The organism is Pseudarthrobacter sp. Hb11 (genome assembly GCF_059383655.1).
Genome location: NZ_JBWZCM010000016.1, coordinates 1 through 56495 on the forward strand (window position 1 = coordinate 1; position 56495 = coordinate 56495).

Sequence of the window (56495 nt, forward strand, 5' to 3'; positions counted from 1 at the left end):
AAACCCACCGTCATCCTCGCCAAAACCGTCAAGGGCTACGGACTCGGACCCCACTTCGAGGGCCGCAACGCGACCCACCAAATGAAGAAACTCACCCTCGACGACCTGAAGAAGTTCCGCGACCACCTGCGGATCCCCATCACGGACGAGCAGCTCGAAAAAGACCCGTACCAGCCGCCGTACTACCACCCCGGCACGGACGCCCCGGAAATCCAGTACATGATGGAACGCCGCGCCGCCCTGGGCGGTTCGGTCCCGGAACGCCGGTCCAAGCACGCCGAGATCACCTTGCCGGACGCCAAGTCCTACGAGGTGGCCAAGCGCGGCTCGGGCAAGCAGCAGGCCGCCACCACCATGGCATTCGTGCGGTTGCTCAAGGACCTGATGCGGGACAAGGAGTTCGGCAAGCACATCGCCCCGATCATCCCGGATGAAGCGCGCACGTTCGGCATGGACGCCTTCTTCCCCACCGCGAAGATCTACAACCCCAAGGGCCAGAACTACCTCTCCGTGGACCGGGACCTGGTCCTGGCCTACAAGGAATCCGCCCAAGGCCAGCTGATCCACCCCGGGATCAACGAAGCCGGCGCCGTCGCAGCATTCACCGCCGCCGGAACCGCCTACGCCACCCACGGCGTGCCCCTGGTCCCGGTCTACGTGTTCTACTCCATGTTCGGCTTCCAGCGCACCGGCGACGCCTTCTGGGCAGCAGCAGACCAAATGACCCGCGGCTTCATCATCGGCGCCACCGCAGGCCGGACCACCCTCACCGGCGAAGGCCTCCAGCACGCCGACGGCCACTCCCCGCTCCTGGCCTCGACCAACCCGGCAGTGGTCACCTACGACCCCGCCTACGGCTACGAAATGGGCCACATCATCCGCGACGGCCTCGAACGCATGTACGGGCCCGACTCGGAAGACCGGAACCTTATGTACTACCTCACGGTGTACAACGAGCCCATCTCCCAGCCTGCCGAACCGGAGGAACTGGACGTGGAGGGTGTCCTCAAGGGCATCTACCTGCTGGCCCCGGCAAAGATCGACGGTCCCCGGGCCCAGATCCTGGCTTCCGGTGTGTCGGTGCCCTGGGCACTCGAGGCGCAGCAGCTCCTGGCCGACGATTGGGGCGTCTCCGCAGACGTCTGGTCCGTCACGTCCTGGAACGAACTGCGCCGCGACGGCATGGCTGCCGAGGAGGAAGCCTTCCTTAACCCCGGCCAGCCCGCGCGCGTCCCGTTCGTGACCCGGCAGCTCGAAGGGGCCACCGGCCCGGTTGTTGCCGTGTCGGACTACATGAAGGCCGTCCCGGACCAGATCCGCCAGTTCGTGCCGAACGAGTTCGCAACGCTCGGTGCCGACGGCTTCGGCTTTTCCGACACCCGTGCCGCAGCCCGCCGCTTCTTCAAGAACGACATCCACTCCATCGTGGTGCGTTCATTGGAGATGCTGGCCCGCCGCGGTGAGGTTGACGCGCAGGCACCGATGAAGGCAATCGACAAGTACCGGCTGCACAACGTCAATGCCGGTTCCACCGGCAACGCCGGAGGCGAGTCCTAGGACCCGCACCTAACCTGCGGCGATCCCGCGAAGTGCTGACGACGGCGGCCCCCACCGAAAGGCGGGGGCCGCCGTCGTCCGTATTACGGCAGGGACCGGTTGTGACGCACAACCAACGGGATTGTAGCCTTTGCACAAATGGAGCTTGCCGGGCAGTGGCCGTATGCTCAAAGAATGCCAGCACCAGCCACCCCGTCCGCCAAGCGCGAACCGTCCACGCCGAAGGTCACGCCGGAGAAGTCCGAAACGCTCAAAAAGCTGCGGGCAAACGTGGGCCAGCTTTCCACCACCACCTTGCGGGAGTTGGAGAAGTCCCTGCCCTGGTACGGCCGGCTCAGCTCGGATGAACGGTCCGCCCTTGGCATGGTGGCCCAGAACGGCATCGCCGCCTTTGTGACCTGGTACGAACGCCCAAGTTCCCCGTCCTGGATCCTTACCGACGTCTTCGGGACCGCCCCAACGGAACTGACCCGGTCCATCAGCCTGCAGAAAGCGCTGCAGCTGATCCGGATCGTGGTGGAGGTGGTGGAGGACCAGGTTCCGGTCATCGCTCCGGAAGCTGACCAGCCTTCCCTTCGTGAGGCCGTTCTTCGCTATTCCCGTGAGGTGGCGTTCGCCGCGGCCGACGTTTATGCACGGGCGGCCGAATCCCGCGGCTCCTGGGACACCCGGCTGGAAGCGCTGATCGTGGATGCCATCCTTCGCGGCGAAAACACTGACGCCCTGCGCTCGAGGATCGCGGCCCTGGGCTGGAAGGCGCAGGAACGGTTCACCGTTATGGTGGGCAACTCCCCCTCCGAGCCGAGCGCCAGCTACGTCAGCGAGCTCCGGCGAATGGCAGGACGCTATGCGGAGGACGCCCTTGTAGGCATCCAGGGCGATCGCCTGATCCTGATCCTGGGCGGCGTTTCGGACCGGGAGACCGCCTACGTGAAGCTCAGTGACATGTTCGCGCCCGGCCCCGTGGTGTACGGGCCCGAAGCCGGTTCCCTACTGGAGGCCAGCGGCTCGGCCCAGTCCGCCTTCGCTGGCCTGACGGCAGCCCGGGCCTGGCCTTCCGCGCCCCGGCCGGTTGCCGCCGACGACCTGCTGCCGGAGCGGGTGATCGCAGGAGACGACGCCGCCCGCCGTTCGCTGGTCAAGAACATCTACCGCCCGCTCCTGGCAGCGTCCAACGGGCTGGTGGAAACCCTTGGAACCTACCTGGAACTGGGCCATTCCCTTGAGGCAACAGCCCGTGAGCTCTTTGTCCACGCCAACACCGTCAGGTATCGGCTGAAGCGTGTCTGCGACGTCACGGGCTGGGATCCGCTCCTGCCGAGGGAGGCGTTTGTCCTTCAGGCAGCGCTTGTGGTGGGCCGTCTTTCCGCCCCGCCCAAAGCCTCTGTTGAGCGTCACCCGTCACGGAACCAGCCCTAAGGCGTTGTAGACTTCCTACAACCTGACCCCGTGAGCTTGGTGCGGACAAACACCGCTGAATCACACAGTAATTTGGAAAGCTGGTTACGTGCTTGCAATAGTCTGCCCTGGACAGGGCTCACAAACCCCGGGTTTTCTGGCCCCCTGGCTGGAACTGCCCCCGGTGGCAGGCCAGCTGGCCTCCCTGAGCGACATCGCAGGCATCGACCTCATCGCTCATGGGACCACCTCGGACGAGGAAACCATCAAGGACACTGCCGTGGCGCAGCCCCTGATTGTTGCCGCCGGGCTGGTGGCCGCAGCTTCCCTCTTCGACGTCGAGCTCAGCTCCCTGCCAGTCATCCTGGCGGGCCATTCCGTTGGTGAAATAACCGCTTCGGCCCTTGCCGGCGTCCTGACGGAGCAGGAAGCCATGACCTTCGTCCGCGAGCGTGCCAACAGCATGGCAGCCGCCGCGGCCGTCACCCCCACCGGCATGAGTGCCGTGGTGGGCGGGGACCCGGCAGAGGTGCTGGCAGCCATCGAAGCGGCGGGCGCCACTCCTGCGAACGTCAACGGCGCGGGCCAGACCGTGGCCGCGGGCACGTTCGACCAGCTGAAAGCCCTCGCCGAAAACCCGCCGGCGAAGGCGCGCGTCATCCCGCTGAAGGTGGCAGGCGCGTTCCACACCAGCCACATGTCACCTGCTGTCAGCGCCCTCACGGCACTGGCGCCCGCGCTGAAGCCGCAGGCGCCGACGGTACCCCTCCTGTCCAATTACGACGGCGGACCGGTCACCGATGGCGGGGCCGCCGTCGGCAGCCTGATCGCCCAGGTCTCCCGCCCGGTCCGCTGGGACCTGTGCATGGAAAGCCTGGTCCAGCGGGGTGTGACCGGCGTGATCGAGCTTGCTCCTGCCGGAACGCTCGCCGGGCTGGCCAAGCGCGGCATGCCCGGCGTCAAGACCGTTGCGGTCAAGACCCCCGATGATCTTTCCGCCGCCCTCGCGCTCTTCGCAGAACTGGAGGGCAACGCATGAGCGTTCCCACACTGAAACAGGCTCCCCTTCAGGAACACACCCGGATCCTCGGCCTCGGCGCCTACCGGCCGGACATCATCGTCACCAATGAAGATGTCTGCCAGTGGATCGATTCCTCCGATGAATGGATTCGGCAGCGGACCGGAATCGTGACGCGGCACCGTGCGGCCGCCGACGTCAGCGTCATCGACATGGCGGAGGGTGCTGCCCGTGAGGCCATGGAGAAGGCCGGAGTTGAAGCATCCGACCTCGGTGCCGTTATTGTTTCCACGGTCACCCACCCTTACGCCACGCCGTCTGCCGCCGCGAGCCTGGCAGACCGCCTCGGTGCCACCCCCGCACCTGCCTTTGACATCTCTGCAGCGTGCGCCGGCTACTGCTACGGCATTGCCCAGGGCGACGCACTCGTCCGTTCAGGCGCCGCGAAGTACGTCCTGGTGGTCGGCGCAGAGAAGCTGTCCGACGTTATCGACAACCGGGAACGCACTATCTCCTTCCTGCTCGGAGACGGAGCCGGCGCCGTCGTCATCGGCCCGTCCGAGACTCCCGGCATCGCACCCTCCGTGTGGGGGTCCGACGGCAGCAAGTGGGACGCCATCGGGATGACCCGCTCCATGCTGGACGTCCGCGACCTGGGCATGGCTGCCCGGCAGTCAGACTCCACAGGTGACCTTGCCCTGCTCGAAGAAGCCCAGGAGCTCTACCCCACGCTGCGGCAGGACGGCCAGACCGTATTCCGGTGGGCAGTCTGGGAAATGGCAAAGGTGGCCCAGCAGGCACTGGAGGCCGCCGGCGTGGAAGCCGAGGACCTTGTGGCGTTTATCCCCCACCAGGCCAACATGCGCATCATCGACGAGATGGTGAAGAAGCTGAAGCTGCCCGAGACCGTTACAGTGGCACGGGACATTGCCGACGCTGGAAACACCTCTGCGGCATCCATCCCCTTGGCCACACACCGGCTCCTGGCGGAGAAGCCGGAACTCAGTGGCGGGCTGGCGCTCCAGATCGGCTTCGGCGCCGGGCTGGTCTTCGGCGCGCAGGTAGTTGTCCTTCCCTAGGAACGCCCCCACAGGCCGCAACCGCGTCCTGGACCATTTCCGGCAGCCCCTGCCGGCAATACAAGAAAAGGAGCCATCAATGGCTAGCAACGAAGAGATCCTGGCCGGCTTGGCTGAAATCGTCAACGAGGAAACCGGCCTGGCCCCGGAGGCCGTGGAGCTGGACAAGTCCTTCACCGAGGACCTGGACATCGACTCCATCTCCATGATGACCATCGTGGTCAACGCTGAAGAGAAGTTCGGCGTGCGCATCCCGGACGAAGAGGTCAAGAACCTCAAGACCGTCGGCGACGCCGTGAGCTTCATCGCCGGAGCACAGGCCTAGCCAAGGCTTTAGCCGTCTATCGGCTTGGCGGGCTGCCGGTTCGGATGACCGGACCGGCAGCCCGCCGCATTTTTCCGGCACCCTGCTCCCAGCGGAGCGGTGCCGACCATCAATACGCGGGACCCTCCGGTAAGCCGGAGCCGGAATCCCCACCGACGAAAGAGTGATCCCATGACACGCAAAGTAGTCATCACCGGTCTGGGTGCCACCACGCCCATCGGCGGCGATGTACCCACGATGTGGAACAACGCGCTCAAGGGGGTCTCCGGTGCCCGCACCCTGGAGGACGACTGGGTAGCGAAGTATGAACTTCCCGTCCACTTCGCCGCCCGCTGCAGCACGCCTGCCCTCGAGGTACTCAGCCGGGTTGAGGCCAAGCGGATGGACCCCTCGACCCAGTTCGGCGTCATCGCCGCACGTGAGGCCTGGGCCGACTCCGGCATCACCGACTTCGACAAGGACCGGCTGGCTGTTGCGTTCGCCACCGGCATCGGCGGAGTCTGGACCCTGCTGGACGCCTGGGACACGCTGAAGGAAAAAGGCCCCCGCCGTGTCCTCCCCATGACAGTTCCCATGCTGATGCCCAACGGTGTTGCCGCCGCCGTCAGCCTGGACCTCGGCGCCCGCGCCGGCGCCCACACCCCGGTTTCCGCCTGCGCCTCCGGCACCGAAGCCATGCACCTGGGCCTGGACCTGATCCGTTCAGGCAAGGCAGATGTGGTGATGTGCGGCGGCGCCGAAGCAGCCATCCACCCGATGCCGTTGGCCGCGTTCGCATCCATGCAGGCGCTGTCCCGCCGCAATGACGACCCCCAGGCAGCCTCACGTCCGTACGACCTGGGCCGCGATGGCTTTGTGATGGGCGAGGGCGCCGGCGCGCTGGTCCTCGAAGCCGAAGAACACGCCCTGGCCCGCGGAGCCCGGATTTACGGCGAGCTCGCCGGCACCTCCGTTACGGCTGACGCATACCACATCACCGCTCCGGACCCTGCAGGCCTTGGCGCCACCCGAGCACTCAAGGCTGCCATGTTTGATGGCCGTATTCAGGCAGAGGACGTGGTGCACGTGAACGCCCACGCCACCTCGACTCCCGTGGGTGACAAGCCCGAGTACACCGCACTGCGCGCCGCACTCGGCAACCACATCGACAACGTTGCGGTCTCCGCCACCAAGTCGCAGATGGGCCACCTCCTCGGTGCATCCGGCGCCGTGGAGGCCGTGCTCACAGTTCTGGCCGTCTACGACCGGAAGGCCCCGGTCACAATCAACCTTGAGAACCAGGATCCGGAGATCCCGCTCGACGTCGTCACCTCCGCCCGCGACCTGCCCGCCGGCAACATCGTGGCCCTGAGCAACTCCTTCGGCTTCGGCGGACACAACGCCGTGGTGGCTGTGCGCAGCGTTTAGTTCCTCCCCGGGGTTTGCCGCCCCTACGCAAACAGGAGGCCCCGCCGGTTGGCGGGGCCTCCTGTTGTGCTATGGGGATTGATTCCTGGTTTTACTGTCTGCCGATGTTTTCCGTTGCCGAATTACGACGGCGGCGGGCGGGTATGGGCCCGTCAGCCCACCTGGTGCAGCCAGCGTACGGGAGCGCCCTCTGCAGCATGCCGGAAGGGCTCAAGCTCCTCATCCCAGGCCTCGCCAAGAGCCAGGGACAGCTCGTGGTACACGGCAGCGGGATCGCCTGCGCCCGACTCATAGGCGTAACGGATTCGATCTTCAGAGACCATGATGTTGCCGTGGACGTCGGTGACGGCATGGAAGATACCCAGTTCGGGCGTGTGCGACCAGCGGCCGCCGTCAACACCCTGGCTAGGTTCCTCGGTGACCTCATACCGGAGGTGGGCCCAGCCGCGGAGGGACGAGGCAAGCTGAGCGCCCGTACCGGGCGCACCGGTCCAGGACAGCTCCGCCCGGAACATTCCGGGCGCAGCAGGCTGAGGGGTCCACTCAAGATCCGTCCGCTTATCCACGACGGAGCCAATGGCCCACTCAACGTGAGGGCACAAAGCAGTCGGGGCTGAGTGAACAAACAGCACACCTCGGGTCATTGCAACAGACATTCCATCCTCCATAGCTCTAGGTACGTCTTCCCCAACGACCTCGCCTGGATGGAACTGCTGTGCCCTGCATGCGGGACTGCTCCCTGCCATATATTCAGTTGTTCAGATTGAGCAGTGTCCGGACTTGCTGGTCCGCACGAAGCAAAGGAGCTTCAAGCGGGACTTGAAAGTTGCCGGACGTGATTCTTATTGTGCCGTACACCGCGTAATTACGCCAGTGCGATTCGCGTTTACGGTACAAGCCCAGTGACGATCAGCCGTCAGGCCCTGGGATGTGCCTGCTGGTAGCTGTTTCGCAGCCGGTCCACAGAGACATGTGTGTAGATCTGGGTAGTGGCGAGGCTGCTGTGGCCCAGAATTTCCTGGACGGCACGCAGATCGGCGCCGCCATCCAGCAGGTGGGTGGCGGCCGAGTGCCGAAGGGCGTGCGGACCTGACGCCGACGTATCGCCCAGGGCCTCGAGGAGCTTGTTGACCAGCTCCCGGACCTGGCGCTGGTCCACCCGGCTGCCCCTTGACCCCAGGAAGAGGGCCGGGCCGCTGTTGTTTCGCACCAAGAGCGGCCGGCCGCGCCGCAGCCAGTCGTCCAGGGCCAGTGCCGCCGGTACTCCGTAGGGAACGGTGCGCTCCTTGTTTCCTTTGCCGATAACACGCAGGGTGCGGCGGTCCGGGTCCAGGTCATCGATGTCCAGCCCTGCGAGCTCTCCGACGCGGACGCCTGTGGCATATAGCAGTTCGACGATGGCGCGGTTTCGGATTGGCAGCGGCTCGCCGCCCGTGGCGGCTTCCTCCAAAGTGGTCAGTAGTCGCCTCAGCTGTTGCGACTGAAGGACTCCGGGCAGGGTGCGTTCACGTTTCGGAGCCTTGAGCCGCAGCGACGGGTCGGAGTCAATGCGCTCTTCCTTGAGGGCCCATGCTGTGAACGCACGGGCGGTAGCCGCCCGGCGGGCAAGCGTGGAGCGGGCGACACCCGCCTGGCTCTGTGCTCCCAGCCACCGCCGGAGGGTTCCGAGCTCGAGGTCCTCCAGCCGGGTGGCACCTTCGGAAGCGGCGTGGGCAAGGAGGCTGCGCAGGTCCCCCAGGTACGCCCGCAGGGTGTGGGCGGACATGGCCCGCTCCCCCGACAGATACTGGGAGAAGTCATCCGATGCCCGGCTCAGCTCCCGCGGCAATTCCTTGTTCTCCACCTTCCTACTGTCTCAGGTGTTGCCGGGGTTCAGGTCGCTGACACGGCCGCCATACCTACCATTGCTTCCTGCCTGCCATCGGTCATCAGGTTGCCTTGCCGCGTTTCCAGCCGCCTCTTTCGGACACGGCCAGCCCGAGCAGCCCGAGCCGCCCCAGGCCCGCACGGACGGATTCCTGGCTCAGGCCGGCGACAGAGCACAGTTTCTCGACCGATGTGGTGGAGCGAAGGGGCAGTGCGTCCAGGAGGATCAGGTCTTCCAGCGTCAGCCCGTCCTGGACCTCCGTTCCTGTCTGGCGCTGCTGTGGAAGCCCCGTTCCACTGGGCGCTGCAAGCTCCACAATTTCTGCTGCGTCTGTGACGCAGACAGCGCCGCCATCCCGCAGAAGCCGGTGGCAGCCAGCCGAGTTTGCACTGTGCACGGAACCGGGGACAGCCCCCACAGCCCGGCCAAGCGTTTCGGCATGGTGGGCAGTGTTAAGCGCTCCGGACCGCCAACGTGCCTCGACCACGACAGTCACCGCAGACAGGGCCGCGATGAGCCTGTTCCGCTGGAGGAAGCGGTAGCGGGTAGGCGCCGATCCGGGCGGGACCTCCGCGATCACCGCGCCCTGGTTGCAGACGGCGCGGAGGAGGTCCTCATTGCCAGATGGGTAGAAGCGGTCCACTCCCCCGGCCATCACAGCGATGGTTGGCATTTCGCCCCACGCGCCCGCCAGCGCGGCACGGTGGGCATGGGCATCAATGCCATAGGCCCCGCCCGACACGACCGTGAGACCGCGCTGGGCCAGGGAATAGGCAATGTCGCCGGTCACCGAGGCGCCGTAGCTGGTGCTGTCGCGGGACCCGACCAGGGCGATGCATTTGTCCGCGCCGGGAAGAGGTTGTTCCTGCCCCCGCCACCAAAGACAGATCGGTTCCTGTATACCAAGGTCGGCCAGCTGCCCTGGCCACAATTCGTCCGAGGGGATAATCAACCTGCCGCCCAGCCGTGCCATGGTGGCCAGGTCCCGCTCCGGGGCCAGGTCCGGAATGCGGGGCTGCCAGCGTTTTAATGCTGCGGCCATCCCGGCCCAGCTGGTGGCGGAGCCGCTGTCCGCGAGCAGCGCGGTGATTTCCTGCTCCAGCTCACGACCGGCCGCAGCCTGTCCGGTGGCTATCCGAAGGGCATCGACTGCGCCGCACACCTGCACGAGGGCCAGGCCTGCTGCGTCCTGGGGCTCCATGAGGCGGGCAAGCGCCGCACGGGAAAGTCTTTCGGTGTCCACTGCCGTTCCCTTCATGCGGCCACCGCCGCTGCCTGCCGCAAACCCAGGGCCTGACCAATGTCGTTTACGTCTGGTTTCTCCCGGTGACCCAGGTCTGCCAGGGTCCAGGCCAGACGCAGTACCCGGTCGTAGCCACGGGCAGTAAGGACACCACGCTCCAGTGAATGATCCAGGATGCGGGTGGCTGCCGGCGGAAGCCGCAGCTCTCCGCGCAGCACACGCCCCGGCACCTGCGAGTTCGTTTCCAGGCCAAAGGGTGCCAACCGCTCAAGCTGCCGCCCGCGGGCATTCCGGACGCGGGCGGCAATTGAAGCGGTATCCTCTTCCGCACCTGCCTGGCCAAACTCGGCGAGTGACACCCTCTCCACCTGAAGCTGGATGTCCACCCGGTCCAGCAACGGCCCGGACATCCTCGCCAGGTAGCGCCTGCGCATCACGGGCGTGCAGGTACAGTCCAGTCCTTTGCCGGACGCCTTGCCGCAGGGGCAGGGGTTGGCTGCCAGGACAAGCTGGAACCGGGCCGGATAGGCGGCGGTCCCCGCGGAGCGGTGGATCACCAGCTCGCCGCTCTCCAGCGGTTGGCGCAGCGCATCCAGCACGCGGCGCTCATACTCCGGCGCCTCGTCAAGGAACAGGACGCCCCGGTGGGCGCGGGAAGCGGCTCCCGGCCTCGGGAGGCCCGAGCCGCCGCCGATGATGGCTGCGGCCGTCGCCGAGTGGTGCGGGCTTTCGAAGGGCGGCCGCCGCAGCAGCTGGACCGAGGACGACGGCAGGCTGCACAGCGAGTGGATGGCAGTCACTTCCATGGCTTCGTGGTCCCCCAGATCCGGCAACAGCCCGGGGAGGCGCTCCGCCAGCATTGTTTTGCCGGCGCCGGGAGGTCCCGTGAGGAGCAGATGGTGCGCTCCGGCCGCTGCCACTTCCAGGGCCTGCCGGGCGTCACCCTGGCCGGAGACGTCCGCCATGTCCGGGTGCACGCCTGCTTGCTCCGGGGCGTCGTAGGCATGTTCAGGGTCCTCCGGTTCGAAGTCCAGCGCGAGTTCCTGGGGGTCCGCCCCGGAATCAAGAGCCAGCCGGGCAAGGGTGCGGTATCCCCTGACGTTGGCACCAGGCACCAGGGCGGCCTCCGCCAGGTTCGCCTGTGCCACCACAATGTCCGGATACCCGGCCTGCACAGACGCCATAACGGCGGGAAGGATGCCGCGGACCGGGCGCAACCTGCCATCCAGTCCCAGCTCAGCGATGAAGACCGTATTGCCGGTGGGCTTGATGTCGTTCGCAGCGCGGAGCACGGCCATGGTGACCGCCAGATCGAAACCCGATCCGCGCTTGGGAAGGGAAGCAGGAATAAGGTTCGCAGTGATCTTCCGGCGGCTCAGCGGTATGCCGGAGTTCTTGGCGGCTGATCTGATGCGTTCCTTGGCCTCGTTCAAGGAAGCATCCGGCAATCCGAGGAGCACAAATGCCGGCAAGGTCTGGCCGATGTCGGCCTCGACTTCCACGATGTACCCGTTCAGGCCCACCAGGGCTATGGAGTAGGTTCTTCCCAGGGCCACTCACCCCACCCCCTTGAGATGCTCCACCAGGGGTTCGCCGACGCCGTCGTCCACTACTGCGATCACGTCCACCCGCCGCAGCGGCATCCGCAACTCCCGGTCACGGCACCACGCTGAGCCGAGCCGGTGCAGGCGGGCCAGTTTCTCCGGGCCAACAGCCTCGAAGGGGTGCCCGTAGTCGAGGGAACGGCGTGTCTTTACTTCGGCAATTACCAGGGCGTCGCCGTCAAGCGCCACGATGTCTATTTCGCCTTCGGTGCAGCGCCAGTTGCGCTCAACCACCAGCATGCCCAGGGACTCAAGATAGCCAACCGCGAGGTCCTCGCCGTGCCGGCCCAACAGGTCTTTTGATTTCATTTCTACCTCCGCAACCAGCCTGCGGCGGCAGGGTTGCGGAGGTAAGGGAGCTTGTCCCGTATGTGTACTACGGCCCCTGTGCAGGAACAGTCAGCAGGACAGGGAGAGCCATCAGCGCAGGAAAAGCCGCCAGCTGAAGGGGGCTACTGGCCCAGGTCAACATCCTTGGGCAAGGCCAGTTCCTCGTTGCGGGGGAGCTCTTCGACGTTGACGTCCTTGAACGTGAGGACACGAACGCTTTTGACGAACCGTGCGGAACGGTACACATCCCACACCCAGGCGTCCTGCAGGGTCAGGTCGAAGTAGACCTCGCCGTCGGCGCTGCGGGCCTGCAGGTCTACGTGGTTGGCAAGGTAGAAGCGCCGTTCGGTCTCGACAACGTAGCTGAACAGGCCGACGACGTCGCGGTATTCACGGTAGAGCTGCAGCTCCATGTCGGTCTCATAGTTTTCAAGGTCCTCAGCACTCATGATTCCATCTTGCACCATCTCCGGCGCCGCTGGCGCCCGCGCCCGGCCGGTGTCAGTCTTCGATGCCGGTTTCGTTCCCGCTAACCGCCCTGCCGTCCAGCAGTTCCCCGCCGAGCAGGCGCCAGCTGACGCGGTGGTAGGGCGTGGGCCCTGCCGCGCGGAGGACGTCCCGGTGCAGGACGGTGGCGTAGCCCTTGTTGATGTCCCACCCGAAGTCCGGGTACTCAGCGTGGATTTCGCGCATCATCCTGTCCCGCTCCACTTTGGCGATGACGCTGGCAGCGGCAACGCTCAGGCACTGCATGTCGGCCTTAATCTTGGTGTGCACAGGTGCGTCGCAACCGGCGTCAAGAACGGGCTCGTCGAACAATGACAGCTGGTCTGCGGGAGAAAGCCAGTTGTGGCTGCCGTCCAGGAGAACCAGGTCGGGGGTGACTCCTGCGGCGAGAATTTCCTGCCAGGCCCGGGTGCCTGCCAGGCGCAGGGCCGCGATGATCCCGATGGAATCAATTTCCTGCGCCGATGCGTGGCCTACGGCGGACGCCACGCTCCACCTGCGGACCAGTGGATCAAGCCGTTCCCGTTCGGCGGGGCTCAAGAGCTTGCTGTCCTTCACTCCGGCAAGCGGCTTCTGGCGCTCCAGGTCCACAACGGCGATGCCTACGCTCACGGGACCGGCAAGGGCGCCGCGTCCCACTTCGTCCACGCCGGCCACCAGCCGTGCACCCTGGGCTTTGAACGTGCGTTCGTGCCTCAAAGTAGGCGCCTTGGCAGGGCGCGCGGCCACCTTTGATGATCCAGCCCGTCCCTTAGCGGCGCCACCCTTTGCGGGATCCGTCGTCGCCTGCCTGGCTTTGGCGGTGCCGGCTTGAACTGCGGAGGACATGGTCAGGGGGCCGCCGGTACGTTTCGGAACACATCCGGATAGTTGCCCAGGGCTGTGATGCGGTTCAGCGGCCAGGCGATGACCGCGGCTTTGCCTTCGAGGTCGGCGATATCTATGAACCCGCCGTCGGAATCCATATGCGCCCTGGAGTCAGCTGAATGGTTCCTGTTATCGCCCATCACCCACACCTTGCCTTCGGGGACAGTCACATCGAAGCTGCGGACCTGCGGAACCTCAGCCGGGTTGATGTAGCTTTCGTCGATGGCGGTCCCGTTGACAGTCAGTTTACCGCCGGCATCACAGCAGACCACGTGGTCCCCTGGCAGACCGATGACCCTCTTGACCAGGTGCTGCTCGGAGTTGTCCGGCAGGAGGCCCACGAAGGTCAGGCCGTCCTGGACCCAGGTGAACGGTCCGTCGGCCCTTTCCTCGGCGGCCGGCAACCAGCCCTTGGTGTCGCGGAAGACCACCACGTCACCACGGCTCAGCGAGAAGGGTTCAGGCACCAGGAGATTAACAAAGATCCGGTCATCAACGTCGAGTGTGCTAACCATGGACTCGGAGGGGATGAAGAACGCCCGGAACAGGAAGGTCTTGATGAGGAAGGAGAGCACCACCGCGATCACTACCACCGTGGCAATTTCCTTCAGCCAGGCAAGCAGCTGGCTTCCGCCGTCCTTCCCGCTGGCCTTGGCGGCAGCACGGCTGCCGGCTTGTTTGGGAGCAGGTCCTTCAGGGCCCGTGGCGGCTGCCTCAGGTGCGGCTGCCTTGGGTGCGGCGTCGGCCCGGGAATCCGAAGCTCCGTCGGGACGCGGTTCGGGTGTCCGCGCATGGTTCTCGGGCATTTACTGTCCGTTCTCTGTTAAGGGGCCTGCCGCTGGCGGCCGAGGTACTTCAGCAAATCTATCAAGCGGCCAAATGATCTGGACGGGCCTGCCGATAACACGGTCTACGGGCACCATTCCCCCGCCGGGAGCACCGAGCAGGCTCCGGGAATCGGCGGACAGCGAGCGGTGGTCACCCAGCAGCCACAGCCGCCCGTCAGGCACCTCGGCACTGAACTTCCCGGTGCTGGGGGCATCTCCGGGAAAGATATAGGGCTCATCCAGCGGCTCGCCGTTCACGGTGATCTTCCCGTCGGCATCACAGCAGACCACGGTGTCCCCTGGCAGGCCGATGATCCGTTTTACATACGTGGTGTCGCTGCCGGTGAGGCCAAGCCATTGGGTGATCGCGGACGCGCCGTCCGCGAGCGGACCCTTGCCGCTGTTAAGCGGCGCGAAGGTTCCCCGGCCGTCAAACACCACGATGTCGCCCCGCCGGACGGGTTCGGACCGAAAATCGGTGCGGGACACCAGGATGCGGTCCCCGCCCTCAAGGACCGGTTCCATGGACTCGGACGGAATGAAGTAGACGTCGAGCCACAGGGCGCGGACCAGCCCGCTGACGGCAATGGCCAGGACAAGGGCAAGGAACACAAAACGCCAGCCCGTTTTTCGGGGCTGGCGTTTTGTCTGGTCCATAAGTCCGTATCCTGGGCGCTGGTGCATGGCTCCGGCGCTGGCCGGATACGGCTGCGGCCCTGCCTCTGTAGGTCTGTTAAGGACTTACTTGGCGGTGCTGAAGTCGCGCTTTTCCTTGATCTTCGCAGCCTTACCGCGCAGTGCACGCATGTAGTAAAGCTTGGCGCGGCGCACGTCACCCTTGGTAACGAGCTCGATCTTGTCGATGATCGGGGAGTGTACCGGGAAGGTACGCTCCACGCCGACGCCGAAGGAAACCTTGCGGACCGTGAAGGTCTCGCGGATGCCGTCACCCTGGCGGCCAAGGACGAAGCCCTGGAATACCTGGACACGGGAGTTCTTGCCTTCGATGATGTTCACGTGAACCTTGAGGGTGTCACCCGCGCGGAACTCGGGAACATCGGTGCGCAGCGAAACTGCATCTACGGAATCGAGAATATGCATGATTGCACTCCTGGTGAACGCCACAGGTCATTCACTTTGGGTCACGGCAGCCAAGCCCGGACGCTTGCAGCGCTACCGGAAATTACTGCCGAAAGGTAAGTGGTCCGCTCTCTTTCACTGATTGAAGAGGACGGTTGTCTTAGCTGTTGGTTGCGCTCCCCCTGTGGCAGGTGCGGACCCAGCAGACACAAGGACTAATTTTGCCACAGTCCGCCACGTACAGCCAATTTTGGTTCCTTCCGCGTCGAACCGGCGGCCGGGTCAGTCCGGCTGTTCCGCCTGCGCGTCCGGGCGGCGCAGCAGACGGCCGTCGACGACGTCGTACCCCAGGTCCTGCAGGGCGGTGCGGTCGGCACGCGGCAGCTTCCCGGCGTCGAACGTTTCGAGCAGGTCCGGGCGGCGCTCCGCCGTCCGTCGGTACTGTTCGCTGCGGCGCCACTGCGCAATTTTTCCGTGGTTGCCGCTGAGGAGCACGGCCGGCACTTCGCGTTCCCGCCAGACGGAAGGCTTGGTGTAGACAGGGTACTCCAGCAGCCCGTCGGAATGGGACTCCTCCACCAGCGACTCGGGGTTGCCAACAACGCCCGGCAGGAGCCTGCCGATGGCCTCCACCATGGCCAGGACGGCCACTTCCCCGCCGTTCAGGACGTAGTCGCCCAAGCTGACGGGGCGGACGGTGAAGTGCTCGCGGGACCACTCGATGACCCGCTCATCGATGCCCTCGTACCGCCCGCAGGCAAACGTCAGATGTTCCTCCTCGGCCAGCTCGTAGGCGAGGGCCTGCGTGAACCGCTCCCCCGCCGGCGATGGAACGATCAGGACCGGCTTGCCCGCATCTTCCGGACGGTCCGTTGCGATCGAGGAGAGTGCCTGGGCCCACGGTTCAGGTTTCATCACCATGCCGGCGCCGCCGCCGTAGGGTGTGTCATCCACTGTGCGGTGCCTGTCCGTGGTGAAGGCGCGGAGGTCGTGGACACGAAGGTCCAGCAGCCCGTCCTGGCGTGCCTTGCCGATCAGCGATAGTTCCAGCGGCGCCAGGTACTCGGGAAAGATGCTGACAACGTCGATCCGCATTTAGGCTTTGCCTTCGGTTTCCGGCACACCGTCCTGGTCGGGCCCCGCCTCCTGGTCCGAGTTGACCTCGAACAGGCCGTCCGGCGGGGTGAGGAGGATGAACCCTTCCTCGATGTTGACCTCGGGGACGATCTGCTCGACGAAGGGAATAAGGATCTCTTCCCCATCCGGGGTGGTGACCGTCAAAAGATCCTGTACGGGCATGGTGTTCAGTGCGGTGACCTTGCCCACTGCGCGGGAACCGACGCGGGCCTCGAGCCCGACCAGTTCGTGCTCGTACCAGCCTTCGTCGTCGTCCTCGTCGAGCTCTTCGGTTTCGATGAAGAGCTTGGCTCCACGCAGGGTCTCCGCTTCATTGCGGGTCCCAACCTCGTCGAAGCCCAGCAGGAGAATGTCCTTGTTCCAGCGGGCGCTGCTCACGGTAAGCGGACCTGCGGACGCCGGTTCCACCACAAATTCAGTACCCGGCACAAACCGGTCCCCAGGGGCGTCCGTCAGGACCTGGACCGTAACTTCCCCGCGAATGCCGTGGGGTTTGCCGATTCGTGCCACCTGGAGCTGCATGTGTTCCTCTGTCTTGGATGTGGTTGGCGGTGTTCTGGTGAAAGCACTCCGGCCCCTCCACCGTTTGGTGGAGGGGCCGGAGCAAAAACTGATGTTGCTGAGCGCTCAGCGGCGGCGGTCGGTGTCGACGACGTCGACCCTTACCGGTTCGCCGCCGGCCAGGGCTGCCACAACGGTGCGCAGTGCGCGTGCCGTGCGGCCCTGGCGGCCGATCACCCGTCCGAGGTCGTCCTGATGGACCCGCACGTCGAGGGTGTCCCCGCGGCGGTTGCTCTTGGAGCTGACCTTGACGTCATCCGGGGAATCAACGATCCCCCGGACCAGGTGTTCGAGCGCTTCTGCCAGCAATTTACTCAGCCTCGGTGGTCTCTGCTTCGGCCGGTGCCTCGGCTGCGTCAGACTTGGATGCCTTCTTGGTGATGGCTTCCGGGATGATCACAGAACCCTTTTCCGGGGCAACGAAGGCTTCCTTCGGAGCTTTGGTCTTCAGGGTGCCTTCCTGGCCCGGGAGGCCCTTGAACTTCTGCCAGTCACCGGTGATCTTCAGGATAGCGGCAACCTGCTCGGACGGCTGGGCGCCGACGGAGAGCCAGTACTGGGCACGCTCGGAGTCGACCTCGATGTACGAGGGCTCTTCGGTGGGGTGGTACTTGCCGATCTCCTCGATGGCGCGGCCGTCACGCTTGGTGCGTGAGTCTGCGACGACGATGCGGTAGTACGGTGCGCGCATTTTGCCAAAGCGCTTAAGGCGAATCTTTACGGCCACTTTTGTGGTCACTCCTGTTTCAGAAAGGGGGTGAACCCGGCGTTCTGCACCCGTGGGGCGGGCCGTACTTGCGGGCTCGAAGGACAGGATCCGGACGCGGAGAGAGGGGCCACGCAGATCGAGTACCTGTTTATTGTGCCAGATGAGCGTCCGGATTTCGACTTGGGACCCCGCCCGCCGTCACCGGGCAGGGAAGCCGACGGTGGTGTCAGGAGGACCAGACGTACAGGCCGGTGCGTTCTGCGTCGTCGATTCCGCCGGCCAGTTCCGCCAGCTGCTGCACATAGGTCCGTGCCTGGGCTGCTTCGAACGGCATGTCGTCCTGGGCTGCCCACTGCTCGGCTACGTCGTCGAGGACGTTGCCTTCCCCCTCGGTTTCATAGGAGAGCAGGTCCGCCAGGGCACGGACCATGGCGGCCGGGACAGCCAGGAGCGAATCGCTCGAAACGTCCACCATGGTCAGCTCATAGTCGGACCCACCGGCGTGCACCGCAGTGCCGGCCAGGTCGCCGAGCTGCTCTACTTCGAAATCACTGATTCCCTGGATCCTGACAGCATCGCCGGCAGGCGCGCTTCCGCCCTGGTCCAGGATTCCGGCGCGCTTCAGCGCGCCTTCGTGGGTGGCCACAAAGATTTCGGTAAAGCCCATGGGAATTGCCCTCATTCCGTCGACGGTGCGGCCTTCAGGAAAGCGGCGCCCGCCGCCCCGGCCGTTCGGCTTCAGCCTAGTACAAAGCCCGCCCCTGCCCAGGCGCGGGGGGCCTGCGCAGGGGGCGCAAGCGTCAGCGGACCGCCACCCGGATTCTGTTGCGCCAGGGATCCTCGAACCGCAGCTCCGCGCCAGTGTGATGGGCCGGCAGCCCTGCGACCTTCAGGCGGTCCGCGAGAGCCCCGACGTCGTCTCCGGACGGCACCTCGATGAGTACCTCGCCGAGGCCGAGTGTGTCCTTGCGGGGCCCGGCGCCACGGCTGTTCCAGACATTCATGGCCATGTGGTGGTGGTAGCCGCCGGCGGAGACGAACAATGCCTGCCCGTGCCAGCCCGCAGTCTTTTCGAAGCCGAGGATCCCCACGTAGAAGTCGCGGGCAGAATGGACGTCGCCCACCTGGAGGTGGACGTGGCCAATTCCTGCCACGGATCCGTGCTGGCGCTCCAGGGATTCTTCGGTGAGGTGCTGTTCCAGGTAACGCTGCGGCGGCAGGGCCAGGCTGTCCATGACCACGTCGGTGCCGTTCCAGGACCAGTTGCTCCGCGGCCGGTCCCAGTACAGCTCGATGCCGTTGCCTTCCGGGTCGTTGAAGTAGAAGGCCTCACTGACGAGATGGTCGGCGCTGCCCGTGAACGAGCGGGGCTCGAACTGTGCCGCGGTGGCGATGGTGGCTGCGAGGTCTGCCTGGTTGTCAAAAAGCAGCGCCGTGTGGAAGAGGCCGGCCTCTCCCCTGCCCGGGAGGTTCAGCCCGGGAGCGGGCGCAAGGTGGACCAGGGGCTTCTGCAGGCGGCCGAGGTAGATTCCGCCGTCCTGCTCGGCGACAACCTCAAGCCCAAGGGCCCGCTGGTAGTAATCGGTCATAACCTTCATGTCGCCGACCTTGAGCATCACGGTGCCCATGGTGAGGTCGGCGGGAAGAAGGTCCTGGCTTGCGGTTTCTGCAGTCATGTGGGAACTCCCGGTGCTGGGGCCCTTTGGGGTGGGGGCCTATGACTATTAAAATTACTTGAAGCTTCAATTTATTCCAAGTGCCACAAAAGTCCTCCCGATGCCGGCATCAACGAAGGACGCGGCCGCCCAGCACAACGTTTGCCAGCCCGCTGACCGTTTCCGGAACCTTCCGCGGATCCTCCCTGCACAGCACGACGTCGGCGCGGGCCCCCTCCTGCAGACCCTCGGCGCCCAGCCACTCCCGGGCGCCCCAGCAGGCGGCGTCGAGGGCAGCGGCCATGGGAAGCCCTGCGTGATGGAGGGCAAGGATTTCATCGGCGATCCTGCCGTGCCGTATGACGCTGCCGGCATCGGTACCGGCGTAGATCTGCACCCCTGCCTCGTACGCCTCCAGCACCCGCTCCGCCCGGCGCTCCCACAGCGCGCGCATGTGTGCGGCGTACCGGGGAAACTTGGGCTCCGCCTGCGCTGCGATGTCCGGGAAAGTGGCGATGTTGATGAGGGTGGGAACAATGGGGATGCCCTGCTCCACGAACCGCGGGAGGTGCCGCGGCAGGAGCCCGGTGGCGTGTTCGATGCAGTCGATGCCCGCGTCCAGCATCTGGTCCAGGGTGTCTTCGGCAAAGCAATGCGCGGTGATCCGGGCCCCCTCGTCGTGCACCGCCTGGACAGCGTCCCTAACGACGGCGGCGGGAAACGACGGCGCCAGGTCACCGGCGCCGCGGTCGATCCAGTCCCCCACAAGCTTGACCCAGCCGTCGCCGTCCCGGGCCTGCTTCCGGACGGCTTCCACCAGGCCGTCCGGTTCAACTTCCTCAGCGAAACCCCGTAAGTACCGGCCGGTCCTGGCTACATGCCTGCCGGCCCGGATCAGCACCGGCGCGTCGCGGCTGTCCTGCAGGAAGCGGGTGTCAGCAGGGGAACCGGCGTCCCGGGCCAGCAATGTGCCTGCGTTCAGGTCCGTCCGGGCCTGTTCCTCCGCCGTCGCAGGATCCACGGCGCCGCCGGGTCCCAGCCCGATGTGGCAGTGGGCATCAACGAAGCCCGGAAGCACGCAGCCGTCCAGGACCCGTTCGGGAACGAGCGGCGGCCGGGTGAAGGTCAACAGCCCGTCAACGGACCACAGTCCCCGCCGCACGGTGTCCGGCCCGGTGAGCACCGGGCCGCTGAATTCGATAACTTCCGGCATTAGGCCCCTCTTCCTCGCCAGTCAGGCTAGCACCGGCAAGGTGACAAGCCCCTCCCGGACGGCTGTGGTAGCTTCGTTCCTGACCACACGGGTGCCCCTGCAGGGGCTGAGATCGGGCTGACGCAGCCTGCGACCGTTGAACCTGTCCGGGTAATGCCGGCGAAGGAAGTGAGTATTCCCTTGCGTACACCAAAAGCACAGCTGGGCCCCGCCCACATTCCGTCCGGTATGACGGCCGGCGGCCAGGACCAGCCACCTGTTACCCAGTCGCTGAAGTCCCATTCGCTGGCCTATATCCACGATGAAACCTCTGGTATCCGGGTGCCCGTCACTGAGATTTCCTTGGCGGACTCGCCAAACGGCGAGGCCAACGGCCCGTTTCGCACCTACCGGACGGCAGGCCCGGGAAGCGACCCCGTCCGTGGCCTCAACCCCTTCCGCGCCGAGTGGATAGCAGCACGTGGGGACACGGAAACCTACGGCGGCAGGGGACGGAACCTGTTCGATGACGGCCGCTCGGCTGTCCGCCGCGGTGCCGCCAGCGTGGAGTGGAAGGGCACGCCGCCGGTGCCCCGCCGCGCCGTCGAAGGCAGGACGGTGACGCAGATGCGCTATGCACGGCAGGGCACCATCACGCCCGAAATGCGTTTCGTGGCGCTGCGGGAGAACTGCGATGTGGAGCTGGTCCGCAGCGAACTGGCTGCCGGCCGCGCCATCATGCCGAACAACATCAACCATCCCGAGTCCGAACCCATGATCATCGGCAAGGCCTTCCTGGTGAAGATCAACGCCAACATCGGCAACTCGGCCGTCACCAGTTCCATCGCGGAAGAAGTGGACAAGCTGCAGTGGGCCGCGCAGTGGGGCGCTGACACCGTCATGGACCTGTCCACCGGTGAAGATATCCACACCACCAGGGAATGGATCATCCGCAACTCGCCGGTTCCGATCGGCACCGTCCCCATTTACCAGGCCCTTGAAAAGGTCAACGGCGAAGCGAACGCGCTGACCTGGGAAATATTCCGCGATACCGTCATAGAGCAGTGCGAACAAGGCGTGGACTACATGACCGTCCACGCCGGAGTCCTGCTCCGGTACGTTCCCCTGACCGCCAACCGGGTGACCGGCATCGTGTCCCGCGGCGGGTCGATCATGGCAGGCTGGTGCCTGGCGCATCACCGCGAAAACTTCCTTTACACGCACTTCGACGAGCTTTGCCAAATCTTCGCCAGGTACGACGTCGCGTTTTCGTTGGGCGACGGCCTGCGGCCCGGCGCGACGGCGGACGCCAACGACGCCGCGCAGTTCGCCGAACTGGACACCCTGGCCGAGCTGACGCAGCGCGCCTGGGAATACGACGTGCAGGTGATGGTGGAGGGCCCCGGCCACATACCGTTCCACCTGGTCCGGGAGAACGCCGAACGCCAGCAGGAGCTGTGCAAGGGGGCGCCCTTCTACACGTTGGGGCCGCTGGTTACCGACGTGGCACCGGGGTACGACCACATCACGTCTGCCATCGGCGCCACGGAGATCGCCCGCTACGGCACCGCCATGTTGTGCTACGTCACTCCCAAGGAACATCTTGGCCTGCCCAACAAGGACGACGTCAAAACAGGGGTGATCACCTACAAGATTGCGGCGCACGCAGCAGACCTCGCCAAGGGCCACCCGGGTGCGCACGAACGCGATGACGCGCTGTCCAAGGCGCGGTTCGAGTTCCGCTGGCGGGACCAGTTCGCGTTGTCCCTCGATCCGGTGACGGCCGAGGCATTCCACGACGAGACCCTTCCTGCGGAACCCGCCAAAACCGCGCACTTCTGCTCCATGTGTGGTCCAAAGTTCTGCTCGATGAGGATCAGCCAGGATATCCGGGACGAATACGGTTCAGCGGAGTCCCAGGCGGCACTTGCAAAGCTGGCGTCCGGCATGCGGGACAAGAGCCAGGAATTCCTGGCCGCCGGCGGCAAGGTCTACCTGCCTGAGCCGCGCGTCTCCGCCGGACGCCCGGGCGCCTAAGAGGCCCGGGCTGACTGGACCCGGCTCACGTCGCTGATGAACGAGCGGATAATGCGGTCCCCTTCGCGGGAGTCCTGGGGCCGGTGTCCTCCCGCCGCCGTGCGGTGCAGGGCGCCGGTTTCCCGCAGGTACCCGGCAATTTCCTCGTAAAGCGGCTCCCATCCCCCGGTCAGGACAAGGGTAGGAACGCCGGGAACAATGTGCAGCGGGGCTTCCCAGGAGGTGGCCTGGAGCCGGAGCCGCCTGGCGGAACGCTTCTCCTCCACCGTGGCCGGGTGTTGCAGGTCCGTGGCGTAGACCCTGCGGACAAACTCGCGCTGGAAATCCTGGTCACTCATCTGGTGCCGGACGTCGAACAGTGGCTGCATAAGACCGATGTGCGCGGCCGTGGCCGGCAGCTCGGCTGTCAGTGACAGGCAGGCCGGCTCCACCAGCGTCAAGGAAAAAACGAGGTCCGGACGTTCGACGGCTGCCATCATGGCTGAGATGGCTCCTTGGGCGTGCGCCACGATATGCCCTCCGGCAGCACCCCTGCCGTCGTCGGCAAGGGACCGCAACACAATGGCCGTGTCCTCCTCGAAGGAGGACTCTACGGGCTCCGCCACCGGATCGTAGCCGTGGCGGCGCAGGAACAGCGCGTCATAGGACAGTGCCATACCGTGCTGGCGCGGCCAGGCCACGGAGCCGAAGCTGCCGGCGCCGTGCACGAACACTACCCTCTGCTTGAACATGACCCAACCCTATTCCACGGCACCGACATCCCCGGGACCGCCCCAACAGACTTGCAGTTAGTGCACCGAAAAGCGCGTTTCAGAGCGTTATGTGCCAGTCAGTTGGGACAGGGGTTACTGGCCCAGGAACTTGTCGAAACCCTTGGGCAGGTTTAGCTGCGAAGGATCGAAGTCGCCTGTTTGCTGGCCGAACGCAGCTCCGGTGGGCAGCGCCTTGGCGGCATTGGCACGGCGGGCCTCAGCATCCTTGCGCTCCTGGGCGGCCTTGGCGGGGTTGCCGGACTTGGCCTTTTTCTTGGGGGCGTTCTTGGCGTTCTTCCGCGCGCCGGCGCCCGCTCCGGGCATTCCCGGCATACCAGGCATGCCCGGCATCCCGCCCTGGGCCATCTTCTTCATCATCTTCTGGGCCTGCGCGAAGCGCTCCAGGAGGCCGTTGACCTCGGAGACGTGCACGCCGGAACCGCGGGCAATGCGGGCCCGCCGGGAGCCGTTGATGATCTTGGGAGCCACACGCTCGTGCGGCGTCATGGACCGGACGATAGCCTCGACGCGGTCAATCTCGCGCTCGTCGAACTGCTCGAGCTGCTGGCGGATGTTCTGCGCGCCCGGCATCATCATGAGCATCTTTTTCATGGAGCCCATGTTGCGGATCTGCTGCATCTGCGCCAGGAAGTCGTCCAGGGTGAAGTCCTCCTGGTCGGCGAACTTCTTCGCCATCCGGGCGGCTTCATCCTTGTCCCAGGACTTCTCGGCCTGCTCAATGAGCGTGAGGACGTCACCCATGTCGAGGATACGCGAGGCCATCCGGTCCGGGTGGAAGAGCTCGAAATCGTCGAGGCCTTCACCGGTGGAAGCAAACATCACGGGCTTGCCGGTGACCGACGCAACCGAAAGCGCGGCACCGCCGCGGGCGTCGCCGTCGAGCTTGGACAGCACGATGCCGGTGAAGTTCACGCCCTCGTCGAAGGCGTGCGCAGTGTTCACGGCGTCCTGGCCGATCATGGCGTCAAGGACGAACAGGACTTCGTTGGGCACGATGGCGCGGCGGATCTGGCGCGCCTGCTCCATCATGTCGGCGTCCACGCCAAGGCGTCCGGCGGTGTCGACAATAACGACGTCGTGCAGCTTTTGCCGGGCTTCCTCAACACCGGCGCGGGCCACCGCCACCGGGTCACCGGCAGGGTGCTCAAGTTCGGATGACGTGGCTCCGGGGTGGGGCGCGAACACAGGCACCTTGGCCCGCTCACCAACCACCTGGAGCTGGGTGACGGCGTTCGGGCGCTGCAGGTCGCAGGCCACCAGCATGGGACTGTGGCCCTGTGCCTTCAACCATTTGGACAACTTGCCGGCAAGGGTGGTCTTACCGGCACCCTGGAGGCCGGCAAGCATGATGATGGTGGGCCCGTTTTTGGCCAGGCGGATGCGGCGGGTCTCTCCGCCGAGGATCTCCACCAGCTCCTCATTGACAATCTTGACGATCTGCTGGCTGGGGTTCAGTGCACCGGAAACTTCGGCACCCAGGGCGCGCTCACGCACCCGGGCCGTGAATTCACGGACAACGGGGACGGCAACGTCCGCGTCCAGGAGGGCGCGGCGGATCTCGCGGACTGTGGCGTCAACATCCGCCTCAGTGAGGCGGCCCTTGCCGCGGAGATTCTTGAAGGTTGCTGTCAACCGGTCAGAGAGTGAATTGAACACGCGCCGTGCACTTCTTTCAGTGGATGATCAGGACTCGACTATCTAGGGTACCAAGTCGGGCCCGCAAGGTGGCATGCTGGCAAAATGACGAGCCAAACAACAGTAAAAACCCTGCTTATCCTCGGCGCTTCCGGCGACCTCACCGGCCGGCTGCTCCTGCCAGGGCTGGCGCGGCTTGTGGCCAAGGGCCGCGCGGCGGGGCTCCGGCTTGTCGGGGCAGGCTCCGATCCCTGGACCCCGGAACAGTGGCGGGAAAGGGTGGGTACGTCCTTTGCGGCATCCGCGCGGTCCGCTGGCCCGGACGGCGTGCGGGCACTGGAGGATTTGGAAAAGGAAACCGTCTACCACCAGCTGGACGTCACGGCGGACGGCGCGCTGGCATCACTGCTCGCCACCCTTGAGGGTCCCACCGCCGTCTACTTCGCACTGCCGCCCCGGATCAGCCAGCTCGCCTGCGAGGCCCTCCGGCCTGAGCAGGTTCCGCCCGGGACGCGGCTGGTCATGGAAAAGCCCTTCGGCTCCAGCGAGGAATCAGCCCGCTCGCTCAACCGGACCCTGGTGCGGCTGGTACCGGAGGACCATATCCACCGGGTTGACCACTTCCTGGGCAAGGCCACCGTGCTGAACATCCTGGGCCTGCGCTTTGCCAACAACTTCCTGGAGCCCGTCTGGAACCGCCAGCACGTGGAGAAAGTGGAGATCATCTTCGACGAGGACCTCGCACTGGAGGGCCGGGCCCGCTACTACGACGGCGCCGGCGCACTCCGGGACATGATCCAGAGCCACCTGCTCCAGATTATGGCCCTGATGGCGATGGAGCCGCCGTCAACCATCAGCGAACGGGACCTGCGCGACGCCGTCTCCACGGTCCTGCGCGCCAGCAGCGTCGGTGCCCCCTACGCGGCTTCAACCAAGAGGGCGCGCTACACGTCCGGGACGGTGGCAGGGAAGGAAGTGCCTGACTACGCCAAGGAGGACGGCGTCGACGCGTCGCGGGGCACAGAGACCCTGGCGCAGATCCAGGTGGGGATCGATAACTGGCGCTGGAAGGGCGTTCCGTTCATCCTGCGCTCGGGCAAAGCAATGGGCGCTAAGCGCAAGGAGGCCGTGGTGACGTTCCGGCCGGTCCCCCACCTTCCCCAGGGCTTCACGGGCGTGGACGCACCCAACCAGCTCCGGATCGGTTTCGGGCCGGACACCCTCCAGTTCGACGTTGACGTGAACGGCCCCGGTGAGATCCTCAGCCTCAGCCGGCTCACCCTCGAAGCGGAACTGAGCGCCTCGGAGCTCCTGCCCTATGGTGAAGTGCTGGAGGGCGTCCTGGCCGGAGACCCGCTGCTCTCCGTCCGCGGCGATACGGCAGAGGACTGCTGGCGGATCGTGGAACCGGTCCTGAAGGCATGGCAACAGGGCACGGTCCCGCTGGAGGAGTACGACGCCGGATCGTCCGGACCCGCCGAATGGTCCGGTACCGCGCGGGCTGAGTAGCGCGGGCGGCCCAGCAGCGGTGGGTCGAAGTGGACAGGACGTCGCAGTCGGCAGGACAAACAGAAGAGCGGGCAGGAAACCTTTTGGTTTCCTGCCCCCTCTTCTGTGACTGAGTTTTCCGGGTAGCGTCCGCCTAGATGGCGGCGACTCCCCGTTCCCCGGTCCGGACCCGCACTGCCTCAAAGACATCCATGGTCCAGACCTTGCCGTCCCCGGCCCGGCCGGTGTTCGAGCTGGCGATGATGACGTCCAGGATGTCGTCGGCCTGCTCGTCGGTTGCCAGGACTTCCACCCGGATCTTCGGCAGGAGGTCCACGTTGTACTCGGCCCCGCGGTACACCTCGGTGTAGCCGCGCTGCCGGCCGTAGCCGCTGGCCGCGCTGACCGTCAGGCCCTGTACGCCGTAGGACTCCAGCCCTTCCCGGATGGCTTCGAGCTTCTCCGGCCTAACGATTGCGGTGATCAGTTTCATGCCCCCACGCTTTCCTTGCCTGTTGCTGATGCGGTCTTCTGGCCTTCCGCCGTGGCTTCGGCGGCCTGAGCGGCCTCCGGCTGCGTTTTGCCCGTAATCATGTCGTGCAGCGGCTGGAAGCTTCCGCCGTGGCCGCCAACACCGAACTCGTAGGCGGTTTCGGCGTGCAGGCTGAGGTCCACACCCACCGTCTCCTGTTCCTGCGAGACCCGGAAGCCCATGGTCTTGTGGATGGCCAGGGCGATGATCGCGGTCAGGATTGCGGAGTAGGCAATGGCGATGCCGGCTGCCGCGAGCTGGGCCCACATCTGGGTCATGCCGCCGCCGTAGAAGAGGCCGCCGCCCACGCCGTCGGTGGGCAGTGCGATGAAGCCGAGGGCCACGGTGCCGATGATGCCGGAGACGAGGTGGACGCCGACGACGTCGAGGGAGTCATCGAATCCCCACCGGAACTTCAGGCCCACTGCCAGGGCGGACGCTACACCGGCTACCACACCGAGGCCGAGGGCGCCGACGGGGCTGACGTTGGCGCAGGCCGGGGTGATGGCCACCAGGCCGGCAACCACACCGGATGCTGCACCCAGTGAAGTGGGGTGTCCGTCGCGGATACGTTCAGTGACAAGCCAGCCGAGCATTGCCGCGGCGGGTGCTGCGAGGGTGTTGACCCAGATGAGGCCGCCCTGTTCCGCGGTGGCGGCGGCGCCGCCGTTGAAGCCGAACCAGCCGAACCACAGCATGGCCGCGCCGAGCATCACGAAGGGGATGTTGTGCGGGCGGTGGTTGGGATCCTTGCCGAAGCCCTTGCGGTTGCCGATGATGAGGACCAGCACCAGTGCGGCCACGCCTGCGTTGATGTGGACCACGGTGCCGCCGGCGAAGTCGATGGCCGGGCCAAGGGCCTGGCCAACAGCGCCTTCGGGACCGAAGAGGCCGCCGCCCCAGACCATGTAGGCCAGGGGGCAGTAGACCAGGGTGACCCAGACGGGGACGAAGACGCTCCAGGCGCCGAACTTTGCCCTGTCCGCGATGGCACCGCTGATCAGTGCAACGGTGATGATGGCGAAGGTGGCAGCGTAGCCAACCTTGATCAGTCCGTCAGGAGTGTCGATGCCTTCGAGGCCGAAGGTGGCGAACGGATTGCCGACGATCTGCAGGAATCCTTCACCGGAGCTCATGGAGGCGCCCCAGAGGACCCAGACAACGCCCACCATGCCGATGGAGATGAAGCTCATCATCATCATGTTCAGTGCGGCCTTGGCGCGGGTCATGCCGCCGTAGAAAAATGCCAGACCCGGCGTCATGAGCAGCACGAGGGCTGCCGACACCATGATCCATACGTGACCTGGGGTAAGTTCCATGGTGCACGTCCTCTCTGGTCGAGTAATGCGGAGTCCTCCGCCTGCCAACGCCTTTTTGCGTCCTGTAACGAGTTTGTCCGCGCCGTGTTTCACCCACGGAGGATTTGGATTTCCGGGCTGTTACAACAACCTCTAGGAAGTAAATGGTGCATATCGTGCTTGTTACGGTTGTGTTTCATCGTTTTCGCCGGACCCCGGCACTCCACAATGCAAGGATTTGCGCACCATGACGGCAGCACCCCGCGGAAGCGGCGCCACTTCAAGGATCCTGGCCCGCTTCCGGCCGCAGCGGGACCGGCTTCCCCGCGACATTAAGGTGATGCTCGCCGCCGCGTTCCTCATTGCTCTGGGATTCGGGCTTGTTGCGCCCGTATTGCCGCAGTTCGCCACGACCTTCGGAGTGGGCAATACGGAGGCGTCCGTTATTGTTGCGATCTTCGCGTTTATGCGGCTTGTGTTTGCCCCCGCGGGCGGAAGCATGATCGGGAAACTCGGAGAACGGCCCGTTTACGTTGCGGGGCTGCTGATCGTGGCCCTGTCCACGGCGGCCTGCGCGTTCGCCCGGGACTACTGGCAACTGCTGCTTTTCCGCGGGCTCGGCGGCGCCGGTTCCGTCATGTTCACCGTAGCCTCCATGGCGCTGGTGATTCGGTTGGCGCCGCCGGAGAGCCGGGGCAGGGTGTCCGGAGCCTACGCCTCGGCGTTCCTGATTGGAAATGTCTGCGGGCCGATTGTGGGCGGGCTGCTGGCAGGGTTCGGCCTCCGGATACCCTTCCTGGCGTACGCAGCAGCCCTGGTGGTGGCCGCCCTGGTGGTCCAGACCCAGCTGAGCCACGAGCGCCGGGGCTCCGCTGAGGCGCAGCAGCGCGACCCGGCCATGAAACTCGGAGAGGCCCTGGCGACGGGAGCGTACCGGGCTGCCCTGGTGTCGAGCTTCGCCAACGGGTGGGCCACCTTCGGCGTACGCATGGCCACGGTACCCCTCTTTGCCGCGGCCGTCTTTGGTGCCGGACCGGAGGCAGCAGGGCTTGCGTTGGCGGTCTTCGCCGCAGGCAACGCTCTGGCGCTGACGTTCTCGGGCCGCCTTGCCGACAGCATGGGACGAAAGCCCATGATGATCTCGGGCCTGCTCGTGGCTGCCGCGTCCACGGCAGGGATCGGCTTCGCCGGCGAACTGGCCTGGTTCCTGGCAGCCTCGGCGCTGGCCGGGGTCGGCTCCGGATTATTCGGACCCGCCCAGCAGGCCGCCGTCGCCGATGTGATCGGCAACGGGCGCTCCGGCGGCAAGGTCCTGGCGGTCTACCAAATGACATCCGACGTCGGCGCCATCGCAGGGCCCGTGCTGGCCGGTGTGCTGGCTGACCGGCTGGGCTATGGCTGGGCGTTCGGAGTTACCGGCGGCATCATGCTGGTTGCCGCCTGCACCTGGTTCGGCACCCGCGAAACCCTTCGCGCCGCCAAGGGCCCGGGCACGGCGGACGGGCGCTAGTTCAGCAGGGCGTCCACAAACGCTTCAGCCTCGAACGGGGCCAGGTCGTCAGCACCCTCACCCAGTCCGATCAGCTTGACCGGAACGCCGAGGGTCTTTTGGATCGCGACGACGATGCCGCCCTTGGCCGTACCGTCCAGCTTCGTCAGGACGATACCCGTGATGTTGACCACCTCAGAGAACACCCGAGCCTGGCTCAGGCCGTTCTGGCCGGTGGTGGCGTCCAGCACCAGGAGGACCTCGTCCACTTCGGCCAGCTTTTCCACCACTCGCTTGACCTTGCCCAGCTCGTCCATGAGCCCCACCTTGTTCTGGAGCCGGCCGGCGGTATCAATCATCACCACGTCGACTTCCTGGTCAATGCCCGCCTTTACAGCCTCGTAGGCCACTGAAGCCGGATCGGCGCCGTGGATGTCCGACTTCACCGTGGGAACGCCCACGCGCTGGCCCCAGGTTGCCAGCTGCTCGGCGGCCGCAGCCCGGAACGTGTCCGCAGCGCCAAGGATGACGTCCTTGTCCTCCGCCACCAGCACGCGTGCGAGTTTGCCAACAGTAGTGGTTTTGCCGACGCCGTTTACGCCTACCACCATCATGACGGCGGGCCTGTCAGCGTGGCGCTGGACATTCAGCGAGCGGTCCATGGTGGGGTCGACGAGCTTGATGAGTTCCTCCCGGAGCAACAGTTTGACCTGCTCGGGAGTCCGGGTGCCCAGCACCTTCACGCGTTCGCGCAGCGCGTCCACGAGCTGCATGGTGGGTTCGGTTCCAAGGTCCGCCAGAAGGAGGGTTTCCTCAACTTCGTCCCAGACGTTCTCGTCGATCCTGTCACTGGAAAGCAGTGCCAGGAGTCCCTTGCCCATAACATTGTTGGAGCGGACCAGCCGTTCGCGAAGGCGGATAAGGCGGCCGGCCACGGGCATCGGCGTCTCCACCGAAATGACTTCCAGCCCCGCAGCATCGTCCGGGACCGTCGTGGTGTCCAGGTCCGCCAGGTCCGCGCCATCCGGGTCGCGAAGGCCGATGCCCGGGGCCGGCCTGTCCTCAACGGCTGTGCTGCCGCCCCGCGGCAGGACAGGATCGTTGGCGTCCCGGGTGCCCGGGTACTGGTTGATGTTCTTCCGCGTCTTGAGCAGGACCGGAATCAGCCCGCCAATAACCGCCAAGGCAGCAACAATGGACAAAATTATGGGGAGGATGTCATTCACTCCCCTAGCTTCTCATAACGCGGCAGGCGTTACGGGCGGCGCTGGGGGCAGCCCGTCCCTGCGCCCGGTTACACCTCGGCGCCCAGGCGTTGGCTGATCACGGTAGAGACGCCGTCGCCCCTCATGGTCACGCCGTAGAGGGCGTCCGCTACTTCCATGGTCCGCTTCTGGTGGGTGATGACGATGAGCTGGCTGGACTCCCGGAGCTCCTCAAAGATGGTGATGAGCCGGCCCAGGTTCGTGTCATCGAGGGCAGCCTCCACTTCATCCATCACGTAGAACGGCGACGGGCGCGCCTTGAATATGGCTACCAGCAGGGCCACGGCAGTCAGCGAGCGCTCACCGCCGGACAGGAGCGAAAGGCGTTTGATTTTCTTGCCGGCAGGGCGCGCCTCGACTTCGATGCCCGTGGTGAGCATGTCCGTCGGGTCGGTCAGCACCAGCCGTCCCTCACCGCCGGGAAACAGCCGGGCAAAGACCCTGACGAATTGTGCCTGCGTATCCTCGAACGCTTCAGTGAACACCCTCTGGACGCGGTCATCCACTTCCTTGATGATGTCCAGCAGGTCCTTCCGGCTTGCCTTGAGGTCCTCCAGCTGGGTGCTGAGGAACTGGTGGCGTTCCTCAAGCGCGGCGAATTCCTCCAGCGCCAGGGGGTTAACCCTGCCCAGGCTGGCGAGATCGCGTTCTGCCTTCCTGAGCCGCTTCTCCTGCTCCTCCCGGACATAGGGCTTCCCCGGGATGATCTCCGCGCCACTGGAGTCCACCGGGGCGCGCAGCGCCGCCCATTTGTCGCCGCATTCTTCAGCAGGGACCGGAACAGGGACTGCCGGCCCGTATTCCGCCACCAGGGCATCCGGGGTGATGCCGAGTTCATCGATGGAGCGGCCCTCCGTGGCTTCAATGCGGGCCAGTTGATGCGTGCGGGCAAGCTCGTCGCGGTGGACGTTGTCCGTGAGTTCTGCGAGTTCCCGCGCCAGGACGTCGGTCGCGGTCCGGATGTGCAGCAGTTCCTTGTCGCGCTGTTCCCGGTTCTCTTCGGCGAGGTCGCGTTCGTGCCGTGCCAGGTCCACGGACACATCCATGTACCGCAGGGCCAGCTCAACAGCGGCCGCTACGGCGGCAGCCCTTTTCGCCTGCGCCCGGCGGCGGCGGGCACGTTCCGCTGCTTCCTCGCGGGCGCGGCGCTCGGTGGCAGCGGCGCGTTCCAGCGACTCCACCCGGTTCCGGGTGGCGGCCAGCTGTTCTTCCGCGCTCCGCAGTGACAGCCGCGCCTCCACCTCTGCGGCCCGGGCTGTCGAGGCAGCCTGGGCGAGTGCATCACGGTGTTCGGTGGAGGGCTCCTGCTCCAGCGGTGCCTCCTGGGCTGCGGCCAGCCGCGCAGTCATGGCAGCGAGCGCTTCCTGCTCCGCCACCACATGTGCTTCTGCCCTTGCGAGCGATGCTGCCAGCCTGTCGCTCTCCCCCACCGCGCTGCGAAGTACGGAGTTAAGGTGTCCCAGCCGTTCCGCCACCGCGGCGAGCCTGGCATCCGATTCATGCAGCCGGTCAAGGGCAGCGTCCGCCCGTTCCTGCGCCTCTGCCCGCCGGGCCTCTGCCCCGGCCAGGGCGAATTTGTTCCGCTCCAGCTCGGCGGTGACGAGTGAAAGCTGGCCCTCGGCGTCGTCCACTGCAGCCTGGACCTCGAGGAGGGACGGCGCCTTCGCGGACCCGCCGGTGGCTGAAACCACGGTGAAAACGTCCCCGGCCCGGGTCACCGCGGTGGTGCCGGGGCGGGCGGCCACCAGCGCGGCGGCCGCCTCGACGTCAGGGACGACGGCGGTGGCGGCCAGCAGGTGCCGGACCGCCGTTGCTGCGCGTCCTGCGTCCTGCACCAGTTCCGCTGCCCAGCGCGCTCCGTCCGGCAGCGTTGCCGCCCCGCCGGACGGGGCACCGCCGGCTCCGGGCCCGGGGGCCGCACCCGCCAGTTCGAGCAGCAACGCCGCCCTCCCGGCGTCGTCATCCTTGAGAAGTTGAATCACGCCGGCTGCAGCCTCGTGGTCCCGTACGAGGACCGCTTCGGACGCTTCGCCCAGGGCGGCGGCGACGGCCGTTTCATAACCCTGTTCCACTGTCAGTTCCCCCGCGAGGGTTCCCAGTACCCCTGCCAGGCCGGCATCGAGGACGTGGCCTGCCCCGTCCTTCCTGTTGAGCCCGAGTTGAAGGGCGTCCCGGCGCGCTGCCAGGGCATCACGCTTCCGGATTCCTTCACTGACGGCGGCTTTAAGGCCCGAGATGTCCTGAAGCACTGCATCGAGTGCCGCGCTGGCAGCCTCATAGTCGGCGTCGAGGGATTCCTCCCCTTCTTCCACTCCTGCCACCTGGTTTTCGAGCGCGGTGAACTCGGACTGGGCGCGGGACCGCCGTTCCGCCCCGGCAGCCTGGGATTCCCGGAGCCGGCCCAATTCAGCCTGCGCGGATTCGACACGTGACCTTGCAGCAGCGACCTGTCCGGCCAGCCGCGCCAGTCCCTCACGCCGGTCAGCGGCTGCCCGCAGCACAGCCGTCAATCGCTTGTCTTCGGCCAGGGCGGCGGCCTCTGCCTCTGCCTTCGCTGCGCTGGAGGACTCCAGGCCGCTGCGCTTATCCAGGATGTGGCGTTCGAGCTCGGCAAGTTCCCCGCGGACCCGCGCGGCCTGCCGCTCCAGCTGTTCGGGATCGCGGCCGGCTGCCGGAGGTTCCGTGGACCCGAGCAGGCGGCTGCGTTCCTGCGCCAGGGTTCCGAGGGAACGGAGCCGTTCACGCGCGGCCGTGAGCCGGTACCAGGTGTCCCTTGCCCCGTTCAGTTTCGGGGTTGCTTCCGCGGCCAACTGCTCCAGGGCAGCCTGCTGCCGGCGCCCCGTTTCCAGTTCCTGTTCGACGGCGATCCGACGGGATTTCAGCGCGGCCTGGTCCGCGACGTCCTGCTCCAGTGCCTCCTGCAGGTGGACGAGGTCGTCTGCAAGAAGCCGTGCCCTGGCATCCCGGACGTCGAACTGCACGCGCTGGGCACGGCGGGCCACCTCGGCCTGTTTGCCCAGCGGGGTCAGCTGGCGCCTGATCTCCCCCGTGAGGTCGGTGAGGCGCTGCAGGTTGGCCTGCATGGCTTCGAGCTTGCGGACTGTCCGTTCCTTACGGCGCCGGTGCTTCAGGATTCCGGCGGCTTCCTCGATGAAGCCCCGGCGGTCCTCGGGGGTGGCGTGGAGGACCCGGTCCAGCTGCCCCTGGCCCACAATGACGTGCATCTCCCGGCCCAGGCCCGAGTCGGACAGCAGTTCCTGGATGTCCAGCAGCCTGCAGCCGGCACCGTTAATGGCGTATTCGGAACCGCCTGCCCGGAAGAGTGTCCGGGAAATGGTCACTTCGCTGTACTCGATGGGCAGGGCACCGTCAGCGTTGTCTATGGTCAGCGAGACGTGTGCGCGCCCGAGTGGTGCCCTGCCGGACGTTCCGGCAAAGATGACGTCCTCCATCTTGCCGCCGCGCAGGGTTTTGGCGCCCTGTTCCCCCATGACCCAGGCCAGCGCGTCCACCACGTTGGACTTGCCGGAGCCGTTGGGGCCTACTACGGCGGTAACGCCGGGTTCGAAGTTGAAGGTGGTGGCGGACGCAAACGACTTGAACCCCCGGACGGTCAGGCTTTTGAGGTGCAAGGCTTTTGGATCTCCTGGATGGCTGGGACGGATGCTTCCCTGCACCAAATCTACTGCGTCGCGTGCCAAAGGCCCGGATTGAAGGCGGGGTTGCCCGGCCGGCAGGCCCTGCAAGGCCTGGACCGCCGCGGATTGCTTACCAGCGCCCGTTCCGGGGACGGGGCTGGCACACAGGACAGGTGTGCGAGGAACGGTTCATGAACTGCTCCCGGCGGATGGACGCGTGGATCCCCGCTGCGGCACACCGCCGGCACGGCTGGCCTTCCCTCCCGTAGGCGTTAAGGGACCGGTCGAAGTACCCTGAGGCACCGTTGACATTCACATACAGGGAATCGAAGCTGGTTCCGCCCGCGGCCAGCGCATCGAGCATAACCTCACGCGCGCTGCCCAATACCCTTTCCGCTTCGGCGCGGCGCAGGGTGTCAGTGGGCCGGGCGTAATGAAGGCGGGCGCGCCATAACGCCTCATCGGCGTAGATATTTCCGATGCCGGACACCAGGCCCTGGTCCAGCAGGGCACGCTTCAGTCCTGTTTTGCGTTTGCGGAGTCGGCGATAAAAAAGGTCAAAGGAAAAGGCCGGATCCAGGGGGTCCCGTGCAATGTGCGCCGCCTCCTCAGCAATCAGCGGAAGGGGCGACTCGGCGAGGCCGCCCGGGCCGCCGTCGTCCGTTGGAACCATAGCGGTGACGAACAGGCCGCCAAAGATCCGCTGGTCCACGAACCGCAACTGCTCGGGCATGCCTTCGCGCGGGCTCAGCCGGATCCGTACCTTGAGGTGTTTCTCGTCCGGGACATCGCGGTCCTGCATCAGTAGCTGGCCGCTCATCCCCAGGTGCGCCATCAGCGCCACCTGCGGGCTACCGGCCGGACCGGCTGCGGCAGGCGCGTCCGGGCCCGCGGGCGCATCAAGCAGCGGCATCCAGAGGAACTTACCCCGCCGCACAACGTCGGCAACCGCTGCGCCTTCGAGGTTTCCGACGAAATCTTCGGTTCCCAAGGCGTGACGGCGGATCGAACGCTGGTCGAGGACTTCCACACGTTCGATGGTCCTGCCGCGGACCCAGCTGACCAGGCCGCGGCGGACCACCTCAACCTCGGGAAGTTCAGGCACGTCGGCTACTTGGCGGCTACGGAACCGGCAGACTTGCCCGCCGGCGAGGAACCGGCATCGCCGGTAAGGGTCCGCCAGGCGTCGGCAGCAGCTTCCTGCTCCGCTTCCTTTTTCGAGTGACCAGTGCCTTTGCCATAGGCCTTGCCGCCAATGTGCAGGGCAGCGGCAAAGACCCGTGCGTGGTCAGGCCCGGAGCCCTCCACCGCGTAGTGGATGGTGCCGAGCTGCCGGCTGGCGGCGAGTTCCTGGATGCTGGTTTTCCAGTCGGTACCGGCACCCAAAGCGGCGGCATCCTTCAGCAGGGGCCCGATCAGGCGCATCACCAGCTGGCGGGCCGTCTCGATGTCGTTGGACACGTAAGTGGCACCGATGAGCGCCTCCATGGTGTCCGCCAGAATGGAGGCCTTGTTTTTGCCCTCCGTGAGCTTTTCGCCCTGCCCAAGGTAGATGTAGTCGCCAATGCCGAGGCTGCGTCCGATGCCCGCGAGGGCACGGGTGCTGACCACGGCGGAACGCCGCTTCGCAAGGTCGCCCTCGGGAAGGTCCGGGTTGTCCCGGTACAAAGCGTCCGTCACGGAGAACCCAAGGATGGAGTCGCCCAGGAATTCGAGCCGCTCATTCGTGGGGATGCCGCCGTTTTCGTAGGCGTAGGAACGGTGTGTGAGCGCAAGACGAAGCGTCCCGGCGTCAATAGAGACACCGAGACGCTTCAAAAGCTCTTCAGTTGAAGACATCATGTCAGCCGAAGGGGCCGATTAGACGTCCGCGACCTTGCGGCCCTTGTACTCAAGGAACAGCGCGGTGCCGGCCGAGTCGGTGACAACCTTTGCCTGGTGCGGCAGGCTGTAAGTAACCTGGCCGTTCTCCACGGTCTTCACCAGGTGGGGGGCGGTCGCCTTCCACTGCGAGCGGCGGGCGCGGGTATTCGAGCGAGACATTTTCCGCTTGGGAACAGCCACGGCTAACTCATTTCTCTCTAGACAAACACGTACAAATCAATTTTGCCGGTCAGGCTTAGCCATATCAGCTAGGGCAGCCCAGCGAGGATCCAAGACCTCGTGGTGGTGCCCCGGCTCGTCTTCCAGGCGAACTCCGCATTCGGAGCAAAGGCCCTGGCAGTCTTCCCGGCACACCGGCTGGAACGGCAGATTGGTGACAACCGCGTCCCGCAACACCGGTTCAAGATCGATTACATCGTGCTCGACTCGACGTTGCTCTTCATCATCTTCTTCGTCCGAAAGCTCGACGCCCTCATAGAAGAAAAGTTCCTGCACATTGACCTCAAGGTCATACGCAAGGGGATCCAGGCATCGCCCGCATTCACCGGTTACCCCGGCAAGTGCGGTTCCTGATACCAGAATTCCTTCGTGTACGGCCTCAAGCCTCAGATCCAGCTCGATATCCGAGCCTTCCTGAACACCAATGAGTGCCACACCAAGATCACTCGGTGCGGGTACATGTTCCGTCAGTGTCCGCATGCTTCCCGGACTGCGTCCGAGGTCCTTGACGTCGAACGCCAGGGGCGAACCAGCATCTCGTTTGATGAGAACTCCTGTTGAACATATGACCGACGTACCATCTTAGCCTGAAGAGCCACAGGGACTCAAACCAGGCAGCCGGCGGCGCCGAAGTACCGGACTAGCCTACCCTCTTGGCGGCTGTTCCTGCGCCGACTCGCCCGCGAGCATCCTCCGGTGCACGGACCTGGGAACGTATTCGGAGACATTGCCGCCCAGGCCCGCGACTTCCTTGATCAGGGTGGAGGACAGGTGAATGTAGTGGGCCTCGGCCGGCAGGAACACTGTTTCCACGCCGCTCAGCTGCCGGTTCATGGTGGCCATGGGAAGCTCGTAGTCGAAATCCGAAGACGACCGGAGGCCCTTGACTATTGCCGAGACGCCCCGCTGGCGGCAATACTCGGCGAGGAGTCCTTCCCCCACGGGTTCCACCACAATGCCCTTGAGTGAGGCCAGGGTTTCCCGCGCCATGTCCAGCCGCTCCTCCAAGGTGAACCTGTATTTCTTGGCCGGGTTGGTGGAGACCGCAACAATGACTTCGTCAAAGAGGCCCGCAGCCCTGGCAATAACCTCAAGATGACCATTGTGGATGGGGTCAAAGGATCCGGGGCAGACTGCTCTTCTCATGCTCCGAACCTACCCCACGAAATGGCCGGGATACCATGACTGGATGCATCCACGACGGGAAGTTTGCACCCCCACGGCCCCTGCCCCCTGGCAGCGGACCGCGCTCGGAGCCAACCTCCTGGGGCGCGACGGCGGGCTGGGAATCACAATCTTCGAAGAAATGACCACCCTGGCAGTCCAGACCGGCGCCATCAACCTGGGCCAGGGCTTTCCAGACGAGGACGGACCGCTGGAGATACGCGAAGCCGCCCGCGCGGCCATCGCCTCCGGGGCGAACCAGTACGCGCCGGGCAAAGGCGTCCTGGAGCTGCGCGAAGCAGTGGCTGCGCACCAGCAAAGGTTCTACGGACTCTCCCCCGACCCGCAGACCGAGGTGATCGTCACTACTGGGGCCACCGAGGGCATCGCCGCCTCCCTGCTGGCGTTTACCGGACCCGGCGACGAGGTGCTGACCTTTGAACCGTTCTACGACTCGTACGGCGCAGTCATCGGCCTTTCCGGCGCCACCCACGTGACGGCTCCCCTGCTGGCCCCGGACTTCATGCCTGACCTCGCCGCCCTGGAGTCGGCTTTCAACGAGCGGACCCGGGTGGTACTGCTGAACAACCCGCACAACCCCACCGGCGCCGTCTTTCCGCGCACGGTCCTGCAGCGCGTCGTCGACCTGGCCCGAAAGCATGACTGCCTGATCGTCACTGACGAGGTGTACGAACACCTCACCTTCGGCGACCGCCACGTGCCCGTAGCATCCCTGCCGGGCGCCGGCGAGCGGACCATCACCATTTCCTCGGCCGGAAAGACCTTCTCCCTGACCGGTTGGAAGATTGGCTGGCTCACCGGTCCGGAGGAACTCGTGTCCCCGGTGCGCACCGTCAAGCAGTTCCTCACCTACAGTTCGGGCACGCCGTTCCAGTCGGCCATTGCTACGGGCCTCGGCCTGCCGGATGCTTTTTACAAAGATATTGCCGACACCCTGAAGCACAAGCGGGACATCCTCAGCGAAGGCCTCCGCACAGCGGGTTTCGACGTTTTCACCCCGCAGGGAACCTACTTCATCAACGTGGACACGGCACCGCTGGGCATTCATGACTCTGTGGACCTGGCACGCAAGCTCCCTGGCCTGGTTGGCGTTGCCGCCATCCCGGTCCCTGTTTTCTGCCATCCCGAAGGAGCTGCAAGGACGCGCAGCCTCCTCCGGTTTGCGTTCTGCAAAAAGACCGAGGTTCTGGAGGAAGCCGCCGCCCGGCTCGCTACCCTCAGCGGCCGGCTTTGATGCGGGCAGGCAGCGATGGGCGGGCGGAACGGTTCCTTCGCACCACCGGGCAACACGCAACCATCGAACCGGACGCCTTCACCGACGGCAGCTACGTACTCAGCATTGGCGGCGCGGAGCAGTCCCATGTGAACCTTTCACGGCCGGACGAGATCTTCTACGAGTATCTGCGGCGGATCGGCCATCTGGTGGATTTGGCCGCCCCTGCAGGAATGCCCGTGGCGGCACTGCATCTGGGGGCAGGCGCGCTGACTCTGGCCCGCTATATCCAGGCGACCCGCCCGGGGTCGGTCCAGCACGCGGTGGAGCTGGAACGTGAACTGCTGGATTTCGTCCTGCGCCAGCTGCCCCTCCAGGAGGGGACGGACCTGCACGCCATTGTCGGGGATGCCCGCGGCGCCCTCGCTGAACTCGAACCTGGACTCCGGTTCGACGTCGTCATCCTGGACATCTTTTCCGGCCCGGAAGCACCGGCACACCTTGCCTGCACCGAGTTCTACAGCGAGGTGCGGGAACGGCTCACCCCCCGTGGGCTGCTGATCGTCAATGTGGGCGACGAGCCGGGGCTCACCCTGGTCCGCAGCCAGGTGGCAGCGATGCGGCGGGCGATGGTGGACGTGGCCGCGTTTGCCGAAGCAGGAATGTTTGAAGGCCGCTACCCGGGCAACATTATCCTCACCGGCACTCAGACGCCGTGGCCTGAAGGCTGGTCCGCGGAATTAGTGTCCCGCGGCCCGCATCCCGCTAAGGTCCTGGCCGGTGTGGACCTGGACACACTGGCGCCCTAGTCCTGATCGACTGCGTCTTTGTCGACCTCGTCCGGGTCGACCCTGTCTCTATCGACCTCATCCGGGTCGATGGCATCCGGCACAAACGGCTCTGCGAACCACAGCCGGGTCTCCCCGTATTTCTTCTCCGCAAACCGCGCCAGGCCACCGGGCCAGCCCGGTTCAGGTGAGCGGGACGACCGTTCAACCACCACCACAGCCGCCGGCGAAAGATGGGCGGAAAGTTTTTCGAGCATCGCCGACAACGCGGTCTCGTCCAGATGATAGGGCGGGTCCGCGAACACCAAATCCCAGGTTTCCGTGTCGGCGGTGCGCTCCAGGAAAGGCTCGACTTTTGAGCGGTGGACCGTCACGGTTTTGCGGCCCAGGACACCATTGATGAGGTCGGCATTTCGCTGGCAGACGGCACTCGCCTTGGCATCGAACTCCACCAGGTCCACTGTCTGCGCGCCCCTGCTGCCGCTCTCGACACCCAGCGAGCCCGAACCGGCGTACAGGTCCAGCACCCGGGCCCCGCTGATGACGTCAAAGGCGTCCAGCCGCGAGAACAGCGCCTCCTTGACCCGGTCGGTGGTGGGCCTTGTCAGGGAACCCGGTACCGACTGCAGGGGCGTACCGCCCGCGGCTCCAGCAACGATCCGGCTCATCGGGCGCCCGCGCTTCGGCCACCACACAACTTGGGTTCAACCGTGCTAACCGCGTTCAAGGAACGCCTCCTTTTCGGGATTGAGGTACTTGTCGATTGCTCCGGCCAGATCCGGGTGCCCGCCCAGCGAGGGGTCCTGCGCAACGATCTGCTGGGCATCGTCCCTGGCGCGGCTGATGATGGCTTCGTGTTCGAGCACGCGCAGCAGTTTCAAGGTGGAGCGCCCGCCGGACTGGGAGGCGCCCAGGATGTCACCCTCGCGGCGCAGTTTGAGGTCCTCCTGGGAAAGTTCGAACCCGTCGGTGGTGGCCGCGACTGCGTCCAGCCTCCGCCGGCTGGGGTGCTCAGGTTCCAAAGCGGTGACCAGCAGGCAAGTCCCGGGCAGCCCGCCCCTGCCCACCCGGCCGCGCAGCTGGTGCAGCTGCGAGATGCCAAACCTGTCGGCGTCGAGGATGACCATAAGGGTGGCGTTGGGAACGTCGACGCCCACCTCAATCACGGTGGTGGAGACCAGCAGCTTGACGCTGTTTGCCGTAAAGCCCGCCATGGCCGCGGACTTCACCTCGGGCGGCTGGCGCCCATGCAGCGGTGCCAGTGGAACCCCCGCCAGGGCGGGTTCATCCAGGAGTTGTTCGACGACGGCGGTCACTGACGCGAGTTCCCGTCCGCTTTCCCCCTCGGCCCCTTCAGCCATATCGGATTCCCCGGGGGTGAAGTCGCCGTCGTCGTCGGTCCCGATCTTTGGACAAACGACGTACACCTGGTGTCCGGCTTCGATTTCCTCGCGGGAACGGGCCCAGATGCGGCCGGCCCAGGCGGGATTTTCCGCAAGCCCCACCAGGTGGGTGCTGATGGGTGCCCGGCCCGCGGGAAGCTCGTCCAGGACCGACGTTTCGAGATCTCCGAACACCGTCATGGCAACGGTGCGCGGGATGGGCGTGGCGGTCATGACCAACAGGTGGGGCGGTTTCCTGGCTTTGGCCCGGAGCGCATCCCGTTGCTCCACGCCGAAGCGGTGCTGCTCATCCACCACGATCAGGCCAAGATCGTAGAACGTGACGTTGCCGCTGAGCAGGGCATGGGTGCCGATGATGATCCCGGCCGTCCCGGAGGCTGCGTCGAGCAGAGCCTGCTTCCGTGCCGCAGTGGGCATGGAGCCTGTCAGCAGCGTGACCTGGACGGAGGCGTCGTCGAGCCCTCCCAGCAGGCCGTCCCTGGAGAGCGGCCCCAGTGCGCGGCGGATCGACTCGAAGTGCTGCGCCGCGAGGACCTCGGTAGGGGCCAGCAGCGCCGCCTGTCCCCCGGCGTCCACCACTTGCAGCATGGCCCGCAGCGCCACGATGGTCTTGCCGGACCCCACTTCGCCCTGCAGCAACCGGTTCATCGGAGAGTCGCGGGCCAGTTCCGCTTCGAAGGTCTTCCCGATGGCAGCCTGCCCGCCGGTGAGGGTGAAAGGGAGGTTTGCGTCAAAGGCGGCAAGCAGGCCGTCAGCGACGGGCCGGCGTGCCGTGGCTTCCTCCGCGGCCAGCTGCGCGCGGCGTCGGGCCAGCGCGGACTGCAGCACGAGCGCTTCGTGGTACCGCAGCCGGTCCCGTGCCCGTCGCCAGTCGTCAGGGGCTTCCGGAGCATGGATGAGCCGGTACGCCTGGGCGAGCGGCAGGAATCCCTCGCGTGCGGCGACGGAGGCCGGGACGGGATCGGGCAGGGCGTCAAGGTCCACGGTTTCAAGCAGTGTTGAAACGGCCTTCTGGATCTTCCAGCTGGGAAGCTTGGACGTCGCAGGGTAGACCGGAACGGGCATGGCCGCGAGCTTTTCCGGGTCCTGGCAGGCATCGCTGAACGGGTCTTCATCGAGGAGCTGGAAATCGGGGTTGGTGAGGCCCAGGGTGCCCTTGAAGCTGGTGACTTTTCCGGAGAACAGGGCCCGGCGTCCCGGCAGGAGTTCAGTTTTGGCTTTGTACCCGTTGAAAAAGCTGATTTTGAGGGTGCCAGGGACTTTGCCGCGGTAGTCTGTGCCGCCTACCAGCCGAAGCCCTTGCTGCCCGTCGTCGTCGGAAATCACGACGTCGGTGATGGTCCCGCGGCGTGCCTGCATGTTGCGCGTGCTGCTGGACAGCACCCGGGCAATGAGGGTGACTTCCTCGTCGAGGGGGATGTCGCTGATGGGCGTCAGCTCGCCGCGGTTCATGTAGCGGCGCGGGAAGTAGTTCAGCAGGCCGTCCACCGTGGTGATGCCCAGATGCTTTTCGATGATTGCCGCGGAACGTTTGCCAAGCCGCCGTTCCAGCGCAAGGTCCAGTTCAGCGCTCATGCCCACTGGAGTTCACTGCATCCGTGTGCGGTTCCTGCGGCAGGGCAAGTTCGCTGATACTGATCTGGACCGGCTCGCCGAGGGACCGGATGATGGCAACAGCCGGTTCAGGAGCAGGAACGTGGACGTGGACCCGCCAGCGGTAGTTCCCGTCGCTGTCGGGGCTGCTGCCCACCTGGCTCATAATGACCGACTCGCCGATCTCGTCAAGCTGCTGCCGGAGCGTTGCGGCGTTCAGCGGCGAGAGGTTGATGGTGCACATGACTTCGACGCCGTCGTCATCCGGCAAGGCTGTGTGGATATGGGGATCGGACACGTCATAACCGTGCAGCCCGTCAAGGAGCTCGCTTTGAAGTTCCTCGCCCAGGACAGCGGACCGGAGGCAGTCCAGGATCAGGAGCATCCCCACTCCGCCGGCATCCACCACGTGCGCGGACGTCAGTGCGTCCAACTGGTCCTCAGTGCGGATGACGGCAGCAAGGGCAGCTTCGACGGCGGCATCAAGGGCAAGGCCCAGGGCGTGGTTGCTGTCATCGCCGTTCTGCCCCGCATCCACGGCCGCTGCGGCCCGCGCAGCAGCCTCCATGACTGAAAGCATCGTTCCGGGGACGGGATCGCTGAGCGCTGACCACGCCCGGATCTGGGCGCGGTTCAGGGCAGTTGCCAGCAGTGTGGAGGTCAGCCGGGTGTGACCTGTCAGGGGCTCAGCCGCGGCGCAGAGGAACACTGAGAACAGGGTGCCGGAGTTGCCCCTTGCCTCCTCCATGGCCGCCTGGCCGGCACTGGCCAGGACGGCGCCCACGTCCAATTGTGCGGGCTGGTCCCCGGCCGCCGCAGCAGACTGGGCGGCGGCGCGGACGGTGAGGTAGAGGTTCGTGCCGGTGTCGCCGTCAGCCACCGGGAAGATATTGATGGCATTGAGGCGGTCGCTGTGGTTTCCAAGGACGGTCTCAGCCTTGCCCAACCACCTCTTCATCGCTTGCGCGTTGGCGGCAACCTTAGTGTGCAAAGTGATCCCATCCCCCGGTGTCCGCGGACCGGCCCGCTATTGTGACGCTCGGGCTTTCGTTGCTTCCCAATGCTTGTATCGAGCCTATCGCAGTGAATCCGGCTGGTAGCTGAACGTGCGGTGGGAATGTGGCGAGCAATCCGTGGTCCTCTCCGCCGCCCAGCACCCACGACATCGGATCCGTTCCCAACAGCTCCGATGCGGGCCGCAGGACATCCGTCAACGCCCGGAGCTGTGCCGCGTCCAGGTCCATGGTTACGCCGCTGGCGGTGGCCAGCCGTAACCCGTCCCGCAGCAGGCCGTCCGAAATGTCCAGCATGGCAGTGGCGCCGGCACCCCGGGCAGCAGGGCCGGAAGCCAAAGGCGGCCGGGGCCTGCACTGCAGGTCAAGGAAGACGCGCTGTTCAGGGCGAAGGGCATCGATGGCTACGGTCGACTCAAGAAGGGCCAGGCCCGCGGCCGCATGTCCCACCGTTCCGGCAAGTGCAAGGACATCTCCTGCTTGCGCGCCTGACCGGAGGACGGCGTGGTTGCCGTCGAGCGTACCCAGGACGGCAACCGTGACGGAGATTTCCCGCCCTTTGCCCAGGTCTCCTCCCGCCACCGAACACCTGGCGGCACCGAGGTCCCTGATTCCCGCTGTCAGTCCGTCCGCCAGGTCTTCCACCCACTCAACAGGTGTCTCCGGAGTAAGGGTAAGGCTGACTACCATTGACGTGGCCGCGGCTCCCATCGCATTGATGTCACTCAGATTCTGCGCCGCTGCTTTCCAGCCGACATCAAAACCGGTGGTCCGGTACCCGTTGGGCCATTCCAGCCGGAAATCCTGGTCCTGGACCTGCGTGTCAATGCTGATAACCGTTTTCCCGTCCGGGGCCGCCACCACGGCGGCATCATCGCCCGGACCAAGCAGGGTGGCCTGGGTATGGTTCCCCTTCAGGGAGAGGCGAGGAAATATCCGCCCCAGCAGTTCTGCTTCGGAGAGGGCGGCGACGGCGGGCGGCTGCTCTTGGACGGTCAAACGCTTTTCAGGCACGCCACTACGCTACAGCGGGCCCCTGACAATGGTTGCCTGCGGTGCCCGCGCCGCCGCCGGTCCCGTGTCCGGAACAACGGGGCTGCAACGATAGTCTTGGAGTATGCACCGCCCCCAGCTTTCCCTGCCCGCCCGCGCTGCCAGGATGGCGCTGACCGGGACCGTTGTTTCCCTCGCCTTGGCTGCTTGCGCCCCCGCCGTCGACGTCCCCGCGGCCCGGGATGCCGCTAATCCCGCTTGCGCCCCCATGATGGTTGCCCTGCCGGAAGCCATCGGTGACTCGGCGCTGCGCAAGACGAACAGCCAGGCCACCGCGGTCTGGGGTGATCCGTCCCTGGTGATCCTTCGCTGCGGAGTCAACGTGCCCGGCCCCACTACGGACCGCTGCGTGACCGTCAACGGGATCGACTGGGTAATCAAGGAAGGCAACCCCGTCTGGACGCTGACCACCTACGGCCGGGAGCCCGCCACCGAAATCCTGATGGATCCGGACAAGATCAGCTCTGCCACGGTCTTGGCCGATCTTGCCGTTGCCGCAGGTGAAATTCCGGCCACCAGGAACTGCGTGGGCCAGGAAGAGCTGCAGGACCTGCCCCAAAGCCAGTAAATTCCTGGCTCAAACACCGGGAATCTAGCGGAGCCCGGTCTTGCGGTTCAAGGCCAGGTAGATGAGTTCGTCGATCAGCTCGGCGTAGTCCAGCCCGGAGGCGGCCCACATCTGCGGGTACATGCTTTTCGGCGTAAAGCCCGGCATGGTGTTGATCTCATTGATGATCAGCTGGCCGTCCGGCGTGAAGAAGAAATCCACCCGGCTCAGGCCCTCTGCCCCCACCGCATCAAAGGCGGCTGCTGAGAGCTCACGCACCCTTGCAATCGCTTCCTCCGGGAGGTCCGCCGGGCAGCTGAGCGATGCGGCATCGTCCTCGACGTATTTTGCATTGAAGTCGTAGAACTCGTGGGTGCCGCCGGCCACGGAGATCTCACCCGGCATGGACGTCCTGGGGGCGTCGGTGCCCCGGCCTTCCAACACCGCGCATTCAATTTCCCGGCCGGTGATTCCCGCCTCAATCACCAGTTTGAGGTCGTGCCGCCGTGCTTCCTCGATGGCGGCGTCCAACTCCTCGAGTGAATCAACTTTCGAGATTCCCATGGACGATCCGGCCCGCGCAGGCTTCACAAAAACGGGGAAGCCAAGCCGGTCCACCTGCTTCCGCACGGATTCCGCATCCTTGCGCCATTGCCTGTCGGTCACCGCAATGTAAGGGCCAACCTGAAGGCCCGCAGCCTCAAAAACCACTTTCATGAAGTGCTTGTCCATGCCCACTGCCGAGGCCAGTACGCCGGCTCCGACGTACCGGGTGTCGGAGAGTTCCAACAGCCCCTGGATGGTGCCGTCCTCGCCGAAAGGGCCATGCAGCAGTGGGAACACCACGTCCACGGCACCGAGTTCCTGCGGGACCTCGTTCGGGGAGGCCACGATCAGCTGGTGTTCGCCGCCGATCTGGGCCAGCGTCACCGTTTGCTGCGACGGAACCACCTCCGGCAGCGAGGACGCTGCCAGGGACCACTGCGCAGTATCGGCGGCGGCCAGGACCCATTGCCCCGACTTGGCGATCCCGATTGGGATGACCTCGTACTTATCCTTGTTGATGGCGCCGAGGACGCCGGCCGCGGTTACGCAACTGACGGCATGCTCGCTGGAACGGCCGCCGAAAAGTACCGCCACCCGGGGCTTTGCCCCGCCGGCCGGCTCTGCTGCGGTGAGTTTGTCATGGGACATTGTCAGTAATCGCCTTCAGGTTTCAGTTCCCGGGCCAGCAGGACGGGCCCCAGTTGGTCAACGGACAGCTTGCCTGCCAGTACGGCCACGACGGCCGCCGTAATCGGCATGTCGACGCCCAGCTTTGCGGCCAGTTCGTGGACGGCCTGGCCGGACTTGATGCCTTCGGCGGTCTGGGTCATTTTCTGGCCCACTTCCTCCAGCGTGAGGCCCTGGCCCAGCAGCCGTCCGGCGGTGTGGTTCCGGGACAGGGGCGAAGAGCAGGTTGCCACCAAATCGCCCAGGCCGGCCAGGCCGGCCATCGTTTTCGCTTCCCCGCCCAACGCAAGGGCAAGGCGCGACGTTTCAGCCAGTCCGCGGGTGATCACCGAAGCTTTGGTGTTGTCCCCCATCTGCCGGCCTTCGCAGATACCCACCGCCAGGGCAATGACGTTTTTGACGATGCCGCCGATTTCCACCCCAACGATGTCTGAGGTGGTGTAGGGCCGGAAGTAGGGTGCAGTGCAGCTGCGGGCGATCCAGCCGGCAGCAGCCGAATCGGTGCAGGCCACGACGGAGGCCGTGGGTTCTTCACGGGCAATCTCCATGGCAAGGTTCGGCCCTGAGACGATGGCAATGCGCTCGGTGGGCAGGCCGAGTTCCTCGCTGATGACCTCGCTCATCCGGGCGTCGGTACTGAGTTCAAGGCCCTTCATCAGGGAAACCACCATGGCACCGGGTGCGACCAGGTCCTTCCACCCGCGCAACTGCGGCCGCAGGGACTGGGCCGGGACGGCGAGGACCACCAAGTCCGCCCCTTCAAACACCTCACGGACGTCCGTGGAAGCCGTGATGCTGTCCGGCAGGGCAATGTCCTTCAGATACTGCGAGTTGCGGTGGAAAGTGTTGATTTCCTCCACCACTTCGCTGCGCCGGCCCCAAAGGCGGATGGTGCGCGGCTCGCCGGCTGCGGTGGCAGCATCGGCCAGGATCTTGGCGAATGTTGTCCCCCAGGAGCCCGCTCCGAGCACTGCAACGGACCGGGCCGAACCGGGGTGATTCCCCTCAGAGGTCACCGGCCGTCCGTTCCCCGGGTTTCTGCTGTCCGCGTTCCACGAAGCGGCCGTGCTTTGCCTGCTGCTGCTTTGCCGGATCCCAGCGCTCTGCAGGCGGTTGCTCATCCCGGAGTTCCGCCAGGAGCGTGGTGACGGCATCCATTATGACCTCAGTCGCCCCGGTCAGCGTGGCCTTGTCCAATGGCCGGCCGGTGAAGGCACTGAGGTCGACGGGTTCGCCCACCACCACCCTCGACTTCTTGCGGGGGAACAGGTGAAACCGCTTGCCGTAGCGCGGGAACACTTCGTGCGCACCCCAGTGGGCGATCGGGACCACGGGAATGCCGCCTTCAAGGGCCAGCCGTGCCGCGCCGGTGTGGCCCTTCATGGGCCACAGGTCCGGGTCGCGGGTGAGTGTGCCCTCAGGATAAATAATGATGGCGCCGCCCTCGGCAACAATCTCCTGGGCAACCTGCAGCGAACGGTTGGCACCCGCCGTCGAACGTTCCACCGGGACCTGCTTGGTTGCCCGCAGGACCCAGCCCAGGACGGGAACCTTGAAGAGTCCGGCCTTCGCCAGGAAGTGCGGCGCGCGCTTGTGGTTATAGAGGAGGTGGCCGATGATCAGGGGGTCAATCTCGGTGCAGTGGTTGGGCGCGGCGATGAAACCGCCGGCAGGCAGCCTCTCGGTGCCTTCCCACTTCTTGTCCATCATGAGGTTGAACAAGGGACGCACTATGGCGGCGACCACCGCGAGGGTGGCGCGGCTCTTGGCCGATTCCTTCACGTCGGTACCGTTACTTCGCCGTGGTGATGTCGAAGTCGGCACCAAGTCCGGCGAGCTTTTCGGTGAAGCGCTCGTAGCCGCGGTTGATGATGTCGATTCCGGTCACCCGGGAGGTTCCCGTGGCCGCCAGGGCCGCGATCAGGTGGCTGAAGCCGCCGCGGAGGTCCGGCACGTCGATGTCGGTTCCCTTGAGCTGGGTGGGCCCGGAGATGACGGCGGAGTGGAGGAAGTTGCGCTGGCCGAACCTGCAGGGCACGCTGCCCAGGCATTCACGGTGCACCTGGATGCTGGCACCCATCCGGATCAGGGCATCAGTGAAGCCAAAACGGTTTTCATAAACAGTCTCGTGGACGATCGAGACGCCTTCGGCCTGTGTCAGCGCCACCACCAGCGGCTGCTGCCAGTCGGTCATAAAGCCGGGGTGCACGTCTGTTTCCAAAACCAGCGGGTTGAGCTTCCCGCCGCGGTGGTAGAAGCGGATGCCGTCCTCGCCGATGTCCATGCCGCCGCCTACCTTGCGGTAGGTGTTGAGGAAGGTCATCATGTCGCGCTGGGAGGCGCCTTCAACGAAGATGTCACCCTTTGTCACCAGGGCAGCCGAGGCCCACGATGCCGACTCGTTGCGGTCCGAAAGCGCGCGGTGGTTGTAGCCGCCGAGGTCGCGGACGCCTTCAATGCGGATGGTGCGGTCGGTCTGGACGCTGATGATTGCGCCCATCTTCTGCAGCACGGCGATGAGGTCGATAATCTCCGGCTCCGTTGCAGCGCCGGATAGCTCCGTGATGCCCTCGGCGCGCGTGGCGCTCAACAGCACCTGCTCGGTGGCACCGACAGAAGGGTACGGCAGGGAGATCTTGGCACCGTGCAGGCCCTTGGGAGCGGATATGTGGATACCGCCGGGCCGCTTTTCCACCACGGCACCGAACTGGCGGAGCACATCAAGGTGGTAGTCGATTGGACGATCGCCGATCTTGCAGCCGCCCAGGTCCGGAATGAACGCTTCGCCGATGGCGTGGATCAGCGGGCCGCAGAGCAGGATGGGAATCCGGGAGTCGCCGGCATGCGCGTCGATAGCGGTGCTGGGCGCAGTCTTGGCTGCTTTCGGGTCCAAAGTCAGGTCCCCGCTCACCGGATCCTTGACCACAGTGACGCCGTGCAGCTGCAGGAGGGAGGTGACGACCTCCACGTCCTTGAGCTCCGGCACATTCCGCAACACCGACGGTTCGTTGCCCAGCAACGCTGCCACCATTGCCTTGGGAACGAGGTTTTTCGCTCCCCTGACGGTGACGCGGCCCGTAAGCGGGACTCCGCCGCGGATTGTCAGAACACTACTCATATACCGGTTTCCTAACGATGACTAGCCCCCAAACCCTTGTAAAGGCTCCAACCAAGCATAGGAGGTCGCGTTACCGAACCGAAATACGCGGGCGACGACGGTATGGTGTGGCGCACCGCCGTCGCGCGTTTGCGGAGGCACGCAGGGCTGCCTAAGCCGGGTCAGGAAAGGCGGGCCGGCAGGGTTTTCGGCTTGAAGGCGGGACGCGTGGCTTCATAGGCAGTGATGTCCGCCTCGTGCTGGAGGGTCAGCCCAATGTCGTCCAGGCCTTCGAGCAGGCGCCACCGGGTGTAGTCGTCGATGTCGAAGGGTGCCACGATGTTGCCGCAGACCACTGTCTTGGACGCGAGGTCCACGGTGACCTCGGTTCCGGGGGCGTTCTCCAGTTCCTTCCAGATCAGTTCTATGTCATCCTGCGCAACTTCGGCGGCGAGCAGACCCTGCTTGCCGGAGTTGCCCCTGAAGATATCGGCGAACCGGGAGGAGAGCACGGTTTTAAAGCCGTAATCCTTCAGCGCCCAGACGGCATGCTCACGGGATGAGCCGGTGCCGAAATCCGGACCTGCCACCAGGACGGACCCGGAGCTGAATGGGGCCTGGTTCAGGATGAAGGCCGGGTCTTTGCGCCACGCCGAGAACAGGGCGTCCTCGAATCCAGTGCGGGTGATGCGCTTGAGGTAGACGGCCGGGATGATCTGGTCCGTGTCTACGTTGCTTTGGCGCAGCGGGACACCGATTCCGGTGTGGGTGGTGAACTTTTCCATGGCGTGTCCTAGGCGGCGTCGGTACGGATGGCGGCGGATTCAGGATCAGGATCAAGGTCCGACGGCGAACTGAGCGTGCCGCGGATGGCCGTCGCTGCGGCAACCACCGGGGACACCAGGTGGGTGCGGCCGCCCTTGCCCTGGCGCCCTTCGAAGTTGCGGTTGGAGGTGGACGCACAGCGCTCTCCCACGTCCAGCTGGTCCGGGTTCATGCCCAGGCACATGGAGCAGCCGGCGAAGCGCCACTCCGCACCGAAGTCCTTGAAGACCTTGTCCAGCCCCTCGGCCTCAGCTTCCAGCCGGACCCGCGCGGAACCGGGCACCACCAGCATCCGGATGTTCGGATCCTTCCGGCGGCCGCGGATGATGTCCGCAGCGGCGCGCAGGTCCTCCATGCGGGAGTTGGTGCAGGATCCGAGGAACACAGTGTCAACCCGGATGTCCTTCATGGGCGTGCCGGCCGCCAGCCCCATGTACTGCAGGGCGCGTTCGGCGGCGGCCTTGGCGTTTTCGTCGCCGAAGTCCTCCGGGGACGGCACGGATTCGGACAGCGAGACGCCCTGGCCGGGGTTGGTGCCCCAGGTGACGAACGGCTCCAGGGTGTCCGCGTCCAGGTCCACCTGTGCGTCGAAGGTGGCGTCGTCGTCGGTGCGCAGCGTGTTCCAGTATTCGACGGCGGCGTCCCAGTCAACGCCTTCCGGCGCGTGTGGACGGCCCTTCATGTAGTTGTAGGTTGTGTCATCCGGGGCCACCATGCCGGCACGCGCGCCGGCTTCGATGGACATGTTGCAGATGGTCATCCGGGCATCCATTGACAGCGCGCGGATTGCCGAGCCGCGGTATTCCAGGACGTAGCCCTGGCCGCCGCCGGTGCCGATCTTGGCAATGACGGCAAGGATGATGTCCTTGGCTGTGACACCGGGCCGCAGCGTGCCTTCGACGTTGATGGCCATCGTTTTGAACGGCTTCAGCGACAGCGTCTGGGTGGCCATAACGTGCTCCACCTCCGACGTTCCGATGCCCATGGCCAGTGCGCCGAAAGCTCCGTGCGTGGAGGTGTGCGAGTCACCGCAGACAACAGTCATGCCCGGCTGCGTGAGGCCCAGCTGCGGGCCCACCACGTGCACGATTCCCTGTTCGGCGTCGCCGAGGGAATGCAGCCGGACACCGAACTCGGCGCAGTTGTTGCGCAGGGTCTGGATCTGGGTGCGGCTGGTGAGATCGGCGATAGGCTTGTCAATGTCCAGCGTCGGGGTGTTGTGGTCCTCGGTGGCGATGGTCAGGTCCGGCCGGCGCAGCTTCCTGCCGGCAAGCCGGAGGCCCTCGAAAGCCTGCGGGGACGTGACCTCGTGGACAAGGTGGAGGTCGATGAAGAGAAGGTCGGGCTGGGCGTTGGCACCGTCGCCGTCGCCTTTGCGCACCACGTGCGCGTCCCAGACTTTCTCGGCCAATGTCTTTGCCATGGCCATCTCCCTTCACTGCTGTTTGGCTGATGAGTTCCACTGAACCAGTACGCGTTCGCACTGCGCCAGCCGAAAGATTTGCATCTCAGATAATGAGACGGCAATATCATTACATGGACAATTCTAGTGGAGTCGGCGTCATTGATAAAGCGGCCCATGTGCTTGATGCACTCGAGGCCGGCCCCACCACTTTGGCGCAGCTGGTGGCTGCAACCGGCCTTGCCCGGCCCACTGTCCACCGCCTTGCGCTGGCCCTCGTGCATCACCGCCTGGTAAGCCGCGACATCCAGGGCCGCTTTGTCCTGGGAAGCCGTCTGGTTGAACTGGCGTCGGCAGCAGGAGAGGACCGTTTGATCGCTTCCGCCGGCCCCGTGCTGATGCAGCTGCGCGATGCCACCGGCGAAAGTGCCCAGATCTTCCGCAGGCAGGGTGACTGGCGCGTCTGTGTTGCCTCCGCCGAACGCCCCATCGGGCTCCGCGACACCATCCCGGTAGGCACCCAGCTCTCAATGAAGGCAGGATCGGCTGCCCAGGTGCTGCTCGCGTGGGAGGACCACGACCGCCTGCTTGAAGGGCTGCAGTCGGCCCGCTTCACGCCTACGGTCCTGGCAGGCGTACGACGGCGGGGGTGGGGCCAGAGCCTCGGCGAACGTGAGCCGGGGGTCGCCTCAGTTTCCGCACCCGTGCGGGGACCTTCCGGCCGGGTCATAGCCGCTGTTTCGATTTCCGGGCCAATCGAGCGCCTCACCCGGCAGCCCGGCAGGCTCCACGCGGAAGTGGTCTGCAACGCGGGCCGGGTCCTCACCGAGGCCCTGCGGAAAAATAACGACTGACGTAAAACAGCGGCCGGACAGCCAGGGCCTGCACAGCTGGGGCTAGGATTTTCGCCATGGGCAGCTACGCAGTCTTTCTTCGCGGCATCAACGTGGGCGGCATCAACATCAAGATGGCCGATCTCCGGGAGGCGCTGCATGCGGCGGGCTTTTCCGATGCCCGGACCCTCCTTGCCAGCGGAAACGTTGTGCTGGCCAGCGGCCTGGATGCTGCGGCGGTGAAACGGGAGTGCGAGAAGTGCCTCCGCGACGCGTTCGGTTATGACGCCTGGGTGGTGGTGCTCGAGGCAGCCCGGGTGTCTGAACTGGTGGCAGCCTGCCCCTACCCGGACGATGACAAAAGCACCCACACCTACATTACGATTTCCTCGGACGAAGCGATGCTGGACGAACTCGATGCTGCGGGAGCTGCGCTTGAGGGGGTGGAGCAGAAGAGGCTGGGACCCGAGGCACTGGCCTGGCTGGCGCCGGCGGGCGGAACACTGGACAGTCCTTTCAGCAGGATCTCCGCCAAACCCAGGTTCAAAGCCGCCACCACAACACGCAACCTGCGGACCCTGATCAAGGTTCGGGACGCCGCGGCGGATCTCGCTGCCGCCGCGGGTTAGCCGCTTCCCGCCTCCCACTTCCGGCAGGGGCGGTGCCTACCCCGCCTCAGCCGTTTTCAGCGCGGCGTTAAACGCGGCAAGCCTGGTGATTTCGACCTCCACGGGATCCACCACAAGTTCCTGGGCAACACCCGCCACCGCAGCATTAAGCCGTTTCCTCGCCCTCGCCGCCCTTGCATTCGCCGCGGCAGCGGCAATAAAACGGCCGGTAACGGCCAGGAAGATCCCCAGCACCACGCCGGCTGCGATCATCAGCGTTGGCACCGGCCAGCCCTCAACCCTTGGCACCTCCGGAACGGGCATCTGGAAATAGCCGAGGGCGGCCAGGACGCCGAGCCAGCCAAGGCCTCCCAGCACGGTGAGCAGGGCAAGCCATTGCACCACATTGAACGGGCCCCACCACCAGGACCTGCGGTTCGCGGCCAGTTCCGTTCCGGCGATGGCCTGGTCAAGCGCGTCAGGAAGGCGTTCCCTGCCCTCCCGGGCCGCGCCCCGGATGGCGGCCCGCCAAGGACCGGGAGCGCCCGCACTGGCATTATCGGCGAACTCCCGCACGGCCGCGTCCGTCCGGGCGCGCTCCGGCGCCCCCGCGGGCGGCAGTGAGGTTCGGTTCAGTTCAGACGGAGCAGCACTTCGCAGATTGAGCCGGCGCAACGGATCAGGCCGGAACCTGGAGAGCCACCTGGTCACCGGCCAGCCTGTGCGCTTCACGGACTCGAGCCGGTAAGACTGGGCCACCGCCCGGACCACCGTGGGTACGTTGGCTGCCACGGCGAGCTCATCAGCAAGGCGTGCCTTTGCTGCCGGCCGGACACCTGCGGCCTCTCCCCCGCCGGACACAGCGCCCAGTTCCGCGGAAGCCCGGGTGATGTCTGCAGCGAGCCGTTGCGACTGGGCTTTGCGCTTTACGGCTACGCTGCGGACAGCCTCCCGGACCTTGTCCACCCCTGACCCTGTCAGGGCGGAGGCCGCCAGCACCTGGACCTTGGCCAGTCCGTCCCGGGCAAGGATGGACCGCAACGAATCAAGGACGGGCTGCACGTCATGCTCCGGCAGCCGGTCCACCTGGTTGAGGACCACCAGCGTGACGGCACCGTGCGCGGCCAGGCGCGACAGGAAGTCATTGTGCACGGCTGCGTCTGCGTACTTTTGGGGATCAAGAACCCAGACCAGGACGTCCACCAGGCCCACCATCCGCTGGACCACTGCCCGGTTGGATGCCCTGGTGGAATCGAAGTCCGGCAGGTCCAGCAGGATCAGGCCGGTTTCCTCGTCAGCGAACCCTTCCACGGCCTCTGCGTGGTGCCGGTTCCGGACCTCCAGCCAGTCAAGCAGGGGCTCACTGCCCTCGGCTCCCCACACCCCCGCCAAAGGTTCCGACGTCGTAGGGCGGCGGGCTGCCGCCGTCGCAATTTCAGCTCCGCTGACCGCGTTGAACAGGGAGGACTTGCCGCTCCCAGTGGCTCCGAAGAACCCCACCACGGTATGGTCCGCCGAAAGCGACCGCCGTGAACTGGCCCGCTCAAGGACAGTGAACACTTCCTGGAGGGACTCATCGGGAAGGACACCTTCGCCAAGCTCACGGGCATCGTTGAGGGCGGAAAGCCGCCGGTCAAGCCGGGACGCATCGCGGGTATCGCTGTGGCGGCTCATGCGGTGTCCGCCAGCCGGACCAGTGCGTCCGCGTGGGCGGTGAGGGTCTGCGGGCCGCTGTCATCGCGTTCCGGCAGCCGGGTAAGGAACTTTTGCTTCTCGTCCTGCAACAGGCGCTGGCAGCGGGCGTGAAGGTCCTCCCGCGCTTTTTCGGCCATCCGCCGGACCGCGTCCTCGCCGAAGACCGCTTCCAGCAGCCTCTGGCCCACGACGGCGGTTCCGCCCGCCACGCCAACCTCGAGTCCCGTCAGTCCTGCAGTCATCGAGAACACAACGATCATCAGGGCTGCACCCAGTCCGTTGATCCCAAAGGACAGCCAGCGTGCCTGTGTCCGCTTTCCCTGGCCTTCGGTGCGGATCAGCTCCATCAGCGCTTCCTGCCAGGCCCTGATTTCGGTGGCGGTCTGGTCCTCGAATCCGGGCGTAGTCCCGGAGAGGTCGTCCGTCCCCAGCAGTTGGCGCCCTGCGGGGTCAGTCCGCCAGCGCTGGTCGGTGTCCTCGGCGGCATTTGCAGCTTCATCGACGATGACGGCCTGCAGTCCTGTCTCGATGGCCGCCTCGACCCGCACGGCGGGGGCCGGCTCGCCGCGGAAGAAGGCGCCCAGCCGGTCGCGGAACCGGCCAACGTTCTGTTCCAGAACCCGGAAAAACTCACCGGTGCCCACGAAGTCCTGCCAGCGTGCCAGCACCTCTCCCCGCAGCAGGGCGCCGTCCTTTGTAGCGTCGAGGATCCGGCCCGCAGCATCACGGTAGGCCGCTGCCGCAGCGGCTTCAAGGCTGTCCGCAGCGGCCTGCTGCTCCCTGGCCGCCTGCGCCACGGCGGCAACACGGCCAGCCAACGCCCTGACCGTCCCGTTGAGTGTGCGCCGGGCGATTTCTGAACGGCCGGCGGCATCTGCGGCCAGCTCTTCGAGCCAGGTCCGCAGCGGGAGGACCGTTGCGGCCGGCAGCATGCCCAGCGGATCCAGGGGGGTCTCCGGGATGATAAACAGCTGTGCCGCGTCCAGGCCCTCACGGTCCAGCAGGCTGCGCAGGTCCTCGCTGACTTCCGTTTCAGCCCCTGGCGGTACCCGGTCCAGCACCACAGCCACCATGATGTCCCGTGAGGCTGCGTCCAGGAGCAGTTTCCAGGGGACGGCATCGGCGTAGCGGTTGGCAGTGGTGACGAAAATCCACAGATCGGCGGCTGCAAGGAGCTGTCCTGCCAGCTTGCGGTTGTCGTCCGAAATCGAGTCAACGTCGGGGGCGTCCAGGACGGCGATACCGGCGGGGACTGCGGGGTCGGCCACAAGGACGAGGGAAGACATTGCCCCCGCGTCCGGGATGGCGCCGGCACGGCTGGCCGGTACCGGGCTGCTGGCGGCGTATCCCCGAATCCTGCTCAGGTTGGGCAGGACCCGCTGCCCT

General features: G+C 65.7%; 54 protein-coding genes and 1 riboswitch (1 of these 55 running past the window's edge). Of the genes, 14 read left to right on the forward strand and 40 right to left on the reverse strand.

Translation table 11 applies throughout. The annotated features are described in order from the left end of the window. The 6 genes from AC50X7_RS16805 to AC50X7_RS16830 form a co-directional block, all read left to right on the forward strand. Nucleotides 1-1557: transketolase-like TK C-terminal-containing protein (locus AC50X7_RS16805; RefSeq protein ID WP_494980058.1), on the forward strand; the 1557-nt coding region annotated here is incomplete at its 5' end. A 174-nt stretch (nt 1558-1731) separates the two neighbouring features. Continuing rightward, nucleotides 1732-2976 carry a PucR family transcriptional regulator gene (locus AC50X7_RS16810; RefSeq protein WP_494980059.1) on the forward strand — a complete coding sequence of 415 codons (1245 nt, stop codon included), beginning with the start codon at nt 1732-1734 and terminating at the stop codon, nt 2974-2976. Between the two features lie 88 nt (nt 2977-3064). Further along, nucleotides 3065-3994 carry an ACP S-malonyltransferase gene (locus tag AC50X7_RS16815; protein WP_494980060.1) on the forward strand — a complete coding sequence of 310 codons (930 nt, stop codon included), beginning with the start codon at nt 3065-3067 and terminating at the stop codon, nt 3992-3994. Then, entirely contained in the window at nt 3991-5052 is a 1062-nt protein-coding gene (locus tag AC50X7_RS16820) for a beta-ketoacyl-ACP synthase III (RefSeq protein WP_307094781.1), read from the forward strand. The genes AC50X7_RS16815 and AC50X7_RS16820 overlap by 4 nt, the downstream gene beginning before the upstream one ends. A gap of 79 nt (nt 5053-5131) precedes the next feature. Then, nucleotides 5132-5377, forward strand: a complete 246-nt coding sequence (locus AC50X7_RS16825) for an acyl carrier protein (protein ID WP_009359314.1) — start codon at nt 5132-5134, stop codon at nt 5375-5377. A 171-nt stretch (nt 5378-5548) separates the two neighbouring features. Then, nucleotides 5549-6784: a beta-ketoacyl-[acyl-carrier-protein] synthase family protein gene (locus AC50X7_RS16830; protein ID WP_494980061.1), complete on the forward strand. Its 1236-nt coding sequence runs from the start codon at nt 5549-5551 to the stop codon at nt 6782-6784. 152 nt (nt 6785-6936) lie between these two features. On the opposite strand, the gene AC50X7_RS16835 is transcribed toward AC50X7_RS16830, so the two are convergent. The 17 genes from AC50X7_RS16835 to AC50X7_RS16915 form a co-directional block, all read right to left on the reverse strand. Continuing rightward, on the reverse strand, nt 6937-7440 hold the full coding sequence (locus tag AC50X7_RS16835) for a DUF3145 domain-containing protein (RefSeq protein WP_104042113.1): 504 nt from the start codon (nt 7438-7440) through the stop codon (nt 6937-6939). Nucleotides 7441-7700: 260 nt separating this feature from the next. Next, nucleotides 7701-8627, reverse strand: a complete 927-nt coding sequence (locus AC50X7_RS16840) for a tyrosine recombinase XerC (RefSeq protein WP_494980062.1) — start codon at nt 8625-8627, stop codon at nt 7701-7703. An 85-nt stretch (nt 8628-8712) separates the two neighbouring features. Further along, nucleotides 8713-9909 (reverse strand): DNA-processing protein DprA, encoded by a 1197-nt coding sequence (dprA, locus tag AC50X7_RS16845; protein ID WP_494980063.1) that lies wholly within the window; start codon nt 9907-9909, stop codon nt 8713-8715. Next, nucleotides 9906-11450, reverse strand: a complete 1545-nt coding sequence (locus AC50X7_RS16850) for a YifB family Mg chelatase-like AAA ATPase (RefSeq protein WP_494980064.1) — start codon at nt 11448-11450, stop codon at nt 9906-9908. The genes dprA and AC50X7_RS16850 overlap by 4 nt, the downstream gene beginning before the upstream one ends. Next, nucleotides 11451-11807, reverse strand: a complete 357-nt coding sequence (locus tag AC50X7_RS16855; RefSeq protein ID WP_104042119.1) for a YraN family protein — start codon at nt 11805-11807, stop codon at nt 11451-11453. A gap of 143 nt (nt 11808-11950) precedes the next feature. After that, nucleotides 11951-12277, reverse strand: a complete 327-nt coding sequence (locus AC50X7_RS16860) for a DUF2469 domain-containing protein (RefSeq protein ID WP_013601392.1) — start codon at nt 12275-12277, stop codon at nt 11951-11953. A 52-nt stretch (nt 12278-12329) separates the two neighbouring features. Beyond that, entirely contained in the window at nt 12330-13163 is an 834-nt protein-coding gene (rnhB, locus tag AC50X7_RS16865) for a ribonuclease HII (protein ID WP_494980065.1), read from the reverse strand. A 2-nt stretch (nt 13164-13165) separates the two neighbouring features. Further along, nucleotides 13166-14008 (reverse strand): signal peptidase I, encoded by an 843-nt coding sequence (gene lepB / locus AC50X7_RS16870; protein ID WP_494980066.1) that lies wholly within the window; start codon nt 14006-14008, stop codon nt 13166-13168. After that, on the reverse strand, nt 14009-14686 hold the full coding sequence (gene lepB / locus AC50X7_RS16875; RefSeq protein WP_494980067.1) for a signal peptidase I: 678 nt from the start codon (nt 14684-14686) through the stop codon (nt 14009-14011). It abuts the gene before it with no gap. Nucleotides 14687-14770: 84 nt separating this feature from the next. Continuing rightward, on the reverse strand, nt 14771-15130 hold the full coding sequence (gene rplS, locus AC50X7_RS16880; RefSeq protein ID WP_494980068.1) for a 50S ribosomal protein L19: 360 nt from the start codon (nt 15128-15130) through the stop codon (nt 14771-14773). Between the two features lie 261 nt (nt 15131-15391). Then, nucleotides 15392-16204, reverse strand: a complete 813-nt coding sequence (trmD, locus tag AC50X7_RS16885; protein WP_494980069.1) for a tRNA (guanosine(37)-N1)-methyltransferase TrmD — start codon at nt 16202-16204, stop codon at nt 15392-15394. Next, complete coding sequence (gene rimM / locus AC50X7_RS16890; RefSeq protein ID WP_494980070.1) at nt 16205-16768, reverse strand: ribosome maturation factor RimM; 564 nt, start codon at nt 16766-16768, stop codon at nt 16205-16207. A gap of 105 nt (nt 16769-16873) precedes the next feature. Beyond that, nucleotides 16874-17116 carry an RNA-binding protein gene (locus AC50X7_RS16895; protein ID WP_494980071.1) on the reverse strand — a complete coding sequence of 81 codons (243 nt, stop codon included), beginning with the start codon at nt 17114-17116 and terminating at the stop codon, nt 16874-16876. Nucleotide 17117: 1 nt separating this feature from the next. Beyond that, nucleotides 17118-17534 (reverse strand): 30S ribosomal protein S16, encoded by a 417-nt coding sequence (gene rpsP, locus AC50X7_RS16900; RefSeq protein ID WP_104042129.1) that lies wholly within the window; start codon nt 17532-17534, stop codon nt 17118-17120. Nucleotides 17535-17742: 208 nt separating this feature from the next. Next, nucleotides 17743-18183, reverse strand: a complete 441-nt coding sequence (locus tag AC50X7_RS16905; protein WP_494980111.1) for a hypothetical protein — start codon at nt 18181-18183, stop codon at nt 17743-17745. A gap of 133 nt (nt 18184-18316) precedes the next feature. Next, nucleotides 18317-19192, reverse strand: coding sequence for a VOC family protein (locus tag AC50X7_RS16910; RefSeq protein ID WP_494980072.1), 876 nt, complete (start codon nt 19190-19192; stop codon nt 18317-18319). A 109-nt stretch (nt 19193-19301) separates the two neighbouring features. Beyond that, the gene (locus AC50X7_RS16915; RefSeq protein WP_494980073.1) at nt 19302-20384 is read right to left on the reverse strand and encodes an amidohydrolase family protein; all 1083 of its coding nucleotides are present in this window, start codon (nt 20382-20384) and stop codon (nt 19302-19304) included. A 77-nt stretch (nt 20385-20461) separates the two neighbouring features. Then, nucleotides 20462-20569, forward strand: a riboswitch (TPP riboswitch). Nucleotides 20570-20612: 43 nt separating this feature from the next. Between AC50X7_RS16915 and thiC the strand changes: the two genes are divergently transcribed. Further along, the gene (gene thiC, locus AC50X7_RS16920; protein WP_494980112.1) at nt 20613-22400 is read left to right on the forward strand and encodes a phosphomethylpyrimidine synthase ThiC; all 1788 of its coding nucleotides are present in this window, start codon (nt 20613-20615) and stop codon (nt 22398-22400) included. On the opposite strand, the gene AC50X7_RS16925 is transcribed toward thiC, so the two are convergent. Both AC50X7_RS16925 and ffh read right to left on the reverse strand, forming a co-directional pair. Beyond that, nucleotides 22397-23131, reverse strand: a complete 735-nt coding sequence (locus AC50X7_RS16925; protein WP_494980074.1) for an alpha/beta fold hydrolase — start codon at nt 23129-23131, stop codon at nt 22397-22399. The two genes, thiC and AC50X7_RS16925, sit on opposite strands and share 4 nt — an antisense overlap. A 114-nt stretch (nt 23132-23245) precedes the next feature. After that, nucleotides 23246-24829 (reverse strand): signal recognition particle protein, encoded by a 1584-nt coding sequence (gene ffh / locus AC50X7_RS16930; RefSeq protein ID WP_494980075.1) that lies wholly within the window; start codon nt 24827-24829, stop codon nt 23246-23248. An 84-nt stretch (nt 24830-24913) separates the two neighbouring features. Here ffh and AC50X7_RS16935 point away from each other — a divergent pair, with 84 nt between their 5' ends. Further along, nucleotides 24914-26317, forward strand: coding sequence for a glucose-6-phosphate dehydrogenase (locus tag AC50X7_RS16935; RefSeq protein ID WP_494980076.1), 1404 nt, complete (start codon nt 24914-24916; stop codon nt 26315-26317). 133 nt (nt 26318-26450) lie between these two features. On the opposite strand, the gene AC50X7_RS16940 is transcribed toward AC50X7_RS16935, so the two are convergent. Both AC50X7_RS16940 and AC50X7_RS16945 read right to left on the reverse strand, forming a co-directional pair. Then, nucleotides 26451-26789 carry a P-II family nitrogen regulator gene (locus tag AC50X7_RS16940; protein ID WP_050687078.1) on the reverse strand — a complete coding sequence of 113 codons (339 nt, stop codon included), beginning with the start codon at nt 26787-26789 and terminating at the stop codon, nt 26451-26453. Then, on the reverse strand, nt 26786-28147 hold the full coding sequence (locus AC50X7_RS16945; protein ID WP_307094687.1) for an ammonium transporter: 1362 nt from the start codon (nt 28145-28147) through the stop codon (nt 26786-26788). The genes AC50X7_RS16940 and AC50X7_RS16945 overlap by 4 nt, the downstream gene beginning before the upstream one ends. Nucleotides 28148-28373: 226 nt before the next feature. On the opposite strand from AC50X7_RS16945, the gene AC50X7_RS16950 reads away from it, so the two are divergent. Further along, nucleotides 28374-29636: an MFS transporter gene (locus AC50X7_RS16950; RefSeq protein ID WP_494980077.1), complete on the forward strand. Its 1263-nt coding sequence runs from the start codon at nt 28374-28376 to the stop codon at nt 29634-29636. Here AC50X7_RS16950 and ftsY read toward each other — a convergent pair. The 7 genes from ftsY to coaD all read right to left on the reverse strand — a co-directional run bounded on the left by ftsY (nt 29633) and on the right by coaD (nt 37767). After that, nucleotides 29633-30841 (reverse strand): signal recognition particle-docking protein FtsY, encoded by a 1209-nt coding sequence (gene ftsY, locus AC50X7_RS16955; RefSeq protein ID WP_494980078.1) that lies wholly within the window; start codon nt 30839-30841, stop codon nt 29633-29635. The genes AC50X7_RS16950 and ftsY overlap by 4 nt on opposite strands. A gap of 68 nt (nt 30842-30909) precedes the next feature. Then, on the reverse strand, nt 30910-34512 hold the full coding sequence (smc, locus tag AC50X7_RS16960; protein WP_494980079.1) for a chromosome segregation protein SMC: 3603 nt from the start codon (nt 34510-34512) through the stop codon (nt 30910-30912). 136 nt (nt 34513-34648) lie between these two features. After that, on the reverse strand, nt 34649-35623 hold the full coding sequence (gene mutM, locus AC50X7_RS16965) for a bifunctional DNA-formamidopyrimidine glycosylase/DNA-(apurinic or apyrimidinic site) lyase (protein ID WP_494980080.1): 975 nt from the start codon (nt 35621-35623) through the stop codon (nt 34649-34651). 5 nt (nt 35624-35628) lie between these two features. Continuing rightward, nucleotides 35629-36357 (reverse strand): ribonuclease III, encoded by a 729-nt coding sequence (gene rnc, locus AC50X7_RS16970; protein ID WP_494980081.1) that lies wholly within the window; start codon nt 36355-36357, stop codon nt 35629-35631. Between the two features lie 21 nt (nt 36358-36378). After that, entirely contained in the window at nt 36379-36582 is a 204-nt protein-coding gene (gene rpmF, locus AC50X7_RS16975) for a 50S ribosomal protein L32 (protein WP_009356569.1), read from the reverse strand. Between the two features lie 36 nt (nt 36583-36618). Further along, nucleotides 36619-37143 (reverse strand): YceD family protein, encoded by a 525-nt coding sequence (locus AC50X7_RS16980; RefSeq protein ID WP_307097822.1) that lies wholly within the window; start codon nt 37141-37143, stop codon nt 36619-36621. Nucleotides 37144-37266: 123 nt separating this feature from the next. Beyond that, nucleotides 37267-37767 carry a pantetheine-phosphate adenylyltransferase gene (gene coaD, locus AC50X7_RS16985; RefSeq protein WP_307094683.1) on the reverse strand — a complete coding sequence of 167 codons (501 nt, stop codon included), beginning with the start codon at nt 37765-37767 and terminating at the stop codon, nt 37267-37269. A gap of 43 nt (nt 37768-37810) precedes the next feature. Here coaD and AC50X7_RS16990 point away from each other — a divergent pair, with 43 nt between their 5' ends. Beyond that, complete coding sequence (locus AC50X7_RS16990) at nt 37811-39040, forward strand: aminotransferase class I/II-fold pyridoxal phosphate-dependent enzyme (RefSeq protein WP_494980082.1); 1230 nt, start codon at nt 37811-37813, stop codon at nt 39038-39040. Continuing rightward, nucleotides 39040-39828 (forward strand): spermidine synthase, encoded by a 789-nt coding sequence (locus tag AC50X7_RS16995; RefSeq protein ID WP_494980083.1) that lies wholly within the window; start codon nt 39040-39042, stop codon nt 39826-39828. The genes AC50X7_RS16990 and AC50X7_RS16995 overlap by 1 nt, the downstream gene beginning before the upstream one ends. Here the strand turns inward: AC50X7_RS16995 and rsmD are convergent. The 4 genes from rsmD to thiL are packed head-to-tail and all read right to left on the reverse strand — an operon-like array spanning nt 39825 to nt 44830. Continuing rightward, nucleotides 39825-40475: a 16S rRNA (guanine(966)-N(2))-methyltransferase RsmD gene (gene rsmD, locus AC50X7_RS17000; RefSeq protein ID WP_494980084.1), complete on the reverse strand. Its 651-nt coding sequence runs from the start codon at nt 40473-40475 to the stop codon at nt 39825-39827. The two genes, AC50X7_RS16995 and rsmD, sit on opposite strands and share 4 nt — an antisense overlap. Nucleotides 40476-40520: 45 nt before the next feature. Then, nucleotides 40521-42785 carry an ATP-dependent DNA helicase RecG gene (locus AC50X7_RS17005; protein ID WP_494980085.1) on the reverse strand — a complete coding sequence of 755 codons (2265 nt, stop codon included), beginning with the start codon at nt 42783-42785 and terminating at the stop codon, nt 40521-40523. Next, on the reverse strand, nt 42775-43761 hold the full coding sequence (locus AC50X7_RS17010; RefSeq protein ID WP_494980086.1) for a DAK2 domain-containing protein: 987 nt from the start codon (nt 43759-43761) through the stop codon (nt 42775-42777). The genes AC50X7_RS17005 and AC50X7_RS17010 overlap by 11 nt, the downstream gene beginning before the upstream one ends. A 22-nt stretch (nt 43762-43783) precedes the next feature. Then, nucleotides 43784-44830: a thiamine-phosphate kinase gene (gene thiL, locus AC50X7_RS17015; RefSeq protein ID WP_494980087.1), complete on the reverse strand. Its 1047-nt coding sequence runs from the start codon at nt 44828-44830 to the stop codon at nt 43784-43786. Between the two features lie 103 nt (nt 44831-44933). On the opposite strand from thiL, the gene AC50X7_RS17020 reads away from it, so the two are divergent. Then, nucleotides 44934-45437 carry a DUF3515 family protein gene (locus AC50X7_RS17020; protein WP_494980088.1) on the forward strand — a complete coding sequence of 168 codons (504 nt, stop codon included), beginning with the start codon at nt 44934-44936 and terminating at the stop codon, nt 45435-45437. Between the two features lie 24 nt (nt 45438-45461). On the opposite strand, the gene AC50X7_RS17025 is transcribed toward AC50X7_RS17020, so the two are convergent. The 6 genes from AC50X7_RS17025 to leuC all read right to left on the reverse strand — a co-directional run bounded on the left by AC50X7_RS17025 (nt 45462) and on the right by leuC (nt 51994). After that, the gene (locus AC50X7_RS17025) at nt 45462-46610 is read right to left on the reverse strand and encodes a D-alanine--D-alanine ligase family protein (RefSeq protein ID WP_494980089.1); all 1149 of its coding nucleotides are present in this window, start codon (nt 46608-46610) and stop codon (nt 45462-45464) included. A 2-nt stretch (nt 46611-46612) separates the two neighbouring features. Beyond that, nucleotides 46613-47665 carry an NAD(P)H-dependent glycerol-3-phosphate dehydrogenase gene (locus AC50X7_RS17030; protein WP_494980090.1) on the reverse strand — a complete coding sequence of 351 codons (1053 nt, stop codon included), beginning with the start codon at nt 47663-47665 and terminating at the stop codon, nt 46613-46615. Then, nucleotides 47655-48431, reverse strand: coding sequence for a lysophospholipid acyltransferase family protein (locus tag AC50X7_RS17035; protein ID WP_494980091.1), 777 nt, complete (start codon nt 48429-48431; stop codon nt 47655-47657). Before AC50X7_RS17035 ends, AC50X7_RS17030 begins: the two co-directional genes overlap by 11 nt. 10 nt (nt 48432-48441) lie before the next feature. Beyond that, nucleotides 48442-49767, reverse strand: coding sequence for a UDP-N-acetylglucosamine 1-carboxyvinyltransferase (gene murA, locus AC50X7_RS17040; protein WP_494980092.1), 1326 nt, complete (start codon nt 49765-49767; stop codon nt 48442-48444). Between the two features lie 161 nt (nt 49768-49928). Beyond that, complete coding sequence (leuD, locus tag AC50X7_RS17045) at nt 49929-50531, reverse strand: 3-isopropylmalate dehydratase small subunit (protein ID WP_494980093.1); 603 nt, start codon at nt 50529-50531, stop codon at nt 49929-49931. A gap of 8 nt (nt 50532-50539) precedes the next feature. Then, nucleotides 50540-51994, reverse strand: coding sequence for a 3-isopropylmalate dehydratase large subunit (gene leuC / locus AC50X7_RS17050; RefSeq protein ID WP_494980094.1), 1455 nt, complete (start codon nt 51992-51994; stop codon nt 50540-50542). Nucleotides 51995-52107: 113 nt separating this feature from the next. Here leuC and AC50X7_RS17055 point away from each other — a divergent pair, with 113 nt between their 5' ends. Further along, nucleotides 52108-52827 carry an IclR family transcriptional regulator gene (locus tag AC50X7_RS17055; protein ID WP_104042168.1) on the forward strand — a complete coding sequence of 240 codons (720 nt, stop codon included), beginning with the start codon at nt 52108-52110 and terminating at the stop codon, nt 52825-52827. A 56-nt stretch (nt 52828-52883) separates the two neighbouring features. Then, nucleotides 52884-53435 carry a DUF1697 domain-containing protein gene (locus AC50X7_RS17060; protein ID WP_494980095.1) on the forward strand — a complete coding sequence of 184 codons (552 nt, stop codon included), beginning with the start codon at nt 52884-52886 and terminating at the stop codon, nt 53433-53435. 36 nt (nt 53436-53471) lie between these two features. Here AC50X7_RS17060 and AC50X7_RS17065 read toward each other — a convergent pair whose 3' ends face one another. Both AC50X7_RS17065 and AC50X7_RS17070 read right to left on the reverse strand, forming a co-directional pair. After that, complete coding sequence (locus AC50X7_RS17065) at nt 53472-55088, reverse strand: GTPase (RefSeq protein ID WP_494980096.1); 1617 nt, start codon at nt 55086-55088, stop codon at nt 53472-53474. Next, a protein-coding gene (locus tag AC50X7_RS17070; RefSeq protein WP_494980097.1) for a dynamin family protein crosses the window boundary here: on the reverse strand, nt 55085-56495 show its 3' portion. 392 nt of this gene lie beyond the right edge of the window; the window shows 1411 of its 1803 coding nt (coding positions 393-1803); the start codon falls outside the window, past its right edge; the stop codon is at nt 55085-55087. The genes AC50X7_RS17065 and AC50X7_RS17070 overlap by 4 nt, the downstream gene beginning before the upstream one ends.

What these genes read in the sequence shown, in the direction of transcription:
- AC50X7_RS16995 (WP_494980083.1), top strand. Translation starts at nt 39,040, where the DNA reads ATGCGGGCAGGCAGCGATGGGCGGGCGGAACGGTTCCTTCGCACCACC.
- AC50X7_RS17020 (WP_494980088.1), top strand. Translation starts at nt 44,934, where the DNA reads ATGCACCGCCCCCAGCTTTCCCTGCCCGCCCGCGCTGCCAGGATGGCG.
- AC50X7_RS17025 (WP_494980089.1), bottom strand. Translation starts at nt 46,610, where the DNA reads ATGTCCCATGACAAACTCACCGCAGCAGAGCCGGCCGGCGGGGCAAAG.
- AC50X7_RS16905 (WP_494980111.1), bottom strand. Translation starts at nt 18,183, where the DNA reads ATGGGCTTTACCGAAATCTTTGTGGCCACCCACGAAGGCGCGCTGAAG.
- AC50X7_RS16945 (WP_307094687.1), bottom strand. Translation starts at nt 28,147, where the DNA reads ATGGAACTTACCCCAGGTCACGTATGGATCATGGTGTCGGCAGCCCTC.
- AC50X7_RS16860 (WP_013601392.1), bottom strand. Translation starts at nt 12,277, where the DNA reads ATGAGTGCTGAGGACCTTGAAAACTATGAGACCGACATGGAGCTGCAG.
- leuC (WP_494980094.1), bottom strand. Translation starts at nt 51,994, where the DNA reads ATGGCAAAGACATTGGCCGAGAAAGTCTGGGACGCGCACGTGGTGCGC.
- AC50X7_RS16830 (WP_494980061.1), top strand. Translation starts at nt 5,549, where the DNA reads ATGACACGCAAAGTAGTCATCACCGGTCTGGGTGCCACCACGCCCATC.
- AC50X7_RS16810 (WP_494980059.1), top strand. Translation starts at nt 1,732, where the DNA reads ATGCCAGCACCAGCCACCCCGTCCGCCAAGCGCGAACCGTCCACGCCG.
- AC50X7_RS16820 (WP_307094781.1), top strand. Translation starts at nt 3,991, where the DNA reads ATGAGCGTTCCCACACTGAAACAGGCTCCCCTTCAGGAACACACCCGG.
- AC50X7_RS17060 (WP_494980095.1), top strand. Translation starts at nt 52,884, where the DNA reads ATGGGCAGCTACGCAGTCTTTCTTCGCGGCATCAACGTGGGCGGCATC.
- AC50X7_RS17005 (WP_494980085.1), bottom strand. Translation starts at nt 42,785, where the DNA reads ATGAGCGCTGAACTGGACCTTGCGCTGGAACGGCGGCTTGGCAAACGT.
- rnhB (WP_494980065.1), bottom strand. Translation starts at nt 13,163, where the DNA reads ATGTCCTCCGCAGTTCAAGCCGGCACCGCCAAAGCCAGGCAGGCGACG.
- AC50X7_RS17065 (WP_494980096.1), bottom strand. Translation starts at nt 55,088, where the DNA reads ATGAGCCGCCACAGCGATACCCGCGATGCGTCCCGGCTTGACCGGCGG.
- lepB (WP_494980067.1), bottom strand. Translation starts at nt 14,686, where the DNA reads ATGGACCAGACAAAACGCCAGCCCCGAAAAACGGGCTGGCGTTTTGTG.
- AC50X7_RS16925 (WP_494980074.1), bottom strand. Translation starts at nt 23,131, where the DNA reads ATGTTCAAGCAGAGGGTAGTGTTCGTGCACGGCGCCGGCAGCTTCGGC.
- thiC (WP_494980112.1), top strand. Translation starts at nt 20,613, where the DNA reads ATGACGGCCGGCGGCCAGGACCAGCCACCTGTTACCCAGTCGCTGAAG.
- rnc (WP_494980081.1), bottom strand. Translation starts at nt 36,357, where the DNA reads ATGTCTTCAACTGAAGAGCTTTTGAAGCGTCTCGGTGTCTCTATTGAC.
- AC50X7_RS16950 (WP_494980077.1), top strand. Translation starts at nt 28,374, where the DNA reads ATGACGGCAGCACCCCGCGGAAGCGGCGCCACTTCAAGGATCCTGGCC.
- AC50X7_RS16990 (WP_494980082.1), top strand. Translation starts at nt 37,811, where the DNA reads ATGCATCCACGACGGGAAGTTTGCACCCCCACGGCCCCTGCCCCCTGG.
- AC50X7_RS16825 (WP_009359314.1), top strand. Translation starts at nt 5,132, where the DNA reads ATGGCTAGCAACGAAGAGATCCTGGCCGGCTTGGCTGAAATCGTCAAC.
- rsmD (WP_494980084.1), bottom strand. Translation starts at nt 40,475, where the DNA reads ATGAGCCGGATCGTTGCTGGAGCCGCGGGCGGTACGCCCCTGCAGTCG.
- leuD (WP_494980093.1), bottom strand. Translation starts at nt 50,531, where the DNA reads ATGGAAAAGTTCACCACCCACACCGGAATCGGTGTCCCGCTGCGCCAA.
- AC50X7_RS16855 (WP_104042119.1), bottom strand. Translation starts at nt 11,807, where the DNA reads ATGAAATCAAAAGACCTGTTGGGCCGGCACGGCGAGGACCTCGCGGTT.
- trmD (WP_494980069.1), bottom strand. Translation starts at nt 16,204, where the DNA reads ATGCGGATCGACGTTGTCAGCATCTTTCCCGAGTACCTGGCGCCGCTG.
- murA (WP_494980092.1), bottom strand. Translation starts at nt 49,767, where the DNA reads ATGAGTAGTGTTCTGACAATCCGCGGCGGAGTCCCGCTTACGGGCCGC.
- AC50X7_RS16835 (WP_104042113.1), bottom strand. Translation starts at nt 7,440, where the DNA reads ATGTCTGTTGCAATGACCCGAGGTGTGCTGTTTGTTCACTCAGCCCCG.
- AC50X7_RS16915 (WP_494980073.1), bottom strand. Translation starts at nt 20,384, where the DNA reads ATGCCGGAAGTTATCGAATTCAGCGGCCCGGTGCTCACCGGGCCGGAC.
- AC50X7_RS17010 (WP_494980086.1), bottom strand. Translation starts at nt 43,761, where the DNA reads ATGAAGAGGTGGTTGGGCAAGGCTGAGACCGTCCTTGGAAACCACAGC.
- AC50X7_RS16910 (WP_494980072.1), bottom strand. Translation starts at nt 19,192, where the DNA reads ATGACTGCAGAAACCGCAAGCCAGGACCTTCTTCCCGCCGACCTCACC.
- AC50X7_RS17055 (WP_104042168.1), top strand. Translation starts at nt 52,108, where the DNA reads ATGGACAATTCTAGTGGAGTCGGCGTCATTGATAAAGCGGCCCATGTG.
- AC50X7_RS16935 (WP_494980076.1), top strand. Translation starts at nt 24,914, where the DNA reads ATGACGAGCCAAACAACAGTAAAAACCCTGCTTATCCTCGGCGCTTCC.
- lepB (WP_494980066.1), bottom strand. Translation starts at nt 14,008, where the DNA reads ATGCCCGAGAACCATGCGCGGACACCCGAACCGCGTCCCGACGGAGCT.
- rimM (WP_494980070.1), bottom strand. Translation starts at nt 16,768, where the DNA reads ATGCAGCTCCAGGTGGCACGAATCGGCAAACCCCACGGCATTCGCGGG.
- rplS (WP_494980068.1), bottom strand. Translation starts at nt 15,130, where the DNA reads ATGCATATTCTCGATTCCGTAGATGCAGTTTCGCTGCGCACCGATGTT.
- dprA (WP_494980063.1), bottom strand. Translation starts at nt 9,909, where the DNA reads ATGAAGGGAACGGCAGTGGACACCGAAAGACTTTCCCGTGCGGCGCTT.
- coaD (WP_307094683.1), bottom strand. Translation starts at nt 37,767, where the DNA reads ATGAGAAGAGCAGTCTGCCCCGGATCCTTTGACCCCATCCACAATGGT.
- AC50X7_RS16940 (WP_050687078.1), bottom strand. Translation starts at nt 26,789, where the DNA reads ATGAAACTGATCACCGCAATCGTTAGGCCGGAGAAGCTCGAAGCCATC.